Source organism: Streptomyces sp. NRRL S-118 (assembly GCF_000716335.1).
Classification (GTDB): Bacteria; Actinomycetota; Actinomycetes; order Streptomycetales; family Streptomycetaceae; genus Streptomyces.
The window spans coordinates 34,924-91,969 of the sequence record NZ_KL591026.1; the positions used below are offsets into that span (position 1 = coordinate 34,924).

At 74.2% G+C, this 57,046-nt stretch carries 50 protein-coding genes and 2 pseudogenes (1 of these 52 cut by a window edge); 29 read left to right on the forward strand and 23 right to left on the reverse strand.

Annotated elements, in window-relative coordinates; translation table 11 throughout:
• Positions 1 to 168: 168 nt before the first annotated feature.
• The 3 genes from IH00_RS39115 to IH00_RS0130890 all read right to left on the reverse strand — a co-directional run bounded on the left by IH00_RS39115 (position 169) and on the right by IH00_RS0130890 (position 3,724).
• Positions 169 to 1,137: a TauD/TfdA family dioxygenase gene (locus IH00_RS39115; RefSeq protein ID WP_052411759.1), complete on the reverse strand. Its 969-nt coding sequence runs from the start codon at positions 1,135 to 1,137 to the stop codon at positions 169 to 171.
• 143 nt (positions 1,138 to 1,280) lie between these two features.
• Positions 1,281 to 1,925, reverse strand: a complete 645-nt coding sequence (locus IH00_RS0130885; protein ID WP_031079350.1) for a dihydrofolate reductase family protein — start codon at positions 1,923 to 1,925, stop codon at positions 1,281 to 1,283.
• A 200-nt stretch (positions 1,926 to 2,125) separates the two neighbouring features.
• Positions 2,126 to 3,724: a hypothetical protein gene (locus IH00_RS0130890; protein ID WP_031079352.1), complete on the reverse strand. Its 1,599-nt coding sequence runs from the start codon at positions 3,722 to 3,724 to the stop codon at positions 2,126 to 2,128.
• Positions 3,725 to 3,884: 160 nt separating this feature from the next.
• Between IH00_RS0130890 and IH00_RS0130895 the strand changes: the two genes are divergently transcribed.
• Positions 3,885 to 5,099: a helix-turn-helix domain-containing protein gene (locus IH00_RS0130895; RefSeq protein ID WP_234335024.1), complete on the forward strand. Its 1,215-nt coding sequence runs from the start codon at positions 3,885 to 3,887 to the stop codon at positions 5,097 to 5,099.
• Between the two features lie 137 nt (positions 5,100 to 5,236).
• Here the strand turns inward: IH00_RS0130895 and IH00_RS0130900 are convergent, their stop codons facing one another.
• Together IH00_RS0130900 and IH00_RS0130905 are read right to left on the reverse strand one after the other, a co-directional pair.
• Positions 5,237 to 5,749, reverse strand: a complete 513-nt coding sequence (locus IH00_RS0130900; protein ID WP_031079354.1) for an NUDIX domain-containing protein — start codon at positions 5,747 to 5,749, stop codon at positions 5,237 to 5,239.
• Positions 5,746 to 6,252, reverse strand: a complete 507-nt coding sequence (locus IH00_RS0130905; protein ID WP_063835457.1) for a GNAT family N-acetyltransferase — start codon at positions 6,250 to 6,252, stop codon at positions 5,746 to 5,748. Before IH00_RS0130905 ends, IH00_RS0130900 begins: the two co-directional genes overlap by 4 nt.
• Positions 6,253 to 6,752: 500 nt before the next feature.
• Here IH00_RS0130905 and IH00_RS0130915 point away from each other — a divergent pair, with 500 nt between their 5' ends.
• The gene (locus IH00_RS0130915; RefSeq protein ID WP_031079357.1) at positions 6,753 to 7,652 is read left to right on the forward strand and encodes a YihY/virulence factor BrkB family protein; all 900 of its coding nucleotides are present in this window, start codon (positions 6,753 to 6,755) and stop codon (positions 7,650 to 7,652) included.
• A gap of 154 nt (positions 7,653 to 7,806) precedes the next feature.
• Positions 7,807 to 9,120: a cation:proton antiporter gene (locus IH00_RS0130920; protein WP_031079358.1), complete on the forward strand. Its 1,314-nt coding sequence runs from the start codon at positions 7,807 to 7,809 to the stop codon at positions 9,118 to 9,120.
• Between the two features lie 161 nt (positions 9,121 to 9,281).
• Here IH00_RS0130920 and IH00_RS0130930 read toward each other — a convergent pair whose 3' ends face one another.
• Positions 9,282 to 11,171: an ATP-binding cassette domain-containing protein gene (locus IH00_RS0130930; protein WP_031079360.1), complete on the reverse strand. Its 1,890-nt coding sequence runs from the start codon at positions 11,169 to 11,171 to the stop codon at positions 9,282 to 9,284.
• 585 nt (positions 11,172 to 11,756) lie between these two features.
• On the opposite strand from IH00_RS0130930, the gene IH00_RS0130935 reads away from it, so the two are divergent.
• Entirely contained in the window at positions 11,757 to 12,986 is a 1,230-nt protein-coding gene (locus IH00_RS0130935) for a PP2C family protein-serine/threonine phosphatase (protein ID WP_052411767.1), read from the forward strand.
• A 228-nt stretch (positions 12,987 to 13,214) separates the two neighbouring features.
• Positions 13,215 to 13,712 carry a hypothetical protein gene (locus IH00_RS44425; RefSeq protein WP_234335025.1) on the forward strand — a complete coding sequence of 166 codons (498 nt, stop codon included), beginning with the start codon at positions 13,215 to 13,217 and terminating at the stop codon, positions 13,710 to 13,712.
• Positions 13,713 to 13,741: 29 nt separating this feature from the next.
• Here the strand turns inward: IH00_RS44425 and IH00_RS0130945 are convergent, their stop codons facing one another.
• Positions 13,742 to 14,290 (reverse strand): DUF2165 domain-containing protein, encoded by a 549-nt coding sequence (locus IH00_RS0130945; RefSeq protein WP_052411761.1) that lies wholly within the window; start codon positions 14,288 to 14,290, stop codon positions 13,742 to 13,744.
• A gap of 180 nt (positions 14,291 to 14,470) precedes the next feature.
• Here IH00_RS0130945 and IH00_RS0130950 point away from each other — a divergent pair, with 180 nt between their 5' ends.
• The gene (locus tag IH00_RS0130950; protein ID WP_031079365.1) at positions 14,471 to 14,764 is read left to right on the forward strand and encodes a hypothetical protein; all 294 of its coding nucleotides are present in this window, start codon (positions 14,471 to 14,473) and stop codon (positions 14,762 to 14,764) included.
• A gap of 177 nt (positions 14,765 to 14,941) precedes the next feature.
• Entirely contained in the window at positions 14,942 to 15,328 is a 387-nt protein-coding gene (locus tag IH00_RS0130955; protein WP_031079367.1) for a VOC family protein, read from the forward strand.
• A 48-nt stretch (positions 15,329 to 15,376) separates the two neighbouring features.
• Here the strand turns inward: IH00_RS0130955 and IH00_RS0130960 are convergent, their stop codons facing one another.
• The 3 genes from IH00_RS0130960 to nsrR all read right to left on the reverse strand — a co-directional run bounded on the left by IH00_RS0130960 (position 15,377) and on the right by nsrR (position 21,065).
• Positions 15,377 to 18,610 (reverse strand): amidohydrolase family protein, encoded by a 3,234-nt coding sequence (locus tag IH00_RS0130960; RefSeq protein WP_052411762.1) that lies wholly within the window; start codon positions 18,608 to 18,610, stop codon positions 15,377 to 15,379.
• Between the two features lie 661 nt (positions 18,611 to 19,271).
• Positions 19,272 to 20,486: a globin domain-containing protein gene (locus IH00_RS0130965; protein ID WP_031079370.1), complete on the reverse strand. Its 1,215-nt coding sequence runs from the start codon at positions 20,484 to 20,486 to the stop codon at positions 19,272 to 19,274.
• A 135-nt stretch (positions 20,487 to 20,621) separates the two neighbouring features.
• Entirely contained in the window at positions 20,622 to 21,065 is a 444-nt protein-coding gene (nsrR, locus tag IH00_RS0130970; RefSeq protein ID WP_031079372.1) for a nitric oxide-sensing transcriptional repressor NsrR, read from the reverse strand.
• Positions 21,066 to 21,225: 160 nt separating this feature from the next.
• On the opposite strand from nsrR, the gene IH00_RS0130975 reads away from it, so the two are divergent.
• On the forward strand, positions 21,226 to 21,648 hold the full coding sequence (locus IH00_RS0130975) for a cupin domain-containing protein (protein WP_031079373.1): 423 nt from the start codon (positions 21,226 to 21,228) through the stop codon (positions 21,646 to 21,648).
• 145 nt (positions 21,649 to 21,793) lie between these two features.
• Here IH00_RS0130975 and IH00_RS0130980 read toward each other — a convergent pair whose 3' ends face one another.
• On the reverse strand, positions 21,794 to 22,414 hold the full coding sequence (locus tag IH00_RS0130980; protein ID WP_031079374.1) for a maleylpyruvate isomerase family mycothiol-dependent enzyme: 621 nt from the start codon (positions 22,412 to 22,414) through the stop codon (positions 21,794 to 21,796).
• 174 nt (positions 22,415 to 22,588) lie between these two features.
• Here IH00_RS0130980 and IH00_RS45310 point away from each other — a divergent pair, with 174 nt between their 5' ends.
• A complete protein-coding gene (locus tag IH00_RS45310) occupies positions 22,589 to 22,975 on the forward strand; it encodes a LysR family transcriptional regulator (protein WP_324615809.1) in 387 nt (128 codons plus the stop codon).
• 5 nt (positions 22,976 to 22,980) lie between these two features.
• Positions 22,981 to 23,172, forward strand: a pseudogene (locus IH00_RS45315) (LysR substrate-binding domain-containing protein); the annotation flags it as partial.
• 371 nt (positions 23,173 to 23,543) lie between these two features.
• Here IH00_RS45315 and IH00_RS37920 read toward each other — a convergent pair.
• Complete coding sequence (locus IH00_RS37920; protein WP_052411763.1) at positions 23,544 to 23,891, reverse strand: STAS domain-containing protein; 348 nt, start codon at positions 23,889 to 23,891, stop codon at positions 23,544 to 23,546.
• Between the two features lie 143 nt (positions 23,892 to 24,034).
• Here IH00_RS37920 and IH00_RS40810 point away from each other — a divergent pair.
• From IH00_RS40810 to IH00_RS0131025, 7 genes and pseudogenes are all read left to right on the forward strand, one after another.
• Positions 24,035 to 24,353, forward strand: a pseudogene (locus tag IH00_RS40810) (response regulator transcription factor); the annotation flags it as partial.
• Between the two features lie 212 nt (positions 24,354 to 24,565).
• Positions 24,566 to 25,003 carry a DUF7144 family membrane protein gene (locus IH00_RS0131000; protein ID WP_031079377.1) on the forward strand — a complete coding sequence of 146 codons (438 nt, stop codon included), beginning with the start codon at positions 24,566 to 24,568 and terminating at the stop codon, positions 25,001 to 25,003.
• 139 nt (positions 25,004 to 25,142) lie between these two features.
• Positions 25,143 to 26,021 carry a hypothetical protein gene (locus IH00_RS0131005; RefSeq protein WP_031079378.1) on the forward strand — a complete coding sequence of 293 codons (879 nt, stop codon included), beginning with the start codon at positions 25,143 to 25,145 and terminating at the stop codon, positions 26,019 to 26,021.
• Positions 26,022 to 26,135: 114 nt separating this feature from the next.
• Positions 26,136 to 27,929 (forward strand): hypothetical protein, encoded by a 1,794-nt coding sequence (locus tag IH00_RS0131010; protein ID WP_078888054.1) that lies wholly within the window; start codon positions 26,136 to 26,138, stop codon positions 27,927 to 27,929.
• Positions 27,916 to 28,329, forward strand: a complete 414-nt coding sequence (locus IH00_RS0131015; protein ID WP_031079380.1) for a hypothetical protein — start codon at positions 27,916 to 27,918, stop codon at positions 28,327 to 28,329. The genes IH00_RS0131010 and IH00_RS0131015 overlap by 14 nt, the downstream gene beginning before the upstream one ends.
• A gap of 2 nt (positions 28,330 to 28,331) precedes the next feature.
• Positions 28,332 to 29,288 (forward strand): hypothetical protein, encoded by a 957-nt coding sequence (locus tag IH00_RS0131020; protein ID WP_031079381.1) that lies wholly within the window; start codon positions 28,332 to 28,334, stop codon positions 29,286 to 29,288.
• Between the two features lie 461 nt (positions 29,289 to 29,749).
• Positions 29,750 to 31,171 carry an MFS transporter gene (locus tag IH00_RS0131025; protein ID WP_031079383.1) on the forward strand — a complete coding sequence of 474 codons (1,422 nt, stop codon included), beginning with the start codon at positions 29,750 to 29,752 and terminating at the stop codon, positions 31,169 to 31,171.
• A 62-nt stretch (positions 31,172 to 31,233) separates the two neighbouring features.
• Here IH00_RS0131025 and IH00_RS0131030 read toward each other — a convergent pair whose 3' ends face one another.
• From IH00_RS0131030 to IH00_RS0131070, 9 genes are all read right to left on the reverse strand, one after another.
• A complete protein-coding gene (locus IH00_RS0131030; protein WP_031079384.1) occupies positions 31,234 to 32,598 on the reverse strand; it encodes an aldehyde dehydrogenase family protein in 1,365 nt (454 codons plus the stop codon).
• Positions 32,599 to 32,712: 114 nt separating this feature from the next.
• Complete coding sequence (locus IH00_RS0131035; protein WP_031079385.1) at positions 32,713 to 34,491, reverse strand: asparagine synthetase B family protein; 1,779 nt, start codon at positions 34,489 to 34,491, stop codon at positions 32,713 to 32,715.
• Positions 34,492 to 34,553: 62 nt separating this feature from the next.
• Entirely contained in the window at positions 34,554 to 35,114 is a 561-nt protein-coding gene (locus IH00_RS0131040; RefSeq protein ID WP_031079387.1) for a hypothetical protein, read from the reverse strand.
• Positions 35,115 to 35,181: 67 nt separating this feature from the next.
• Positions 35,182 to 36,129, reverse strand: coding sequence for a hypothetical protein (locus IH00_RS0131045; RefSeq protein WP_078888056.1), 948 nt, complete (start codon positions 36,127 to 36,129; stop codon positions 35,182 to 35,184).
• Complete coding sequence (locus tag IH00_RS0131050) at positions 36,126 to 37,340, reverse strand: hypothetical protein (RefSeq protein WP_031079389.1); 1,215 nt, start codon at positions 37,338 to 37,340, stop codon at positions 36,126 to 36,128. Before IH00_RS0131050 ends, IH00_RS0131045 begins: the two co-directional genes overlap by 4 nt.
• Complete coding sequence (locus IH00_RS0131055; protein ID WP_158828026.1) at positions 37,337 to 38,395, reverse strand: hypothetical protein; 1,059 nt, start codon at positions 38,393 to 38,395, stop codon at positions 37,337 to 37,339. The genes IH00_RS0131050 and IH00_RS0131055 overlap by 4 nt, the downstream gene beginning before the upstream one ends.
• Positions 38,392 to 39,177, reverse strand: a complete 786-nt coding sequence (locus IH00_RS0131060) for a cupin domain-containing protein (RefSeq protein ID WP_031079393.1) — start codon at positions 39,175 to 39,177, stop codon at positions 38,392 to 38,394. Before IH00_RS0131060 ends, IH00_RS0131055 begins: the two co-directional genes overlap by 4 nt.
• Before the next feature lie 168 nt (positions 39,178 to 39,345).
• The gene (locus tag IH00_RS0131065) at positions 39,346 to 39,999 is read right to left on the reverse strand and encodes a maleylpyruvate isomerase N-terminal domain-containing protein (protein ID WP_031079395.1); all 654 of its coding nucleotides are present in this window, start codon (positions 39,997 to 39,999) and stop codon (positions 39,346 to 39,348) included.
• Between the two features lie 240 nt (positions 40,000 to 40,239).
• Positions 40,240 to 41,151 (reverse strand): oxygenase MpaB family protein, encoded by a 912-nt coding sequence (locus IH00_RS0131070; RefSeq protein ID WP_031079396.1) that lies wholly within the window; start codon positions 41,149 to 41,151, stop codon positions 40,240 to 40,242.
• 316 nt (positions 41,152 to 41,467) lie between these two features.
• Between IH00_RS0131070 and IH00_RS0131075 the strand changes: the two genes are divergently transcribed.
• The 4 genes from IH00_RS0131075 to IH00_RS0131090 are packed head-to-tail and all read left to right on the forward strand — an operon-like array spanning position 41,468 to position 44,539.
• On the forward strand, positions 41,468 to 41,962 hold the full coding sequence (locus tag IH00_RS0131075; protein WP_031079397.1) for a DUF2617 family protein: 495 nt from the start codon (positions 41,468 to 41,470) through the stop codon (positions 41,960 to 41,962).
• Positions 41,959 to 42,360 (forward strand): DUF4247 domain-containing protein, encoded by a 402-nt coding sequence (locus IH00_RS0131080; protein WP_031079399.1) that lies wholly within the window; start codon positions 41,959 to 41,961, stop codon positions 42,358 to 42,360. The genes IH00_RS0131075 and IH00_RS0131080 overlap by 4 nt, the downstream gene beginning before the upstream one ends.
• Before the next feature lie 48 nt (positions 42,361 to 42,408).
• Complete coding sequence (locus IH00_RS0131085; protein ID WP_031079400.1) at positions 42,409 to 42,846, forward strand: DUF350 domain-containing protein; 438 nt, start codon at positions 42,409 to 42,411, stop codon at positions 42,844 to 42,846.
• A 10-nt stretch (positions 42,847 to 42,856) separates the two neighbouring features.
• Positions 42,857 to 44,539, forward strand: coding sequence for a polyamine aminopropyltransferase (locus IH00_RS0131090; RefSeq protein WP_078888057.1), 1,683 nt, complete (start codon positions 42,857 to 42,859; stop codon positions 44,537 to 44,539).
• A 201-nt stretch (positions 44,540 to 44,740) separates the two neighbouring features.
• Here IH00_RS0131090 and IH00_RS0131095 read toward each other — a convergent pair whose 3' ends face one another.
• Positions 44,741 to 46,438: a M4 family metallopeptidase gene (locus IH00_RS0131095; protein WP_031079403.1), complete on the reverse strand. Its 1,698-nt coding sequence runs from the start codon at positions 46,436 to 46,438 to the stop codon at positions 44,741 to 44,743.
• Positions 46,439 to 46,760: 322 nt separating this feature from the next.
• Here IH00_RS0131095 and IH00_RS0131100 point away from each other — a divergent pair, with 322 nt between their 5' ends.
• From IH00_RS0131100 to IH00_RS0131135, 7 genes are all read left to right on the forward strand, one after another.
• The gene (locus IH00_RS0131100; RefSeq protein WP_031079404.1) at positions 46,761 to 48,716 is read left to right on the forward strand and encodes a M20/M25/M40 family metallo-hydrolase; all 1,956 of its coding nucleotides are present in this window, start codon (positions 46,761 to 46,763) and stop codon (positions 48,714 to 48,716) included.
• A 392-nt stretch (positions 48,717 to 49,108) separates the two neighbouring features.
• Complete coding sequence (locus tag IH00_RS0131105; RefSeq protein WP_031079406.1) at positions 49,109 to 50,587, forward strand: type III PLP-dependent enzyme domain-containing protein; 1,479 nt, start codon at positions 49,109 to 49,111, stop codon at positions 50,585 to 50,587.
• Positions 50,584 to 51,906, forward strand: a complete 1,323-nt coding sequence (locus tag IH00_RS0131110; protein ID WP_031079407.1) for a pyridoxal-phosphate dependent enzyme — start codon at positions 50,584 to 50,586, stop codon at positions 51,904 to 51,906. The genes IH00_RS0131105 and IH00_RS0131110 overlap by 4 nt, the downstream gene beginning before the upstream one ends.
• 1 nt (position 51,907) lies before the next feature.
• Positions 51,908 to 53,098: an aminotransferase class V-fold PLP-dependent enzyme gene (locus tag IH00_RS0131115; RefSeq protein WP_031079409.1), complete on the forward strand. Its 1,191-nt coding sequence runs from the start codon at positions 51,908 to 51,910 to the stop codon at positions 53,096 to 53,098.
• Positions 53,099 to 53,140: 42 nt separating this feature from the next.
• The gene (locus tag IH00_RS0131120) at positions 53,141 to 53,896 is read left to right on the forward strand and encodes a class I SAM-dependent methyltransferase (RefSeq protein ID WP_031079410.1); all 756 of its coding nucleotides are present in this window, start codon (positions 53,141 to 53,143) and stop codon (positions 53,894 to 53,896) included.
• Positions 53,897 to 54,263: 367 nt separating this feature from the next.
• Entirely contained in the window at positions 54,264 to 54,869 is a 606-nt protein-coding gene (locus tag IH00_RS0131130; RefSeq protein ID WP_031079411.1) for a DUF7691 family protein, read from the forward strand.
• A gap of 146 nt (positions 54,870 to 55,015) precedes the next feature.
• Positions 55,016 to 55,303, forward strand: coding sequence for a hypothetical protein (locus IH00_RS0131135; protein ID WP_420710944.1), 288 nt, complete (start codon positions 55,016 to 55,018; stop codon positions 55,301 to 55,303).
• A gap of 265 nt (positions 55,304 to 55,568) precedes the next feature.
• Here IH00_RS0131135 and IH00_RS0131140 read toward each other — a convergent pair whose 3' ends face one another.
• Positions 55,569 to 55,802: a DUF5133 domain-containing protein gene (locus tag IH00_RS0131140; RefSeq protein ID WP_031079414.1), complete on the reverse strand. Its 234-nt coding sequence runs from the start codon at positions 55,800 to 55,802 to the stop codon at positions 55,569 to 55,571.
• Positions 55,803 to 56,259: 457 nt separating this feature from the next.
• Here IH00_RS0131140 and IH00_RS0131145 point away from each other — a divergent pair, with 457 nt between their 5' ends.
• Positions 56,260 to 57,046, forward strand: the 5' portion of a protein-coding gene (locus IH00_RS0131145) for an isopenicillin N synthase family dioxygenase (protein WP_031079415.1). 230 nt of this gene lie beyond the right edge of the window; 787 of the gene's 1,017 nt are visible here — the first part of the coding sequence; it begins with the start codon at positions 56,260 to 56,262; the stop codon falls past the right edge of the window.

The window sequence follows — 57,046 nt, forward strand, 5'->3', positions numbered from 1 at the left end:
CTCCGGACGGCCGGTGGTTCGGGAAGGCCGGTGCGGCTCCGGGAGGCGGGTGATTCCGGGATCGCCGGCGGCTTCCGCGGCGGCGACAGCCCGGGCCGCGCCGGCAGCCGGACCCCCGACGCACCGGTCCCGGCCGGTCCGTGCCTGCGGTGACGGTGCTGCCGGGTCTCAGTCCAGCCACACACGCACCAGGCATCGCCGGTGCCGCGGGTCGTCCGCGGCGTCGGTGAAGGCGGTTCTGCCGTGCAGTACGGACGTGTTGTCCAGCAGGAGGAGGTCACCCGGCCGCAGGCGGATCCGGACCACGCTCCCCGGGTCGGCCAGGATCTCGTCGAAGGCGTCCAGGGCCGCCGAGTCCGCGGACGACACGGGTGCCGCGGCCTCACGCCCGCCGCGCTCGATCCAGTGCCGGTTGTACCGGACCAGCAGGCGGTTCCCGCGCCGCCGGAAGACGGGGTAGACGCGGTCGAAGCCGTCGCCGCGGCCGAAGTGGAAGTCCCGGTAGAGGCGTGGCAGAGCCGACGGGTGCCGGGCGAGCAGCCGGTCGTGGACGGTGCAGCCGCTGACGAGCAGCGACTCGCCGCCGTGAGCGGCCTGACGCACGCAGAGCAGCCCGAGGATGCGGGGCGGGCCGGGGGGACCGGCGCGGTCGGTGTGGAAGGCCAGCTCGCGGTCGTCCCTGTCGTGGCCCGCGACACCCGCTCCCGCGCCCGGTATCGGTCCCGCGCCCCGTATCGGTCCCGCGCCCGGGCCCGGTCCTGGTGCCGGATGCCCGGGTTGCCCGGGCGGCGGTACGGCAGCGACGACGACGTGTCCCTGGGTGGCGTCCGACGGCCGAGGTATGCCCAGGTACGCGCCGAACCAGCGTGCCAGGGCGTGGCACTCCGGCTCGCCGAGGCCGTCCAGCGGCCACCCCCGCACCACCGCCACTCCTGGGCCGTCGGACAGCTGCCGCGCGATGCGGCCGACGAGCCCGGCCGGAGGGGGCGGCCCGCCGGCCGCCCCCGGACTCTCCGTCCGGACCGTCCGGAGCCTCTCCGCCCACGCGGGCGGCAGGGTGATCAGGAGATCCTCTGCCCGCAGCGTCTCCCGGTTCCAGGCCCTGGGGCCACCGAAGGCGACGGGAACAGCTCTCAACCTGCCCTCCTCCGGGGAGCGCTGGGAAACCGGGCCGGGCGAGCGCCACGAGCCTTCCCTTTCCCCCTGCCGCGGAAACAACGGCGGAACCCGCCGCGGTGACGGAGACGCCCCGGCCCGCAGCGCGGGTACCACCGGCCGCGTCACTTTCGCCAGAACAGGTGGTGCGTCACACCGCTCGGACTGGGCACGACCTCGAGGTGGAACCGGTCGAGCAGTTCCTCGGGCGACTCCCAGAGCCGTACCCCGGACCCGAGCTTCACCGGCGAGACCGCCACGTGCAGGGTGTCGACGAGGTCGGCGTCCAGGAACTGCCGGATGGTCGTGACACCGCCGCCGAGCCGCACGTCCCTGCCCTGCGCCGCCTCCCGCGCCTGCTCCAGAACCGCGGCCGGTTCGCCGCCGACGAAGTGGAACGTGGTGTCGGAGAGCGTCAACGAAGGACGCTCGTGGTGGGTCATGACGAACACCGGGGTACGGAACGGCGGCTCGTCACCCCACCAGCCGCGCCACTCGTGGTCCTGCCAGGGCCCGCGCTGCGGCCCGAACTTGTTGCGGCCCATGATCTCGGCGCCGATGTTGCGCGCGTGGTCCCGTGTGAAGTGGTCGTCGAGGCCCCGGCTGCCCCCGGGGTCCGTGCGCATGGGCCAGCTCGCCGTGGCGCCGGCCCAGGCGAACAGCCTCCCGGCGTCGGCGTGGCCGAACGGATTCTCCAGGCTCTGGTCCTCACCGGCGCCGATGCCGTCACTCGAGACGTTGAAGTTCTGCACCCTCAGCAGCTGAGCCACGTGTTTCTCCCGTGCTGTCCGTCGATGACGACGGTTGAGACTCCCCGCGCCCCGAGAACTCATCGCCCCGGTGGGCAACGGACCCGGGAGCCCGAGGACTTCCCCCGCCGCCGGGGCGGCGGGGGGTCCGGAGAGGCCGGCCGTGCAGCACCGGCAGGGCCGGCTCACCGGCGGGCCCCCGGGAACCCGTGGCGGCGGCCTCACACCGGGGGCAGGGTGCCCTCGCCGAAGAGGCGCCGCTCGTCGCGTGCCGTCCACGGAGTGGTGCGCAGGTCCACGATCCGGATGCCGAAGATCTTCAGCTGCAGCGTCAGTTCGGTCTTCAGGTCGTAACCGGCGCTCAGTTCCCAGGCGGGCGGACCGTCCGTCGCCGCAGCCGCACGCCCCCTCAGGTGTACGGACAGATCGCCGCCGACGCCCGCCGTGTCGTACAGCGAGACGGTGGCGCGGGCCCCGATGGACGCCTTCGCGGAGGCTGCTCCTTCCACCCGCGGCGGGGCGCCCTCCGTGCGCTGCTGCGCGTGACGGACCGCCTGCCAGCCCTGCGTACGGTCGTAGCGGGCGCCGATGTCGAAGGAACCGGCCGTGCGCTGCTCGGCGTCGAGGACGATGCGGCCGTCCGCGGTGAAGCGGTAGACGAAGACGACCTCGGTGTTGACGACCACGGGCACCGGGCCGACCCAGAAGGTGTGCTGACCCGTCACCGACGCGAGGGGCGTGGTGACCTCGCCGGAGTCCACGGCGCGGGACACCTTGCCGTGCACTTCCCAGTCGTACCCGTACGAACCGCCGAGCCCGACGGCCGCCCGCTCCGGCAGGACGGACAGTCCGCCGCGCTTCTCGTACTGGAAGAACACCTCGGGAGTGAACCGCACTTCACCCGCCAGCCGGGCCGGTGAGCGGTCGGTCGCCTCGATGCCGGCCGGCAGCGGGACGTCGAGCGCCAGCTTGAGCGTGGTCAGCGGCGTGGCCGCCTCCCGGGGCAGCCCGGAGCCGGCCGGTGCGGCCGAGGACGCCTCCGCCGGCGGACGGGGCGTTTCGGCGGCCGCCCGCGCGGTGGGCGTGCCGGAAACCTCCCGCTGCTGGTCGCCCGCCTCCGCGGGCGCCTGCGGCGCGGTGCCGCGCGGCGTCCCCGGTGCGGACGCGGAGGGCGGTCCCGAGGGGGAGGCGGTGGCATCGGGCACCGTGGGGGACGGCGGCGTGCCGTCCGTGGGTCCGGCGGACGGACCGCCGGCCGTGCCCGGGGCGGCGGTGGGCCGGCCGGTCGTCGCGGTGACGCCCGACGACAGCGGCTTGACCCGCAGCCGGTCCGGGGAGACCGCGGCACGCTGCTTCACCGTCCGGTCGCCGAGGAGCTCCGGCAGGGTCGCCGGCGCGGTGTTCACCGTGACCTCGCCGTCGGAGGTGCCGGTCACCCGGGCCACCTTGAACAGCGCACCGGCCGGAGCCGACCGGTTCGGGGCCGCGGCCACGACGTCGCCCGTACGCACCGCCCGGTCGCCGGACGTCTTCAGCACGGCGCGTCGCAACTGCGGGTCGTACGAGGCGACGCGTACGGACGACGCGTGCACCTGCCGGTCGGGCGCGGACGACGGCTGCGCCACCACAGCGTCGCTGTGATCGGTCTCCGCCCCGGCGAACGCCGGCGCGGACGCGCTGCCCGTCGGCCGGGCCGCCGCCACGCCCCCCGCCGGTCCGTCACCGGAGGAGCCGAGCAATGCCTGTGCGCCGAAACCGGCTGGTACGAGTATGCCGAGGACGGCGGCGGGCAGCGCCGCGCGTCTCCAGGAAACAGCCATGGAAGTCCTTGTGCAGTGGGGGGTGGGCGCCTCCTGGCACCCCGAGTCCGCCCGCTCCCGCGCCACTTGGCGCATGGGGGAGTCGGTGCGGCAGGGTCCTAGCATGGCGATCGTCAAGGATCCGCACCATGGAGGAAGGCACCGGGCGATGAGGAGTGTGGTGGAGGTTTCCACAACGGTGCCGGCGGCGGTGGCCGCCCTGCGGGCCGATCTGGGCCCGCTCGTCGAGGAAGTGACGGGCCGTCTGCGCGCCGAACTGCCGTCCTACGCGCGCGTACCGCCCGACCTCCTCGCCCTGCGGGTCGCGCGTGCGGTGGACCGTGGGTTGTCGGTCGTGCACCGGCTCTGCGCTCCCCGGGGCCCGGCACCGGTGGGTCCCCCGCCCGGCGGGCGCGGCGCCCGGCACCCGGCCGGCTCCGCCGCCATCGGGGACGCACTCCCGGTCGACGACGTGATCCGGGCCCACCGGATCGGCGTCGACGTCGTGTGGTCCCGGTTCAGCCGGGAGATGACCGAGCGCCGTGCGCACCCCGAGGAACTGCTGGCCATCGGCGAGCAGGTGTGGGCGTGGGCAGCCGCCATGACGGTGCGGATCGTGCGCCGCAGAGCCGTGCGGGACGGTGCCCGTCCACCGGGCGGGAGCCGGCCTGCCGGGCCGCCGCTGGAGGAGTACGTCCGCATGCTGCTGCTCGTACCCGTGGACGCCGCGGCGGTACGGGGCCGGGCCGGTGAATCGGCGACGCCCGCCATGCCGTTCCGCGCCCGGGCGGCCTGCGGTGCCACGGACGCGGTCCGCGTGATCGAGCAGCTGCGCCCCTGGATCGCGAAGGGCCCCGCCGGGGGCCTCATGGTGACCGTGGTCGACGGTGACGTGGCCGGGCTGCTCGCCGCCCGCCCGCCGCGGCTCTTCCGCGAGCTCGCGCTCGGGCTGGGTGCGGCGGTGCAGCCGTGCCACGTCGCCGACGAGTTCGTCTCGGCGTCGCTGGCCCTGCGCGTCGCTGTGGCGTTCGGCCTGACCGGCGTCCACACCACCGACGAACTCGGCCTGCGCACGGCCGTGGTGCAGACGCCGGAGATCGGCGAACGCCTGACGCACCAGCGGCTCGCCCCGCTGCGCGAGCACGGGGAGGACGGCACGCAACTGGAGGAGGCGGTGGCGGCCTTCCTCGACCACGGCCTCCGGCTGGAGGCCGCGGCGCGCAGCCTGTTCGTCCACCCCAACACCCTGCGCAACCGCCTGCGGCGGTTCGAGGCGCTGTCCGGGACGAGCCTGCGTGACCCGGCCGCCCTGGCGGAGGTCTGGTGGGCGCTGGCCCATCAGCGGGTGCACGGGCGGTCCGGCACAACGTTGTCAGCCCAGGACGCGGAGCGCTGACGTCCTGCCCGCAGGGGCCGTGCCGCGACGGTGGCGGGCGGTGGCTGTGGCCGTGACGGTGGCGGGCGGTGGCTGTGGCCGTGACGGTGGGGGGCGGTTGCTGCGTCCCGGTCCCGGGCGGAGGCCGTGCCCGTCCGTCAGCAGTCCCCGTCCCCCCAGTCCCAGGTGTCGAAGTACGCCGTCGTGCCCGTACGGCGGGCCGCCATGACCGCCTCCAGCCGGGCGAAGTCCTGCCGGGGCATGTGCGCCCGCCACTCCTCCACCGCCAGGGCGCGCACCTCGTCGTGCTCCTCCGGATCCAAGGTGATGCTCGCCATCTCCTCGGCGGTGAGGCGGCCGCCGTCGAAGACGAAGCCGACCGTGTTGTACGGCCACTGCGCGCCCGGGAGACCGAACACCGCGGCCAGCAGCCGAGGGGGTCCGCCGAAGACGATCCCGGTCTCCTCGCGGCACTCGCGCACGGCTGTCTGCCAGGGGCGTTCGTCCGGCTCCATGGTTCCGCCGGGCCACTGCCACGGATGGTCCTGCGAGTACACCGCACGCAGCTGCACCGGACGGTCGTGCTCGTCGGTGACGAACAGGCAGGCGAAAGCCGTCGCCTTCACGAGGGTCTCGGCGTACTGCTCGGGCGGCAGCCAGGTGGCGCTCATGACGCCTGCGTCCCGGTCCGGGCGGTCACGCGGGTCATGCGCATGAGCGCGGGGTCGCGGGCGAAGCCGAGCGACGCGTACAGCGGCGCGGACCCTTCGCCGTGGGCGTACAGCTCGTACAGGGTGACCCCCTCCTCCTCCAGGTGCGTCAGCAGCGCGGAGAGCGCGGCCCTGGCGAAGCCGCGCCGGCGGTGGGCGGGCTCGGTGGCGACGGAGTGGATCCGCACGGCCAGCCCTTTCGGGTACGCGGGTGCCGGGAGCACCGCCTGGACCAGCCCCAGTGCGCAGGCGGCCAGTCCTCCGGCGGGCGCGTCGACGACGTAGGCCCGGGCATCGCCGCCGGGGACGAGCCGTGCGGCGAGCTGCTCGCGGCAGAGGGCGAGCCAGTGTTCGTCGAGCCGTTCGGAGAGGATGAGCTCGGAACGCAGACGGGCGATCTCGCCGGCGTCGGCGGGAGTGGCGAGGCGGGGCGCAAGCGCCTGGCCGGCTCCCGCCTCCGCCACAGGGCGCGGCGGTGCGACCGGGATCTGCGGTGAAGCCGGGATCCGCGGCGCGGCGGGGTTCTGACGGGAAGCCGGGATCCGCGGTGCGGCGGGGCTCTGCGGTGAACCGGAGTGCTCCAACTCGGGCTCCTCTCGAGGGTGTGGTGGACTGCCATGGGGAAGGCGTCCGGCACAGGCCCCCGGGCCCCGGACGCCATGTTCGCCGGAGCCACCACCACGTGGGCGGGGAGCACAACCGTGCCGTCCGGCGCCAGGCTAGGACGGCGGCACCGTCCCCCGCGCGAGATGGGCGCAGAGCCCCCGATTCGGGTGAGGCGCGGGAGGGGACGCCGCCACCTCACGGGGCGCCTGCGCGAGGAGCCGAACCGTCCGGGCGCCGCGCGGCGTGAGAACGCCGGTGCGGGGCAGCAGACCGGACAAACCCCTGTCGCGGCGTCTGCCGGGACCGGGACCGGGACCGGGGCCGGGCTCACGCCGGCCGGGACGGAAGCGGTGGTTGCATGGCGATCGGTGTCCCCGCGAACGGGGCTGTGCCCCCTCGCGAGCGCGAGGAGTACGCGAGAGCGCTGGCGCGCACGCCGGTCGCCGTGTGGGAGGACGACCTCACCGACTGGGCGGCCGCGCTGACCTACTACGCGGTCCTGGCGGTGTTCCCCGCCCTGCTGGTCATCGTCTTCGCCATCGCCCTGCTCGGTACGGGCTCCCCCCACGAACTCATCGCGCAGTTCGGCGCCTTCGTGCCGAAGGAGGCCCGTCCGGTGCTCGAACAGGCCCTGGGCAGCCGCCAGGAGGGCGCTTCGGTGCCCTGGCTGCTCGTGGTGCTCACCCTCGGCGCCGCGCTGTGGTCGTCCTCCAGCTACCTGGCCGTGTTCCGGCGCGCTCTGCACGCAATGTACGGCGTCGCGGACTGCCGACCGGCGTGGCAGGCGTTCCCCGCCATCCTGCTCCGGGCGCTGACCGTCCTGGCGCTGCTGCTCTGCGGGGTGCTGACGCTGACCGCCACGGGGCGGATCGCGCGGGCCATCGGCCGGGGGACGGGCGCGGACCACCAGGCGGCGCTCGTATGGACGGCCATGAAGTGGCCGCTGCTGTTCCTCGTGGTCGTCGCCCTGGTCCTGCTGCTGTTCCGGTCCGGACCCGCCGAGACGCGCGGGCTGCGCCGGAACCTGCCCGGCGGGGCGCTGGCGGTGGTTCTCTGGCTGCTCGCCTCGGTGGGCTTCGCGTTCTACGCCTCGCACATCGCGACGTACAACCGCCTCTACGGGTCCCTCGCCGGCATGGTGGCGTTCCTCGTGTGGCTGTGGGTCTCCCATGTGGTGCTGCTGGCCGGGGCGCAGTTCAACGCCGAGCTGGCCCGGGGCGGGCGGCCGAAGCCGGACCCCTGCTCCTCCCCGGCGTGACCCCCGCAGGCCCGTCCCGTACGCGCACCCCGCGCTGACGGACCCGCCGGGATCCCCGGCGGCGTGCCCACCGCCCGGGAAGCGGGAGTTCCCGCCGCCGTGCTGCGGGTCGCAGCGCAGGCGTGCCGCCGCACGTCCGGGGCAGTGGACTTCCGTGACCTCGGCCGATCTTCTCTACACCCTGTCAGGGGCGGGTGCGCTCGCCGCGGCCGTGCTGCCGCGGCTGGTGGCAGGCCGCCCGCTGTCCATGCCCCTCGTCTTCCTGGCGGGCGGGGTCGCGCTGCAACCGCTGCTCGCGTCCCTGCCGGTGATCGATCCGGTGCGCGACCGGACATGGGCGGAGCACCTGACCGAGCTCTGCGTGATCGTGTCGCTCATGGGTGCCGGGCTCGCCCTGAACCGCCCCGTCGGCCCACGGCGGTGGCGGGCCTCCTGGCAGCTGCTCGGTGTCACCATGCCGCTGACCGTGGTGGCGGTGGCCTCGGCGGCCTGGTGGCTGCTGGACTGGCCCCCGGCCGCCGCGCTGCTGCTCGCGGCCGTCCTGGCGCCCACCGACCCGGTGCTCGCCTCGGAGGTCCGGGTCGGTGAGCCGACGGAGTCCGAACACGACGAGGACGAGGTGCGGTTCGCCCTGACCAGCGAAGCCGGCCTGAACGACGGCCTCGCCTTCCCCCTCGTCATGGCGGCCGTGGCGCTCGCCGCCGCGGCCGGCACGGGGCTGTCCGGCAGCTGGGTCGGACACTGGCTCCTGGTCGACGTGGGCTACAAGTGCGTGGTGGGCGTCCTGGCCGGTCTCGCCGTGGGCAGGATGCTCGGCTGGCTCTTCTTCCGCGCCGGCCGGGCCTCGGTACGGCTGTCCGAGCACCGCGAGGGCTTCGTCGCGCTGGGCGCCACCTTCCTCGCCTACGGGCTGACGGAACTCCTGCACGGCTACGGATTCCTCGCCGTCTTCATCACCGCCTGCCGCGTCCGCGCCGCCGAGCGGGCCCATGGGTACCACACCGTGCTGCACGACTTCGTGGAGCAGATAGAGCGGCTGCTGACCGCCGGACTGCTCTTCCTGCTCGGGGCCTACGTCGCCCAGGGCGGCCTGGCCGCCCTGACCTGGCAGGGCGCGACCGTGGGCCTGCTCCTCCTGCTCGTCGTCCGCCCCCTCGTCGGCGGCGTCTCGCAGATCGGCACGGCCGCGGGCCCCCGGGAGCGCGCGGTGATCGCGTTCTTCGGCATCCGCGGCATCGGGTCGCTGTACTACCTCGCCCATGCGCTCGGATCGGAGGACTTCCACGTCCCTCCGGAGGAGCTGTGGGCCGTGGTGACCTTCACCGTGCTGGCCTCGGTCGCCCTGCACGGGGTGACGGCCTCGCCCGTCATCCACCGTCTGGACGGACTGCGCGCCCTGCGGGCCCGCCGCCACCTGCCCTCCGGGAAGGGCCCGACCGACGACGAGGTGGCGGACCAGCGGCTGTGAGCCGAGCCGGCGAGGTGGTGTCGCGGGCCCTTCCGCGCACCGCCCTCCCGCGCCCCGCTCTGTGGCCTCGCCTCTGCGCCGCTCCGGTACCGCGGACGGCGCCACCGCCCGGAGAACGTCAGCCCGCGGCCGGGCGACGCCCGGAACCGTGCGGACACGGCTCAGCGGTCCTGCGAGAGCTCCAGCAGCTCGGCGAACGTGCCGCCCGCGTGGACCAGATCGTCGTACCGGCCCTGCTCGGTGATGCGGCCCTCCTCCATGACGACGATGTGGTCGGCGATCTTCGTGTTCTCCAGACGGTGGGTCACGACGATCGTGATGCGGTCGGCGGCGATGGACTTGATCCTCTCGAAGATCCGGTGCTCCCCCCGCGGGTCCATCTGGGAGGTGGGCTCGTCCAGGATGAGGAGCGACGGACGGCGGTACAGGGCGCGGGAGCAGGCCAGGCGCTGCCACTGCCCGCCCGACAGCTCCGCGCCGCCGAAGACCTCGCGGGCGAGGAGGGTGTCGAGGCCGGCGGGGAGGTCCTCCACGGCCTGACGCATCCCGACGGCGTCCACCGCGTCCCACACCGGTCCGTCGTCGTGGGTGCGGGGCTGGCCGAGGGTGACGTTCTCGCGGACGCGCAGGGGCCATTGGGCGAAGATCTGCGGGACGAGGCCGGTCCGTTTCCACACCGTGCCCGGGTCGGTCCCGGCGAGGTCCATGCCGTTCCAGCTGACCCGGCCCTTGTCGGCCAGGTAGATCCCGGTGATCAGGCGCGTGAGGGTCGACTTGCCCGAGCCGTTGGTGCCGACGATCGCGAGGATCTCCCCTCGGCGCAGGGTGAGCGAGACGCCGTCGACGGCGGGCCGGTCCTTGCCCGGGTACTGGTAGACGACCTCCTCCAGCCGGACCTCCTCCACCGGCGCGGTGACCGCCAGCGTGCCGCGCCGGGGCGCCCGCCGTCCGGCGTCGTCCAGGAACGCCTGCATGTCGGTCAGGTACAGGCTCGTGTGGAAGAGGGCGGCACCGTTGATGATCACCTGCGAGAGGGCGGCGAGCGTGGTCTGCACGGCGACGACGGCCGTCGCGGCGAGCGCGAGCGCGATTCTCCCCGTCATGGCCAGCCAGGCGAGCGCTCCCCAGGTCGCGACCAGGAACACCCCGGCGACCAGTGAGGAGAGGAGGGAGATCCGGAGCGTACGCGGGGCCGCGGCCAGGGTGCGCCGGTCGCAGCGGTCCGACAGCGACCGGTACCAGAACAGCAGGTAGTCGGTCATGGAGTTGGCGCGGACCTCGTCGCCGTACTTGGGCGTCGTGGACCACCACCGCATCATGCCCCGTACGTTGCGGTCGGCGATGTTCTCGTAGTGGATCTCGTAGTCCACGCGGGCGGTGAGCACCGCGCCGACGCCCGCGGGGAGCACGGCGAGCAGGAGCGGGGGCAGCAGCAGCGGGTTGAGGACGGACAGTGCTCCGGCGGCCGTGACCATTCTGATCAGGGCGGACAGGAACCGCTGCGTGTCGGTGACCATGACGTGCGTGCGGATGACGCCCATCTCCGCGGCCTCCTGCCGGTCGGAGAACCCGTCGACCGCGTACGCCGACGCCTCCACCCGGCAGACCGCCTCGACCAGGGCGGTGTCCGTCTCGGTGGTGAGGCGGGGCGTGATACGGCGCTCCGCGTACGTGGCCACGGCGGCCGCGATCCGGGTCACCGCGGCGGCGGCGCCGACGACGACGAGGGCCGGGAGCGCCTGGTGCAGCCGCTCGGCGACCGGGCCGCCGCCGAGGACCGGGCGCATCGCGCGGGCGGTCGCCGCCAGCAGCACGGCCGCCGCGGCCCCGGTGACCACCGGGCAGGTCAGCAGGAGCAGCACCGCCCGGCGGTCGATGCGCCACGACATGCCGATGATCCGGCGCACGACCTGCGGGATCCGGGCGGCGACCCTGCGGAGGGACACCGCTCCGAGGGGATTGACCGAGTACTCGCCCGTGTACCGGATCTCCGCGGGCGGCGGGGGAGGGACCGGACCGGCCTGCTGCTCCTGGGCTTCTGCTGAGGCCAACTGGACTCCTTCGTCGTGCTGTTCGGGGGAACGCCGGCGGCATCCGGGACAACGAGCCGCACCGCGATATCGAACACACGTATTTCGGACGCGGCGGGATCCGCATGACCGGGCGTGCGGCGGCTCATGTAGAAGCCATGGACCCTTGGCCCGTCCGGTGCGCGTCCCCACCCGGCATGGCCGAAACGCCGTGGCGGATGCACGGGTGACGCATGAGGTTGAGCGGTGTCGCCCATCACCGCCCGGAGGCTGCGTGCCGTGCTGCGGCACCCGGCCGGCCGTCCCGCCGGGGCGCGGCGTTTCCGGCGCGAGCGGTCCCGCGGGACAGCCGCATGCCGGACTCGCCCAGGTCCATCCGTACGGCGGTGGCGTCACGGCCCGTGACGCCCTGGCCCGGGCGTGCTCGCGGTGAAGCGTTGCGGCCAGGGCCGTGGTGACGGCTACGCGCGCGGGCGGGCCAGGGCCGACTCGTCAGCGCTGGCACACGTGGCGTGGCGATCGTCACCGAGGGTGATGGGTCGCGGATTGACGCAACCGGTGGAGGTTCCCAAGCTGGTAGGAGGGCCGGTGGAAGGGGCTGTGGCCATGAGCGGGCAGAGGGATCTTCCCCGGTTGCTGACGGGAGCGGAGGCGGCGGCGCCGGTCGACGCGGTCGACGTGGTCGCGGAGGATCTGCGGCGGCGTTTCGAGGCCACGAAGGTCTCATTCCTCATCGTGGACCTGACGGGGAAGGCGGTGGCGCGACTGTCCACCGCCCCTGCCGAAGGCGGGCGGGAGGCGGAACGGATCCCCATGTTCGGCAGCGTCTACGAGCAGGTGATCCGTACCCAGCGGCTGCATCAGCACGCCACCGGCCAGGGACAGCAGGTGATCGTGCCGGTCACCAACCGGGGGGACGCGATCGGGCTCCTGGAACTGCTCCTTCCCGCCGATCCGGGGGAGGACGTTCTCGAGGCGGTCGGGGAAGCCGCCCACCTCCTGGCCTACATCGTGATCGCCAACGGGCGCTTCACCGACCTCTACACCTGGGGCAAACGATCCAGGCCCCCCACCTTGGCCGCGGAGATCCAGTACCAGCTGCTGCCCCCGTCGCTGTCGTGCGAGGCCGCGCAGTTCACCCTGTGCGGGAACCTGGAGCCCTCCGAGGACCTCAGCGGCGACACCTTCGACTACTGCCTGGACCGCGACACCCTCCACGTGTCGGTGACCGACCCCATGGGTCACGACATCGACGCGGCCCTGGCCGCCACCGTACTGGTGAGCGCCCTGCGCGGCGCCCGCCGCGCGGGCGCCGGCCTCGCCGACCAGGCCCACCTCGCCGACCAGGCCCTGGCCGACCACGGCCTCGGTCACGCCACCGGGCAACTGCTGCGCATCAATCTCCACACCGGGCAGGCCCGGATCGTCAACGCCGGCCACCCCTGGCCCCTGCGCATGCGCCGGGGGACCGTGGAGACGATCACCTTCGAGGTGGACCATCCCTTCGGCCTGTCCGAGTTCAGGCCCCACCCGTACCGCGTCCAGGACGTCGATCTGCGCCCCGGTGACCGGCTGCTCATGATCACCGACGGCATGCTCGAACGGCACGGGGAGGCGGTCGACCTGCCCGCCCTGCTGGAGCGCACCCGGGACCTGCACCCACGGGAGACCGCCCTGACGCTGACCTCCGCGGTCCGGGATGCCGCCGACGGCCAACTCGAAGACGATGCCACCGTGATGTGCCTGGACTGGCACGGCCCCCAGGAGACCCAGCGCCACGTCAGCTCCGGCGCGGACACGCGGCAGGCCTCGGCCGCCCGCCCGCAGCGGCCATGACAGGGCACCCTCCCGGACGTGCCCGCCTCCGGTGCAGCCGTCGTCCCGTACGCCATGCTCAGTGCCCGGGCGCTGTCCGGGCGGCGCGACGATCCATGGTTCCCCCGCCCCGTTCCGGACGCCCCGGCTCACGTTTCGCTCAGGAGTTCACCGTTTCCCTGCGCATCGCGTCAGCCGCGTGCCTTACTGAGGCCGACGCAAGAGTGCGGTGTCGGGGGAGGGCTACGCATGCGAGGACCGGCACGTCCGCCGGTGGGGGCACGGCACAGCAGGGCCCTGTCGGCCTGCCTCATGGCGCTGGCCCTGGCCGGCTGCGACAGCGGCGAGGCGCCCGGTGCCCGGCCCTCGGGCGCAAGCGCCCCCGCCGCCGCGCCCCGGCCGAGCGGATCCTCCGATGGCGGAGGCGGTGCCGCGGAGACGGTGAGCGTCGCTCCCGAACCGCTGAACGGCAGCGTCCTGCTCGCCGCCACGCACTCCCGCGCCGGAAGCGCCACCATCCCACTCGGCGGAATCGGCACCGGCCGGCTGGGCATACAGGTCGTGTGCCGAGGAGAGGGGACCCTCTCCGTCGCGGTCGAACCCGTGGGACTCGCCTTCTCCCTGGAGTGCGCCGACCGGGGAAGCAGCACCTACAACGAGGCCCTCCTGAAGAGGGACCACGCCGAGGGGCACGTCCGCGTCACGGCGCCCTCGACAGTCCGCTGGGCCCTGTCGGCCGAGCGGTGACGCGGGACGGGATGCGCTGCTCCGGCTCCTCAGCCGCCGTCCCGGGACGACGGCCGCAGGTGGACCACGACGAGCGTGAACGCGGCGAGCATGACGTTGCGCGCGGCGGCGTCGAGGCCGTTCCACTCGGACGACTGCCACATCGCGAACCACTCCCCGCCGATGGCGAAGAACCCCAGCCCGAACAGCAGCAGCATCATGACGAGTCCGACGGAGCTCACCCTGCGCGCCTTCTCATGACGTCCGTCGCGCAGCCCCGCACCCCAGAGGCCGGTGGCGAACAGCAGCACGCCGGCGGTCAGCGCCTCCCAGGCGATGATGGCGATGTAGGCGGCGTTCTGCAGGGTCCGCGACTCGATGGCACGCCACATCAGGTCCGGGTCCCGGAACGTGGTGTCCATCGCCAGGACGTGCTGGACGAACTGCTGGTTCGTACCGAAGTCGGTCAGGTTCCCGAAGGCCACCAGGGCCATGTACACCGCCACCGTGCCCGTCAGCGCGGTCGCGGCCACGGGCAGGGAGCCGAGGCTCCACCGCCGGTCCGTACGGATACCGGTGCGCTCGTCGATGCCTGACATGCCGCCCTCCCTGCGTGCCGTCCTTCCGTAACACCCCTCGCCCCGCGGGGAATTCCCGTCGGGACGCCACCGGGCGGCAGCCGGCGCGCGGCACCCGCGTACCCGCGGGTGTGCGACCGCGCTCGACCCCTATGGCGCGGAAAGCCGTATCCTCCGCCGAGTCGCGGCGTTGGTCCGGTTATGACCAAGACACAGCGCGTTCTCACCGCCCTCGCTCTCGCGGCCGGGTCCTCGGCACTGACCGCCCCGGCGGCCGATGCCGCCATCGTGCCCGTCGGACCGCAGGGACCGTCCCTCATCAGTCAGGTCGAAGACCTGTCGGTGAGCCATGTGACCCCGGAGCGCCGCGCCGAGGTGCCGAGGATCACCCAGCAGCTGGGAGGCCTCGGAGGGGTGCAGCGCCTCGGCGAACTCGGGCAGCTCGTCGCGCCGGTGGCGCCCGCGCTCGGCCTGGTGCCAGGCGTCCGCTGGTAAGGCCGTCCCCGCCCGCGCCCACCCGTCCGGGCCGCCGGTACTGTGGCTGGCCGGCGTCCCGGCTTCCCGCCACGCCGTCGCAGCGTCCTGCCGCTGCGACGTGACGGGGCCGGGTGACCGACCTGAGGTGTACGAGCGGTCCGGCCGGTGGGCCGGACCACGGGAGGGGGTGGCCCTGTGCGGGTCAAGGATTTCGACCACGTGGTGCTCAATGTGGAGGACGTCGAGCGGTCCCTGGAGTTCTACTGCGGACCGCTCGGCCTGGAGCCGGTACGGGTCGAGGAGTGGCGGGCCGGCAAGGTGCCGTTCCCGTCCGTGCGGATCAGCCCGACGGCGATCATCGACCTGTTCGCGCGCCCCCGCGGCGAATCCAACGTCGATCACATCTGCCTGGTGGTGGACCCCCTGGACTGGCAGGAGGTCATCGACTCCGGCACGTTCGACGTTCTGGAAGGCCCGGTCAGCCGTTTCGGCGCGCGTGGCAGTGCCCAGTCGGTCTACGTGAAGGACCCGGACGGCAACACGGTCGAGCTGCGGTGGTACCCGCAGGACGCCCAGGACTGAGCGCGCCCGCCGGCGCAACCTGCCCCCGAGTACCGCGCGCGGACGCGGTCACCCGGGGGCGAATACGGCCGGATCGGGGGAGCAGCAGCCGTCCCGCCGCATGGCACGGCCGACGTCCAGCCAGTTCTCCCGGTCCGCCCGGTGCCCGTGGCCGGGCCGCTCACGCGGCGCCCCGTCCCCGGCCCGTTCGCCGGCCGGCGGGTGGAACGCCCCGACGAGGGCGCTCGTCTCGTGGTGCACCCCGCCCTTGAGCACGGCGCTCGTGCGGACCAGCGAGTCGAAGTCGCTGAACGGATCGCCGTCCACCACCGTGAGGTCCGCCACCTTGCCCACCTCCAGACTGCCCAGGTCCCGGTCCAGGGCGAAGGCCCGCGCCGGAAGCAGGGTCGCCGTGGACAGGACCTGTGCCGGTGACAACCCTCCGCGGTGCAGGGCCCGCAGGTTCAGGTGCAGGGACAGCCCCACCGGGACGATCGGCGCGTCCGTCCCCAGCGCCACCGTCCCGCCGGCCGCGAGGACGTGCCGGTACACCGCGATCTCCGTCCGCAGCGTCTCGAGTTGCGCGGCGCTCGGCGGCCGGCCCGACATGTCGCGCACGAGGGCGGAGTCCCACGGCGGCATGATCCTCGTGACCCGCTCGTCCCGTGCCAGGGCCGGGTCGGCGCCCACCAGCCACATCGCGGTGAACGGAGTGGCGATCAACGTGAAACCGGTACCGCGCCGGTACAGCTCCCGCACGTCCTGGTAGGCCAGCCCGGCGGCGGTGACCGCGTGACCGGCTTCGGCGCGCTGCGTCGCCTGCAGATGGGTGGTCATGTCCTGCCCGGTCTGCAGCCCGGGCGAGCAGAAGTGACTGCCGACCCGCACCCCGAGCCGTTCGTGGGCGAAGCGCGCCGCCTCCTCCATCACCCAGCCCGGAGCCCTGACGTACGTCTTGACCACGTCCCAGTCCAGGGCCGCGCCCCGCTCCAGCGACCGGCGCAGTCCCTCGCGTGTGCGGTGGGCCCTGCCCATGCTGTAGGCGACCCGGGAGCCGTCCAGCAGCTCACCGCAGCTGAGCAGCCGGGGACCCGCCAGCTCGCCGGAGTCGGCCGCCTCACGGATCCGCGCCTGTTCGTGGGCGAAGCCACCGAGCGACACCGCTGTCGTGATGCCGTACGCCAACTGGCACGCCGTCTGCCGCCCGCCGTACGTGCTCTGCCAGGGGTGGGCGTGGGCGTCCCACAGCCCCGGGAGCACCGTCCGGTCCGAGGCGTCGACGCGTCGCACCGCCGGCCTGGTGCGGCCCGGCCGGTGCGGTTCCACCGCCGCGACGCGTCCGTCGCGCACCACGACGTCGACGTCCTCCCGGACCGACGCGTCACCGCCCGTGCCGTCCCAGAACCGGCCGGCGTGCACGACGGTGTCGGCGGGGGCGGGCCGCCGGTGGTCCAGCGGTACGTGCACGGTGCGCGCGCCTCGTCCGTCGACGTCCGCCAACCGCAGGCGGTGGCCGGACAGATAGAGGAGCTGCCCCGAGTCGCCGGACCAGGAGGGGTGGTCGGCGGGTTCGGTGGTGAGCGGTCGCAGGGGGCCCGCCGGCTCGCCGTCCGCCGTGACCGGCAGCAGGCACAGGGCGGATTCGACGACCAGCGCCATCCAGCGGCCGTCGGGCGACCACACGGGTCCGGAGGCGTAGCGGTCGGAGATCGAGGCGTGCGGCGCGACGGCGCGCAGCCGGGTGGCGCCGGTCGCGGCGTCCACGATCCGGATGAGGTTGTAGCCCTCCCGGAACCGCTGGTTGAGCCGGTTGCGGTCGCACAGGGCGAGGAATCGGCCGTCCGGGGACCAACTGGGCCGGCCGGGCAGGCCGCCGCCGCCCAGAGGGGTCGCGAGGACGCGCTCGGCGCCCGATGCCAGGTCCTTGACGAGGAGACGGCCCGTCAGGTCGAGGCACGCGAGCCGGCTGCCGTCCGGTGAGAGGGCCGGAAGGACCCGTCCGCCGGTCGCCAGGGCCGTGCGCGCACCCGTGGCGAGGTCATGGCGGTACACCCCGAGCAGTCCGTCGCTGTCGTCGGCGTACAGCAGGGACCGTCCGTCGGACGTCCACACCGGGCCGAGGAGGTACCGCGTCGCGCCGGCCCGTGTCAGCCGGCGCGGGCGCCGACCGCCCGTCGTGTCGGCCACCCAGAGGGAGTTGAGCGCGGCGAAGGCGAGCCGGCGCCCGTCGGGTGCCAGCGCCGGGAGGTGGATCCCGCGGACGGGACGCGCGCGGCTGCCGTCGGCGTCGTACGCCTTGGGCCGGTAGCGCGGGCGGCGGACGGGCACGGTCGCGTCGAAGGGGATCCGTTCCAGCGCGTGGGGCGCCTCGGGGCGCACGAGGGTGAACCGGCCGTCGACGGTGAGCAGGAGCTCCCCTCGGGCGGTCCAGCGCGGTGGTACGGAGGCGATGTCCCCGGCGACACTCACCGGCTCACCGTCCACCACGAGGGTGCACCCTCCGTTCGGGGACGCGGTGACCCGCAGGTACGCGAGCCGCTGCCCGTCCGGTGACAGGGCGGGTGCCATCACCTGACCGGCGCCCGCCTCGGTGTGCACGACCGTCACCGGGCCGCTGCCGTCCGCCGGTACGGAGACCACGGTCCGGGCATCGAGAGCCGTCCCCGAGGCGGTGGCGGTCACGGCCGCCCGTACGAACAGGATCCTCGTACCGTCCGGCGACCATGCGGGGTCGAAGTCCTCCCAACGACCATCCTGAAAAGGCCCGTTCTGGCCCGGCAGCCCGGTGACGGCGACCGGTTCACCGGTGCGCGCGTCGAGGACCCGGATGCGGTACGGGGCGCCGCTGACGGGGTCCCCGCCGCGCTCGGAGGCGAAGGCGAGCCGGGTTCCGTCGGGCGACCACGCGGGGCCCCGGTCGTCCCACGGGCCGTCGGTGAGCCGCCGGACGTCCGAGCCGTCGGGCCGCATGGTCCACACGTGGAACCCGCCGTCCTGGTACGCGCAGAACGCGACCAGCGAGCCGTCGGGGGAGTGCACGGGCCGGTTGGGCTCCAGCGCGGCCGGTGTGAGGGCGACGGCGGGGCCGCCCGTGCGGGGGAACGACCAGAGGACGCCCTGCACTTCGGCGATCAGCCGCTCGCCGGAGGGTGCGAGGTCGGCGGCCCCGTTCGTGGCGGCGGTGTAGTGCAGGCGGATGAACCGGTCCCGCGCCGCCGCCGCGGCGGCCGGGGCCGGCACCGACGCTCCCGCCGCGGCCCCCGCGGCGGCACCGGAGGCCGCGAGGAACCGGCGGCGGGTCATCGCCGGGGTGAAAAACGGCGGCCCGGCCGGCGCCGACGGCCGTCGCTCCTCGGGAACCCCGGCTGTTGCGGGTGCGTCGGCACCCCCCGCCGTTGCGGGTGCGTCGGGTGCGCCCGTGTTCCGAGGGCCGAGGCCCGGTGCGCCTGCCTCCAGGGGGCCGGGGGCCGCAGTGTGCGCGGCCGGCGCGTCGGCGTCCGGAAGGGGCGTGGTGTCGGCGGCCGTTGCCGCCGGGACGCCGGCAGGTACGGGCGTGCTCGGAGCGTCCCCGTCGGGTACGCCCCCGCACGGCCCCCTAGCCGCACCCCCGGCCGTCGTCCTCCCGGCGTCCGTCGCGGCATCCGCCCGGGGCACCCCCGTGGCCGTCCCGGTCTGCGCGGCGTGCGTCCCTCTGGAGTGCAACAGGTCCTCCCGCTCAAGGAAGCCGGCCCCGGCCCGGTCGTGGCCGCCGGGGCGACGGGAACCGACGGGAAGCCATGATTCCGCACGCGGTGCGCCGGAGAGGCCCGGACACCGCGGGGGCCGCGTCATCGTCGGGGCACCGATTACGAGCGGTGTGCGCCCCCGGCGCACGGCAGTCCCCACTGCGCGCCGGTGTGCGCCCGGGCTCCTCCGGCCGGAGGAGCCCGGGCATGCCGGGCCTGTCCCGCCCGGCGGCGTGCCGCTACTGCTGGCCCAGCCAGAGGTCCGGGCCGAAGACCTCGTAGCGGATGTGCTCCGCCGGCACCCCGTGGCGCAGCAGGTCGCCGCGGACCGTACGCATGAAGGGCAGCGGCCCGCACAGGTAGGCGGTCAGCCCCGCGGGGAGGTCCAGGGTGCCGATGTCGGCCCGGCCGGCCGACACCTCCGAGCCGCCGGGCTCCGCACCCGGGTGCGCGCCGGGCTCCTCGTACCAGAGGTGGAGGCGGGCTCCGGGCAGCGCCCGTACCAGGGCGTGCAGCTCCTCGCGGTGCGCGTGGTCGGCGGGGGAGCGGTCGGCGTGGACCACGGTGACCGGGCGCGTCGAACCGGTGGAGGCGAGGTGGTCGAGCATGGCCAGCATGGGCGTGCTGCCGATACCGGCGGATGCCAGGAGCAGCGGGCCGTCGCCCTGGGGCAGCACCAGGTCGCCGAACGGCTCGGACACGGTGAGCACATCCCCCGGCCGGGCATGGTCGTGGAGCCACGACGACACTTCGCCGTCGGGCCCCGCCGCGCCCCGGACCCGCTTGACCGTGATCCTCCAGTGCGGCCGGCCGGGTGCGGCGGAGAGGCTGTACTGGCGGATCTGCCGCGCACCGTCGGGCAGTTCGACCTGGACGCTGACGTACTGACCGGGGCGGAACGTTCCGGCCGGGCGGCCGTCGGCCCGCCGCAGGGTGAACGAGACGGTCTCGGGGGTCTCCTGCCGCCGCTCGACGATCTCCATGGGGTGCCGGGCACCGCCCTCCGCGGCGCCGGCCTGCTGGTAGAGGCTCGCCTCCGCCGCGATCAGCGCGTTCGCCATCAGCCAGTAGACCTCGTCCCAGGCAGTGGCGACCTCGGGCGTCACGGCGTCGCCGAGCACCTCGGCGATGGCCCCGAAGAGGTGGTGGTGGACGATCTTGTACTGATCGGACGTGATCCCGAGGGAGGCGTGCTTGTGGGCGATCCTGGAGAGCATCGCGTCCGGGCGGGCGTCCGGCTCGTCCAGCAGCATGCCGGCGAACGCCGCGATGGATCCCGCGAGCGCCCGCTGCTGCTCCCCGTTCGCCTGGTTGCCCCGGTTGAACAGGTCGCGCCGCAACGCGGGGTGGGCGTCGAACAGCCGGCGGTAGAAGAGCTCGGTGATGGCCCCGAGGGAGGCGCCGACCACGGGGAGGGTGGCGCGGATGACCGGGGTCGACTCGTCGGACAGCACAGCGACTCCTCACTTAATCAGTAGATGATCTTCGTATTTTGATGTGCGGGTGAACGCCCCGTGTCCGGGGACGGTGGTTCGCGTGGTTCCGCTGGCGCGGGGTCCGGCTCCGGGTGTTCCGGGGTCGTGCGGGGGTCAGTCCGCGGGCCGCCCCACCAGGCCGACCAGGACCGGCCCGGTGGGTGAGGCCACCAGGTCGCCGACGGTCAGCGGGTCCAGCGCGGCGTAGAACGCCTCCTGTGCGTCGCGCAGCGCCCGCCGCAGGCGGCAGGCCCCTCGGAGGGGGCAGGGGGGATCGTCGTCGCACGCGACGACCTCGCCGTCGCCCTCCAGCTCCCGTACGAGCCAGCCGACCGAAGCCCGCCGGCCGAGCTCCGTCAGGGCCAGGCCGCCGCCGCGGCCCCGTCTCGCCTCCAGTACGCCGAGGTGCTGAAGGCGCGTGATGGCCTTCGCCACGTGCGTGTACGGCACGTCCATGGCCTCCGCCACCTCGCGCGTGGTGAGGGCCTCGCCGTCGGCGGCAACGGCCAGGCGCATGACGGAACGGAGTGCCAGGTCCGTGAACTTGGTCAATCGCACGGTCCGAACGCTAGCAAATACGCATGCTAGATTCCTATTCAAAAGCGCTCGTGCTCATGTGGGCTGCGTCACCGGGGCCGTGGACGGCTCGCTCGCGACGCGGCCCCGGACCGGAACCGGTCGCGCCGGCGCGGACCAGCACATCGAACGGTGGCACGTGATGACTGTGGAAGACAGCGCCTCCCCGGGGCCGGCCGATGACGCCCCCGTCCCGCGGGTCCTGTGTGACACCGGGGCCCTGCAGACACTCGCCCCGGCGGCGACCGGCGCTCTCTGGCGGCTCGCCGAACCCGGTCGGCAGCTCGACGCCAATGTCGTCCGCATCCCGCCCGAGCGGCGCGTCGACCCCCACACCGAACCGGATCTCGACGTCCTGCTGCTGGTCATCGCCGGGGAGGGCGACCTCGTCACCACGGAGGGATCGCGCCTCCTGCACGCCGGCAGCCTCACCTGGCTTCCGCACGGATGCGCCCGCGGCCTCGTGGCGGGCTCCCGCGGCCTGACGTATCTGACCGTCCACCGGCGCCGTCCGGGCATGACCATCCGGCCGGCCGCCGGGCCGTCGTCCCGCAACGCCGACTGACTCCGGCCGGCGGCCGGTCGTCCGAGGCCGCTGCGCCGGGGAGGCGGACCCGTGCGAGAGCCCGGTGCTCCCCGACGCGCTGCGCAAGGACGAGAAGGCGACGGCATCGCCGCGCCGCGGGGCAGCGAGATCGTCCTGCCGGGTGTCATCCCGCCATGGTGTGGCGTGCCGTCGCCGCACCCCGTAGCCGGCCGGCCGGCAGCTTCCGTCCGAAAGCGACCAGAAGCAGGTCCTGCGCGCTGCCGGCCAGCGGTGTGCCGGTGCCGAAGACCCAGTCGGCGTCATCCGCCCGGAGCTGCACGCCGGTCAGGTCGGCGCCGAAGAACTTCGCGCTCCGGTACGTCACATGGTCGAGGAGGACCCGCACCCGGTCCGCCGGCACCCGGCGGTCCAGTCCGAGCGCCACGGTGATGTCCAGGCCGTGCACCACGTCGTGCCCCAGAGCCGAGGCGAGCCCGCCCACGGGAGGCGTCCAGGGATGCAGGGCGTTGTCCCGCAGCCAGGCGGCGAGTTGCTCCGTGCTCGCCGTCGCCGCGTCCTCACGGGCCAGCCGGTCGGTCATCCGGTGCAGATTGCCGCGCGCCCGGACCAGCCGCGCCGCCACCTGCGGGAACGAGTAGCGGAACCCCATCGACATGTGGGCCGCGACCTCCCGTACCCGCCAGCCCGCGCACAGGCTCGGCGCGTCCCACTGCGGTGCCGTCAGACCGTCCAACAGGTCGGCGATGTCCCGGCGTTCGGCGGCGATGAGGCTCGTGAGGTCCATGTCTCCACCTTCGCCACAAGGCCCGCATAAGTCCAAGACATAGGTGTTCTCGCACCTAGAATCGGTGGTTATGGAGTTGAGGCAGCTGCGGTACTGCCTCGTAGTCGTCGATAGGCCGGATTCACCCGCGCCGCAGCGAGGCTGCACCTGGCGCAGCCGGGACTGAGCGCGCAGATCCGCCAGTTGGAGAAGGAGCTGGGGCAGCCGCTGCTCGACCGGTCCGGCAGGACGGTGACACCGACGGAGGTCGGCGAGGCGGTCCTGCCGTACGCACGCGCCGCGCTCGCGGCGGCGGAGGGCGTACGGCGCACGGTGGAGGAGTACACCGGGCTCCTGCGCGGCCGCGTCACGATCGGCCTCGTCTCCGGTGCCGCCGACGAGGAACTGGACATGGCCGGGCTGCTGGCCGACTTCCACGACGCGCATCCGGGGGTGGACATCGCACTCACCGAGGACACCTCGGAACGGATGCCGGCGGCACTCGCCCGGGGCGAGCTCGACATCGCCGTGATCGGACTGACCGGCGGTCCCCGGGGCCCGGCATCGCTCACGACGTGGTGATCGACGTGCCGCTGGTCGCCGCCGTCGCCCCCGGCGACCCGCTCCTGGCCTCCCGCGGCCGGGACGGCGTCCCGCTGACGGCACTTCGCGACCGCGCCCTGATCAGCCTGCCGCGCGGCACGGGCCTGCGGGGCGTGCTCGACGACGCCTGCGCGGCGGCAGGCTTCCGCCCCCGTATCGCGTTCGAAGCGGCGGCCCCCGCCCTGCTCGCCCGGCTCGCCGCCCGCAGGCTGGGCCTGGCGGTGCTGCCGGAGCTCCCCCCCCGCGCACGGCCGCCGGACTCGGGCTGCACACCCTGCCGTTCACCGACCCCGCGCTGCGCGGCCGGGTCGCTCTCGCCTGGCGCACCGACGGCCCGGCGAGCCCCGCGGCCCGTGCCCTCCTGGCACGCCTGCGTCGCGTACGTGCCGGGGCGGCATGACGTGCCCGGCCATGGCTCGTGTGGATCACCCGGCCAGGATCGCGCCGGGTGGCGTCGCGGGGGGCCGGTGATCGCACCGTGCCGGGTGGCGCCGCACCGCTCCTCACGTGGTGTCCCGGTCCCGCTGCCCGGGAACGCCGCCGCAGGTCACAGGTGCCGCGACCGGTCGGTCGCGAAGGAGCAGGGCACCGTACGGTCCACTCCCAGCGTGCGGATCACCAGCGCGGTGAGCCGGGGGATGCGGCACAGGCACAGCCGTATTCCCGCCTCCGCGCAACGCCTGTGCAGACGCTCGAAGAGGGCGGCGCCCGAGCTGTCGCAGAAGCTGACGCCCGCCAGGTCGAGCACCAGTGCCTGCGGGGCCGTGCCGGTCAGGCCGCTCAGTGCCGGCTCGATGAGATCCGCCGTGTCGATGTCGAGCTCCCCGGCCAGGGCGATGGCCAGCGTCCTCTCGTCGAGCGGTGTGGTGGTGATGCTGATGTGCGCCGTGCTCATGGCGACAGCCCTCTCCGTACGGGGCCGGCCCGGGGCCGGCCGCCCCGCCGGATGCCGATGACCGCAGTCCATCAGGGACGCGGCCGCGAGCAGCAGGCCCCTTGGACCCTGCCGGCGGTGCCGAAGGTCCCTCGGATCACAGGATCGGGGCCGTCCGGCCCTGCCCGAGGTCCCCACCCGACCTGACCGTCGTCGGTGAAGCGGGTACGGCCCGGCGGGCACTGGTTCGGGTGCCGGCGCTGCGCCCGCAGGTCGCCGTCCTGGACATGCGGCTGCCGGTCGGCGACGGCGTGAGCGTCCGCCGGGAGTCGCGGTCCCGCATGCCGGGCGACATCCTCGCCCTGGTCGGCGGAGGGGCTGACGAACCGGCAGGTCGGCAAGCGGATCCACCTGGCGGAGAAGACCGTCAAGAACGACATCTCCCGCCTGCCGGCCAAGCCGGGTGTGGAGCGCCGGGTGCGGCCGCGGTCGGCGCGACCCGGGCCCTGTCCGGCCCCGCGGCGGGGCACGACGGCCGCCCGAGGTACCGAGGGCGCCCCGCACGGACACGGTCGCGCGGCCCGTGGGGTGGCGTCCAGCGCCCGTGTCACTCCCGTGGCCCACTCCCTGTGGGCCGTGCGGCCCTGGCTGCACCAGAGTGAGGACCCTCGGGCCCATCGATGGTGGAGGCAGTCATGAGCAGCTCCGCGCACCAGCCCCCGACCCGCTCGGCTTCCGACGACGGTACCCGTAACGGCTGGGCCGCCGGAGGACTGGCGTTCGGCGGGGCACTGATGATCGTCTACGGCGTCCTCGCCGTGCTCCAGGGCATCACCGCCGTCGCGAAGGACGACGTGTACGCCCGCCTGGGCGACTACACCTTCGGGTTCGACCTCACGTCCTGGGGCTGGATCCACTTGATCGTCGGCATCATCGTCGTCGTCACCGGGGCGGGGCTGCTCAGCGGTGCGACGTGGGCGCGGGCGGTGGGCGCGGTCGTCGTCGGGCTGAGCATCATCGCCAACTTCATGTGGCTGCCGTACCAGCCCTTCTGGTCGATCGTCATGATCCTGACCGGCTTCTTCGTGATGTGGGCGGTGCTGGCCTACCGCCCCGGACGCGACCGCTGGTAGCGCGTCACGGCCCGTCACCGCGGCCCGCCGGGTGCCGACGTGGGCGCGTACGCGGCAGCTCGGCGCGGTGGCGGCCGCGGTCAGGAACACGAAGCTGTGGCCCCCCTCCCCTCCTCCTCCCAACGCACCGGAGACGACCATGAACATGCTGCCCATCAGAGGGACCTTCCGGATCATCGACACCCGGCCCGACGGCGACACCCTCTCCTTCCTGCCCCAGGACCCCGGCTTCTGGTGCGACGTGCCCGGGAAGCGGATCAAGCGCAACGTCCGCGGAGCCGGCAAGATCCGGATGGACGCCATCGACGCGCTGGAGACCCACTACGAGGGCGTCGGCCCCGGGGAGGTGCACCAGCCACTGAAACTGGGTGCCCACGCCGCACGCGACGAGCTGCTGCGCTGGCTGGGCTTCACCGACATCACCTGGAACGAGAAGGGGAAGGTCACCGCCTCGACCCCGGAGGCCGTGCCCGGCTACATCCTGGCCGGCGGCGCCGACACGTTCCAGCGCTGCGTCGCCCTCGTCGGCCGGGGTGAACTGCCGCCGGATCTCGAGAACGGCAAGCGGGCGGTGGTGACCACCGACCACCTGCACCAGACCGCCAACCACCACCTGCTCGCACGCGGTCTGGTCTATCCGACCTTCTACAGCAGGTTCCCCGGGGATCTGCGCGAGGACATGGCCGAGACGACCCGCCGGGCGCGCGCGGCCAAAGACCCTGACGGCGTGTGGGCCCACGACGTCACCTTCGAGCAGGGCGCCACGATCGAGTACCTGGAATCGATCACCGAGCGCCAGGTGATCCTGCCGAAGCTGTTCCGCCGCCTCGCGGACCACATCCGCCTCTTCGGCCCGTCCCTGACCTGCTTCCCCGCCTATCTGGCCGGTGAGTACGAGGAGTTCTTCATCGTCGGGCAACCAGGCACCCTCAAAGGTCTGCAGCACATCGTCGAGATCACCGGCAACACCATCAGGATGACCCGCCTCATCGAGGACGTCGTCATCGTCGAGAAGTGACGGGCGGGGCCGCGTGCGCGGGCCACCCGGAGGGGGCTCCCGCCGGCGTCGCCCGCTCGCGCATGGCTCGATTCCGCCTGTCGGAGCACCCCGCGTACCTCTATCCTCACCCGGATGAGCCAGACGGCGCTTCCCTCCCCGTCGACGGGTGCCCGCGGTCCCCTCCCGTCCCGGCAGACGCCCGTCGACCCGGCCGCCAGCGAGGCGGGCCGACTGCTCTGCGCCGGCACGTACCTCGACCCGCGCTTCCGGGACCGCGTCATCGACGAGCTGTACGTCCACGACGAACGCGTCGCGGCACCCAGCTACGGCATCGACGCGGCCCGCGTCCTGGCGCACGCGCTGCACGCCCGGCGCGAGGAAGTGGGCTGGTCGGCCGCGATCGTGGCGGTGTGGGTGGTCGCCTCGCTCGTCACCGACGGCTGGTTCGCCGTCCTGCTGTTGCTGCCCTGCCTCCTGCTGAGCGTGGCCGGCCACGCCGTCGAGGTCACCCGGACAGCCCCGGCACCGCGTCTGCTGAGCCGCGGCCTCCAGCTGTACGCGCGGGTGCTGCTCGGACTGCTGCTGCTGACCACCGCGGTGGCCCCGCTGATCCGCGCGGACCGCGACCTCCTCGACAACCGGCTCATCGAGCTGATCCACGCCACCACGTCCGTCATCGACCTCCAGTACCGGATCCTGCCGGAGGAGTGGCGTTTCACCCTGTACCACCGTCCGGACGAGGGCCTGGTGCCGTCCCCGTACCTCGTCCTCGGCTTCCTGCTGCTGCTCGCGGCGCTCGTGGCCCTGCGGCGCGAGCGGACGGCCCGCACCATGGCCGGGCCGTTGTCCCCGGAGAAATACCCGGACCTCGCGCACGATCCGGCCGAACGGTCCCGCAACGCCCGCCTCCGCCTCGTGCAGGAGCTGATCCGCGGAGAGCAGCACTGGCCCCTGGTGATGTACGCGACGGAGAACCCGTTCTGCGGCGCGGGAATGCCCTTCAAGCCCTGGCACCTGTCGGTCGAGCTGCGACCCCGCACCGACCCCGGCGCCCCCCGGCCCCAGGCCGTGGACAACGAGGAGATCCTCCGCCGGGTCGTCCCGCTGGTCGAGGCGCTGCGCGTGCCGTCCCCGCACGGCTCCCCGCAGGCCGCGGCCGCCGTACTGGACCGGCTGCGCGAACTCGTCGTGGACGAGTGCGTCTTCCTTCCGGCGGCCGGGCTGCGCTGGCGGGAGGAAGTGCCACTGACCCAGGAGGACTTCGAGGAGCACCGGGCGTGCGCCATCGAGGAGGGCGGCGAGAAGCGCCGGCACTTTCTGCGCATCCGGGTGGGCGGCTGGGACGAGGACATCGTCGTCACCGTCTTCGTCCGGGTGCACACGCAGGGCGGGATGCTGATGCTGGAGGTCGCTCCGCACGTGCTGCGGCCCGTACGGCGCCGGTTCCGGGACGCGGACGCCCGTGCCGCCGAGCGGTTGACCGGGGACAACGCCGCCGCCCTCGCGCTGCGGGCCCTCGTCGAGGCACCCCGGGCCCTCGGGGCGGCGCTGGCCGCCCTCGTCCGCGCGCTGCGGAACCTCTGGCTCGTGCTGACCGCCGCGGACTCCGGCGCGCCGGCGGCCGGTCCGCGCGCCGCGGTCCGCGAACTGGGCGCCGATCCGGACGCCTCGCTCTTCCAGGCGATGGACGTCGACCGCTACCTGAAGACCATCCAGGACCGGGTGGCGCGCGGGGTGCAGCTCGCGCTGTACGAGGCGGGGTGGCAGACGGCCGAGTTCGAACGGAAGGCCGTGCACCTCGGCGAGGGTGCGGTGTGGATCCAGTCGGTGCAGAACAGTGCCGTCGGGATCGGCGACGGCAACACCGTCAGCGCGTCGACCGGCGCGGCCGGGGGAGAGAGGAGAGCCAAGCGTGACAAGACCTGAGCCGGGACCGGAGACGGAACGCCCCGGGAGGGCCGTGCACATCGGCTCCGTCACCGGCAGCGCCTTCGCCGTGGGCGACCACAACGAGGTCAGTACGGTCAACGGCCTCGCGGCCGGACCGCCGGCGGCCGAGGAGCAGACGGCCGCGCTGCTGACGGCCGTACGGGAGCTGCGGGCCGACCTGGCGCGGCTGACGTCGGCCGTGACGCAGCGGACGGAAGTGGCGGTGCTCGACGCCGAACTGGTCGCGGTGGAGGAGGAGATCGAGGCCGGCGACGCGGTCGCCACCGGCCGGCTGGCCCGGCTGCGCGCCGCACTGGTCTCGGCCGCTCCCGTGGTCGAGCTCCTCGCCTCCGGCGGCGCGGTCGCCACCGCCGTCGCGGCCCTGCTGGGCGGCTGAGGGTGTACCCGGGTCCGCCGCGGCCCCGCTGGAACGCCCGCGCGCAGAGCTGGGAGTACGACGCCGGTGACGAGAGCGCCATGGTGCCCGACGGGGGAACCGGGACCGGCACGTCCGTACGGGCGGAGCCCGGGGAGGCCGCCCACCTGCCTGACGGGCCTGCCCTCGACCACCGCCTCACGGCACCGCCGGACACGCCTCGCCCCGGCCCCGGCCGCCACCCGCTGACACGGCCGCCGGTCCCCTGGCAGCCGCCCGACGAGGACGCCCCGGCCGGCGGACGATCCGGTGCCCAGGGCCGCGGCGCGGGTGAGGCGGGCCCCGGTGTCTCCGGACCGCGCCCCCGCCCCATGCCCGGTGCCCGCCGGCCGCGACGGCTGGTCGCGGGACTCGCCGCGGTGGCGCTCGTGGCGGCGGCCGCGTGGTGGCTGGCCGGCACCGGGGACGGCGGAGGACCGGGGGAGGCGGGCCGGCCCGCCTCGACGGCCTTCCCCACCGCCTCCCCGACCGCCCCCGGCAGCGACTACCGCATCGCCGCCGGCCCCGGCGGCGCCAGCCTCGCCGTCCCGAGGGACTGGTCGTACCAGGTCAGCGGGACCACCCACGGCTACGTGGCCCCCGACCACGCCTCGTTCCTGGAGGTGAGCCCCGCACCGGCGGACCTCCATCCGCTGGAGGCGGGACGCGCCTTCTCCAGTTCCGTGAGGTCGGTCTGGCCCGGCTACGAGGAGATGTCGCTCGGCCCGGTCGGCGACGGACCGCGCGCGGCGGTCGAGGTGGACTTCGCGTACGACGCCACGGACGGCACCCGGCGGCGCGGCCTCTACCGCGTGTTCACCGCGCCCGACAGCACCGTCTACGGCGTCCAGGTCGCCGGGCCGAGTACGGACTGGCCCCGGCAGCGCCAGATCATGGACACGATGCTGTCCACCTTCTACGTGCCGGGAGCGTCCTTCTAGGCGGCGTACCGACCGGCGACCCGCCGGGCGTCATGCCTCCGGCGGGGAAGCGGACCCGCGCGGACGGCCGCCTGGTCGCCCCGCGGCCTGAACAGCGCGGATCTCCACGGGGTTCGAGCCCGCCGGGCGGGACCAGTGTGGTTCTCCGGCGCCGGACGCGGCCCCTTCACCCCGCCCGGATACCGCGCCAGCGGTGCGAGGACATCCAGGGGCCGGGCGGCGCTTGCCCGACTCCGGACGGGACAGCGCGCTCACCGGGATGCCCGTCGCCGCCGCGAGGGACTGCGGCGTGGGTCCGCGCTCCGGCGCACCCCGCGCAGCCGTGGCCCGATGCCGTCGGGCATCCGCTCCGGTTCCGCGTCCACGGAGCTCGTGTTGCCGTCCCGGCAAGAATTCTGGGTGACGGGCGGTGGCCGGCCGCAGCCTTGCCGGGCAGACGCACCCGACGCGAGAGGCAGCCCGTGACCACGACGACCCAACCCGTTCAGCCCCTTCCGAGCGCGCGCCGGCGCTGGACGGTGCTGGCCGTCTGCTGCCTGAGCATGTTCCTCGTCGGCCTGGACACCACCATCGTCAACGTGGGCCTGCCCGCCATCGGGCACGGCCTCGGCATCGATACGCGCGGTCTCGAATGGACCGTGGACGCGTACACCCTCGTCCTGGCCGGTCTGCTGATCTCCTCCGGTGCGCTGGCCGACCGGTTCGGACGCCGGCGGGTGTTCCGGACGGGACTGGTGGTCTTCGGCGCGGCCTCGCTGGTCTGCGCGCTCGCCCTTTCCCCGGGCGTGCTCGTCGCGGCCCGTGCCGTGCAGGGGATCGGCGCTTCGATGCTCAGTCCGGTGGCCCTCGCGATCGTGGTGAACGCGATGCCCGACCCGAAGGAACGGGCGCAGGCGATCGGCGTGTGGGCATCGGTCTTCGGGCTCAGCATGGCCGCCGGGCCCGTCACGGGCGGGGCCCTCATCGAGGCCTTCGGCTGGCGGTCCGTCTTCTGGGTCAACGTGCCGGTCATCGCGGCCGCCCTGGTGCTCACGGCGCTGTTCGTGCCCGAATCCCGGGCACCGCGGGCCCGGCGGCTCGACCTGCCCGGTCAGGCCCTGCTGACCCTGGTCATCGGGGTCTCGATCGGCGTCCTCATCGAAGGGCCCCGTATCGGCTGGACCTCGCCCGCGGCGCTGACCCTGTACGCGGTCGCCGTCGTGGCGGCGGTCGCCTTCGTGCGTGTCGAGTCCCGCCGGCCCGAGCCGCTGATGGACGTGCGGCTCTTCCGGCGACCGGTCTTCAGCGGGGCGGTCCTCGGCGCGGTGGCGGTCTTCGTCGCGCTCAACGTGACGCTGCTGCTCACCACCCTCCACCTGCAGCACGCCCGGGGCTGGACGCCGCTGGAGGCGGGAGCGGCGACCCTGCCCATGGCCGCCGGAGCGACCTTCTGCGCACCGTGGTCCGGCCGCATGGTCGGCCGGCTCGGCCCCCGCCCGCCGCTCGCCCTGGCCGGAGGATTCATCACGGCCGGCGGACTCTGCCTCGTGGGACTCGACCGGCACACGAGCGTGTGGCTGCTCCTGTCGGCCTACCTGCTCATCGGCACCGGGTTCGGCTTCGCCAACGCCCCGATCACCAACACCGCGGTGAGCGGACTGCCCCCGGCCCGCGCGGGCGTCGCCGGAGCGATCACGTCCACGGCGCGCCAGTTCGGCTCCGCGCTCGGCATCGCCGTCGCCGGCGGTCTGGTCGCGGCCGCCGGACCGGCGGAACTGGCCCGGGCGTCCCGTCCCGGCTGGATCCTGGTCGCCGCCTGCGGAGTGCTCCTCCTCCTGGTGGCGCACGTGTCACGCACGGCCACGAAGGACACCGCCCGCCCCGCGGCCCCGCGGGCGCGCTGAGCCCCCGCCGAGGCGCCGTAGAACCCTGGTCGGCAGCCGGATCGTGACCGGGGGGACACTCCTCAAGGCCGGGCGCCGGTGAGCCGTACCGTCACCGTCCTGGGCCGCTGGTACTCGTGCAGCGCCAGCGTGCTGAGGTCCGTGCCGTGGCCCGAGGAGCCGCGCCCCCCGTGCGGGAGTTCCGCCGTCTGCACCAGGTGGCAGTTCACCCACGTCTCGCCCGCGTCGAGACGGGAGACCAGGTCGAGGCCGGTGCCGAGGCCGGTGGTCCAGACGCTGGCCGCCAGAGCCTGCGGGACGCTGTTCGCCAACGCCACGGCGGCGTCCACCGTGTCCGCGTGCTGGACGGTCAGAAGGGGACCGAACACCTCCTCCGTGATCGTCGGGTCGTCGTGCGGCAGGTCCGCCAGGAGACGGGCCGGCCGCCAGTGGCCCGCCTCCTCGCCGGGTGCGAGGTCCAGCGGGCCCGCCGCGTCCAGCCGGGCGCCCGACGAGGCGACGAGACGGTCGTAACGGGCCGCCTGGTCCGCGTTGTTCAGCGGGCCGAAGTCCCGCCCCGCGGTCCGGGCGGCCATCGCGGCCGTCAGCCGGCGGATCGTCTCCGCGTAGTTGCCGGTGAGCGTGATGACCCTGGCGGGAGCCGCGCAGCTCTGCCCGGCGTTGTACGTCGCCGCCTCCGCCAGCGCCGCGTACGTGTCCTCCGGCGCGTCCGGCAGGACCAGCGCCGGGGCGTTCCCGCCCAGTTCCAGGCTGGTGCGCCGCGTCCCCGCCCGTGCCACCACGTCCCGGCCCGCCGCGCCGCTGCCCGTGAAGGCGATCATGTCCACGGGGGACTCGACCAGCAGCCGCCCGGTGGTCCGGTCTCCCGGCAGCGACTGGAGGACTCCCTCGCCCAGCGCCCGGGCCGCGTGCTCCGCGAGGAGTTCCAGGGTGTCGGGGGTCGTCTCCGCGGGCTTCGCCACCACCGTGTTGCCGGCCGCCAGCGCCGGGGCGCAGCGCCACGCGGCCATCAGCAGCGGGTAGTTCCACGGCACGATCACCCCGACCACGCCGACCGGTTCCCAGCGCACCCAGCTCTCGTGCCCCTCCACCAGGCGCCCCGCCGCCGGAGCCGTCCGGGTCCGTGCCGCCGTCGCGTAGAACCGGAACAGGTCGGCGACCTGCTCGATCTCGCCCGCCGTCTCCGCCTCCGGCTTGCCGGTCCCGGCCCGCTCGCGGGCCGCGTACCGGGCCGCGTTCTCCTCGATCAGCGCCGCCAGCCGGTCCAGCCGCCGCGCGCGGTCCTTGGGGGTCGCGGCACTCCAGGCGGGCAGGGCGGCCCGGGCCGCCGCCACGGCGGCCGCCACTTCCGGCTCACGGGAGAGCGGAGCGGTGCCGCGGGCGCGGCCCGTGCGGGGGTCGGTGAGTTCGGTGCGTCGGGTGTCCATGGTCGTTCCTCGCCGTTGCTTCCTGCTCGCTCGTCGTGCTCGTCGTGCTCGTCGTGCTCGTCGTGCATCGCCGTGCTCGTCCTGTGCGTCGTGCTCCGTGCGCGTGCGCGTGCCTCACACGTCGTACGACCTCAGCCACAGCTCCAGCGTCAGCACCAGCCAGAGCTTGCCCCCCTGGCGGGGCAGCAGCGTGCCCTCGCCCTTCATCCAGGTGCGGATGGTGTCCGGGCGGAACAGGCCCCGCTGCCGCGACCGCCGGCCCAGCAGCAGGTCCCCCGCGAGGTCGCGCAGCGGACCCGTCAGCCACTGCTGCACCGGCACCCGCATACCGCTCTTCGGGCGGTCGACGACCGTGTCCGGCAGGAGGTCGCGCACCGCCTCCTTGAGGACCCACTTCTCCGCCGTGCCGCGGAGCTTGTACGCGGGCGGGGTCGCGAAGGCGTGGTCGACCACCCTGCGGTCGAAGAGCGGGGCGCGGCCCTCGATGCCCTGGGAGGACGTCAGGCGCTCCACCTTGTTGAGGATGTGGTGGGCGCCCTTGGTGCGCAGGTTGCAGTGGAGGAGCTGGTTGAGGAGGTGTCCCATGCGGTGCGGGCTGCCGGCGCCGGCCGTCAGGTACGGCTCCACGAAGCGCTGCGGACGCGGGGCGTCGCGCAGGGCTTCCAGGGTGTCCTGCGTCAACAGGACCGGAAGGTCCGTCCAGCACTTGCGGTACGAGCGCAGATACGCCGTCGCCCGGTCCTCGTCCCAGGGTGCGCCCGGCTCCCGGTGCATCTCCTGCACCAGCATGGGGAGGTTCTTCGGACCGCCGAACACGGGGTCGCCGCCCTCGCCGTTGAGGACCACCGAGGCGCCGTCCGCGGCCACGGTCTCCGCCAGGATCAGGTTCGGCACCGTCAGCGGATCGCCCACGGGGCTGTCCAGCAGCGCCGCCGCCTCGGCGAGCCGCGAGGCCACCGTCCGGCCGGAGACGTCGAGGACCCGGTGGCGGGTGTGGCAGTGGGACGCCACGAGGCCCGAGTAGCCCAGCTCGTTGGGGAGGTCGTCGCCGAAGCTGATCGAGTAGGTGTGCACGGGGTGCGAGTGCAGCTTCGCCGCCAGGGCGGTGACGAGGGAGCTGTCGATGCCCCCGGAGAGCAGCACCGCCGCGGGTTCCCCCTCCGGGAGCCTGCTTGCCGTCGCGTCCTCCAACAGCGCCCGCATCGCCAGGACATGGCCCCGCGGGTCCTCGGGTGCCGGTCCGTCGAGGCGCTCCCGGGGCTCCCAGTGCACCGACTCGGTGACCGTGCCGTCGCCCGACAGCCGCAGCACGCGGCCGGGCAGGACCTCCCGTACGCCGGTGAGCAGCGTCTCCTCACCGGGGAGGTACGCGAACGTGAGGAAGGACCGCACCGCCGCGAGGTTCATGGACGTGCCCAGGGCCGGCCAGCGGCGCAGCGCCCGCAACGAGGTGGAAGCGGCCCACGCGTCCTGCGCGCGCGCGTAGAACAGGGTGCGGGCGCCGACGTGGTCGCGGATCAGGACCAGGTCCCGGCCGTCGGCGACCGCCAGGACGAACATGCCCTCGGCGAGCGCCACTCCCTCCTCGCCGAGCCGCGCCCAGCAGCGCAGCAGCAGCTCGCCGTCGGGGCAGCCGGGCGGCGCCGGCGCGGCGTGGGCCGTGAGCGCGGCGAGGAGCTCCGCCCGGTTGTGGAGCGTGACCTCGCCGACCGCGGCCAGGCCGTCCGCCGTGAACGGGCCCTCGGCGCGGCCCGGTTCGCCGCCGATCAGCCCCAGGGCCGTCCCCGGAATCCCGTCCCCGGGCGCCCGGCCCGTCGCAGCGGCGCCCATCGCCGTGACGTGGGCGCGGGCCTGCCCGGTGGCCGGGGCGAGGCAAGCGCAGAAGCGTGCCACGGACGGCTCCTTTCCTCGGTGTTTCTCCGTGCTCGTGCCGGTGGTGCGTGGGGCGGGTCGCCTCAGCCGAAGTCGTCGTCGTTCCAGGCGCCGTCCTGGTCGTCCCAGCCCGCGTCCCATTCGTCGCCGGATCCGCCTTCGCCGCCGGAGTCGGTCCCGTCCGCGCTGCCGCCCCCGCCACCGTCGCCCCCCGAGGAGGACGACGCCTGGCTCCGGGCCTGCTGGCGCAGCTCCTCTTCCTCCTCCGGGCTCATGCTCGACGGCGGCAACTGTGCCGCCGTGATGGCCAGGCCGGCCACGCCCAGGCCCGCCAGCATCGCGCCCATCCGGCCGCCGAACGACGTGCGGTTGACCATGACCCGCTCGCCGCCGGCCCACAGTGTGCGGCCGTAGCCGATGTCCCGGGCGTACGTGACCGTGCCGTCGGCGAGGGTGCGCTTGATGATGCGCTCGCCGAGGAGCTCGTCGGTGCCGGAGCCGTCCCGGTTGTCGTGCCACTGCACCACGCGGGGTCGCGACGGATCGCGGCGGCGCCACTCCTGGCGGCCGTCCTCGTACCGCCGGTGGACGCTGCCGTCGGCGAGCAGTTCGTCTCTGTAGCCGATCTCCTGGGGCCGGATCATCGTCGGGGTTCCTCGGGTCGGTGGGGCGGTCGCGGCTGCGGGGGAGCGGAGGGCGGTCGGGTGCGGGTCATGCGGAGGGCCACGTCATGAAGCCCGTGGCGCGCAACCCCCGCAGATCGCTCCGGAGGGAGCTGCGGGGCGGCCGCGTCCCGCGCGTCAGGCGCAGCACCGTACGCACCAGGCGGGCCGGCGGCACGGCCGCGACCTCGGCGAACCGGCCCCGCGCCAGCCAGTCCGCCTCCGCGGGCCGCAGCGCGGGCGGCAGGGCGCCGGGGGCCGGGCCGGGCGCCGGGCCGCGTCCGGACGGCAGACGCAGGGCGGCGGCATGACGCGGTACGAGCCCCATCGACGTGACCCGCACACCGGCGAGGGGCCCGAGCGCGGAGCGGATCCGTGCCGGGAGCGCGATGCCCGCGGGGCCGGCGTCGTGCAGGACGTGCACCGTCGCGCCGCCGGCCCGCTCCAGGGCAGCGGCGAGCCGGGGGTCGAGCGGCAGCGCGTCCGCCGCGGCGATGACCGGGCAGGCCGCCTCCAGATGGACGTGGTTGGCGAGCAGCATGCGGGCGATCGCAGGGTCCTGGCAGACCAGCAGGCGGGGGAGGCCGTAGTCGTACAGGTCCGGTTCGCCCGTGCCGCCCTCGCCCGTAACGTTCCGTACGGCGGGCACGCCACCGGTGCGGGGCGGCACCGGCGGCAGCAGGCCCTCGACGCTCTGCCGGCCGCGGGCGTCCAGCGCACGGGTGAAGACGGGCAGGCGCAGGGGCGGTGCCGGGGTGTGCGGGATGCGGACCGGCAGGGCCGCTCCCGGGCTGAGGACGCGACAGGTCGCGTAGTACAGCTGCCGTTCCGTGAAGAGCAGACCGCCGGGAGCCGCGGCGCGTGCGGCGGCCCGGCCGATCGCCAGGTCGAGCAACCGGGCGCCCGGGCCGCGGCGGCGGCCGCCGGAGCTCGCGCCGCCGCCAGGGGGCGGGGCCTCGGCGGCCGGGATGCCGGGGGTGCGGTGGTGCGGCGTCATGCGGTGCTCGTGCCTTCCGTACGGGAGGTGCCGGTGCCTGGTGCGTGTGCGTCCGCCGGCCAGGTGAGGAATCCGTGGTTGCGGGCGTCGCCGGTGCCGGGGACGGGCGCCGGAGCCGTCAGGGCGTGCTCCACCGCCCGTACGGTCACCGACTCCAGAAGGGGCGGTGGCACGGCCGCGAGCGGGCTCCAGAAGCCCTCGGCGAGCCAGGCGGCGTCCGCCTCGGACAGCCCCGCCACCGTACGGAGCTCCTCGGCGCCGACGGGCGGTGCGGACATGAGCAGGCGGACGGCACGACGGCTGCGCCTGACCGCGGACGCCGGGAGACCGGCGTCCACCACGACCCGGTCCGGCCGGGCGGCGCGGAGGAGCGGGGCCAGCAGGGCGCCCTGGACGCCGGCGTCGTGCAGGACGACCACCGGCAGTCCGGCGCGGAACCGGTCGAGTCCGCGCAGGGCCTCCCTGGTGACCTGGGCGGGCGACAGGGCGGCCGCGTACCTGGCCGGCCCGGTCCTTCCCGGCACATCGACGAGGACCGCCCGCAAGCGAGCCGGGATGCCGTTGGTCTCCAGGAAGACCGATACCGCGGGATCGGTGCAGAGGATCACGGCCCTCGGGCCGGACACCCGCGCGGCGGCGCCTCGCGAGGTGGTGCCCGGTGATGTCGTGGCCCCTGGCGAGGAGCCCGGCGAGGGCGTTTCCCGCCGGTCGTCCACCACCCCCTCCGGCAGACTCCCGTACGCGCGCGTCCAGTGGCCGGTCATCAGGCGCCGGAAGGTCTCCTCGAACGGTTCGATCCCGGAATCGGCGGCCCGGGCCGGCCGGTGCCGCATGACCGCCGCCGCCACGAGGGCGGCGACGGCGGCCGCCAGGGGGACGTACGCCGGTACGGCCTCGACGACGATCGCGCAGACGACGAGCGCGGCGGCGGCCGGCAGGGCGGCCAGCCACCGGAGCCCGGGCGGTACCCCGCGTCGTGCGACCGCGGGCCGGGCGAAGTCGTGGGTGCGCGAGAGGTACCACAACTGGGTGAGGGTGACCGTCAGACGCCCCGCGTCGGTGGCGCGCTCCGCGCATCGCCGGATGCGCAGGTCGTGCATGCCCTTGCCGTCCTCACGCGGATCGAGCGCGAAGCGCCGCTCGCAGTGGGCGCACACGCGGCCCGTGCGCTCCGCGCGCTTGAGGTCGGTGGCGCAGTGCGGGCACTTCATCGCTCACCCGCCGGGGCCGGGCCCTGGGCGGGCGCCTGCGGCCAGGTCAGGAAGCCCACGGACGCGGCGCGGCGCCGGTCCGGGTCGACGGCCCGGATGGTCCGCTCGACGACCCGGGTGACCACGGCGAGCAGCCGGGCCGGCGGCACGCCGACGAGCGGGAAGCGCCAGCCGCGCGCCAGCCGCCGCAGTTCCTTGGGCGTCAGCCCCACCCCGGAGGCGAGCCGGTCCATGGTGGCGCTGTCGGGCTTGTCCTGCTCGTCGCGGTACGGCACCGCCCAGGGCATGCCGTCGACCGACCGCAGGGACAACCCGGCGTCGATCACCCGCCGTCCGGGCAGGGCCTCACGCGCCTCGCGCACCAGGAGGTGGCCTCGCGCGTCGGCGTCGTGCAGCACGATGACGGGCCCGTCGGGGCAGTGTGCGGAGACCTCGTGCATGTCCTCGGCCAGCACGACGCCGTAGCGGCCGGGCAGGCCGTCGGCGGCGAGGAAGGCGGCCACGGACGGGTCGGGGCACAGGAGGACGGCCCTGCGTTCCGCCGCGGCCGGCCGGCTGTCCCGCGGGAACCGGCCGTCGTCGACCAGCCCCGGCGGAAGCTCCCCGTACAGCTTCTTCCACTCCACGAGCGGGCCGGAGCGGAACGCCTCCCGGCTCTGAGGTGGTATGCCCTTGCCCACGCCCGCCACGCGCATCAGGACGAGGCCGGCGGTCAGGAGCAGCAGGGCGACGGAGGCGATGTGCAGGAGGACGAGGTCCTCATCGAGACCGATCACACCGGTGATCCCGCCCGCGAACAGCGCCGCCGCGATGCACCCCGACGTGGCTTCGCTCTTCACCAGTCGCCTGCGTGACAGCGCGTACCACAACTGCCCGGGAGTGACCCGGATCTCCCCGGCCCTCGTGAGCCGGGCGACGACCCGGCGTACCCGAAGGTCGTGCAGGCCCAGCGGGTTGGTCTTCGGGTCGAGCGCGTACGAACGGCGGCAGTGCCCGCAGACGTTGCCCGTGCGCTCCGTGCGGCGCAGATCGCGTGCGCAGTGCGGGCAGATCACCGGCCGGCCTCCCATGAGGCGGCCAGCCGGCGCATCCGCGCGGCCAGGCGCTCGCGCACGGTGGTGGCGGTGATGCCCCGCGTCCGCTGGAGGTGCTCGATGTCGCGCAGGGCGGCGGCGAGGGCCCGGAAGTCGGTGGCGGCCGCGGTGGTCGTCATGGTGGGGGCGGAGGCGGAAGGGGAGATGGAGGCCGGGGCGGAGGTGGAGTCGGTGAAGTGGCCGGCTTGCGCGGGGCCGTCGGGGGACCCGGCCCGCCGTTCCGCCTCCGCCGCCGTGATCGCGTAGTCCTCGTGGTCGATCCCGTACCCGGTGTTGGCCGCGAGGATGGTCAGGGGATCGGTGCCCCGGTTGGCGAAGGAGTGGGGCATCATCTCCGGAATCCGTATCAGCATCCCCGGTGTGAGCGGCACTTCGGTGACCCGGTCGCGGTCCGCGTCGTACAGCCCGCAGGCCGCGTGGCCGAGGCTGAGCACGAAGTGCTCCCCGCCGTGCGCGTGCGGGGTGAAGGCGCTGCGCGGGGCCACCACCCCGAGTTTCACGGTGGCGTTGGAGGGGCGTTCGGGCGAGGTGGCGGCGTCGCCCACCAGGTAGTGGGCGAACTGGCCGTCGTCGATGAAGCGGAGGAACTCGCGGTCGGGGCCCAGTTCGCGGGCGCCGTCCCGGTCGGCCAGGACGATTCCGCCGTCCGGACCGAGGTGGTACACCTCCACCCCGCCCGGGAGCGCTGTCCGCACACCGTCCGGTATGCCTCCGGGCATGCCGCGGCGCTGCTTCCTGGACATCGGGCCTCCCCCTGTGCCGTCGCGCGCGGCACACGCCTCGCCTGCGCATGGTAAGACGCTGATCGTTGCCGGCGGGAGGCCCCCGCATGACGCCCGTGCCACGCCCGGGTGACGCGGCCGGTCTCCCGGCCCCGCCCCACCGCCCGCCACGACGCCGGCGACAGCCGGTCAGCCGAGCACGAACGGGATCCGCGTGGCCGCCTCGCCCAGTGCGGCCTCCTCGGCGTCGGTCGGCGCCCGGCGTCCGGTCCCGACCAGCAGCGCGTCCTTGTCGGAGAACGACGCGGGGAACCGCGTCCCGGCGATCCGCTCCAGTGACGCGCGGGCGGCCGCGAGTGTCTCGGCGGGCGGCTCGGTGGCCGAGGGCAGGTGCGCGATCAGGTCGAGGTGGTGCAGCGTCCATTCCATGACGTACGCGGTCAGGTAGTCGCCGGCGGTCAGCACGTCGTCGCGCGTGCTGACACGGAGTGCCGGGTCGGCGAGTACGGCGGCGCGCCCGGCGGCGGAACCGACGTCGTCGAAGTGGAACTTCAGCCACCTGGGCTCGCCGTAGGCGGCGGCCAGCCGGGGCACCAGCGCGTCGAGGGGGTCCTCGCCGGTGGGGGGATCGACGAGGTTCCAGTAGGTGTCCGCGTCCACGGTCGGTTCGGCATCGGAGGGGGTGACCAGGGTGATGAGGACGTCCTGGGCGTCGATGACCAGGTGGCACACCAGGTCCCGCACCAGCCAGCCGGTACAGCCGGAGGGCCGTTGCCAGTCCTCGTCGGAGAGTTCGTCGACCGCCGTGCGCAACGCCGTCCAGGAGTGCGAGAAGAGATCCACTCCGGCACGGTAGTGGCTTGCCGGAACGGCCCACAAGCGCCTGCGGACGGCCCTGGCCCGTACGCCTGCACATCCGCACGTCCCGTACATCCGCACGTCCCGTACATCCGCACGTCCCGTACGTCCGCACGTCCGCACGTCCCGCATGTCCGCACTACGCCCGCACATCCCGTACGCCCGGCACGGCGGCGCACGTGACGCCCGCGGCCGCCGGACCCCGGGAGCGGCGGCGGCATGCCCTCATTCCCCGCCCGCGCCCGCGCCCGCGCCCGGCCGGGGACGCGCGGCCGCCGGGGGAGGCGTCATGACCCAACGGATCGTCCTGGTCAGCGCGTGGCCGCTCAGCCGTACGCAGGTGTCCTCCAGTCCCGGCAGGTAGGGCAGCCGGAGCGGGCTGCGGGCCCACAGCGGAAGCGTGGACACGGCGTTCGCTGCGAGGACGGCGTACGGCGGCCGGGCGAGCAGCGGGAGCGGCGGGTGCAGCAGCAGGAAACGCGCCGCCTCGCGGGCCTCCCGCGTGGCCCGCAGCTCCGGGCGGTACGCGTCGAGCCGCGCGGCGAGCTCTGCGCGGTCGCGCGGCGGGTCGACGACGCCGAGCGCCGCCGCGACGCGCGCCATGTCGGCGACGTACGCGTCGCAGCCGGCCGGGTCCAGCGGGTGCGCCCCGTAGCGCTGGTGGGCGCACAGGAAGCTGTCCACCTCGGCGATGTGCACCCAGGCGAGCAAGTGCGGGTCGGCCGCGTGGTACGGCTCCCCGGCGGCGGTGACGCCCCGCACCTGCTGGTGCACGGCGCGGACGCGGTCCACCGCCCGCTGTGCGTCGTCCGCGGTGCCGTACGTGGTCGTCGCGAGGAAGGTGCTGGTGCGCTGGAGGCGTCCCCAGGGGTCGCCCCGGTAGCCGGAGTGTGCCGCCACGGCGGCCATGGCCAACGGGTGCAGGGACTGGAGCAGCAGGGCCCGCAGCCCGCCGATGAACATCGAGGCGTCGCCGTGCACCCTGCGGACGGGCCGCTCCGGGCCGAACCAGCGGGGCCCCGGCGTGCCGTGGATGCGGGCGCGGTTGTCCGGGCCGGAGGGGCCCGCGACACGGGTGAAGAGGCTGCTGCCGAGTCGCTCGCGCAGCTCGGCCAGACCGGGCGCGGACACGTTCACCCGTCAAGTATCCGCCCATGGCCCGGTGACCGGGCAAGACCCGCACGCCGGCCCCGCGCTGCCGGCCCCAGCCCGAGCCCCTGGGCGAGGCCGGCCGTCGGCGACGGGGCGCGTGGGCCGCCGCGGCGCCACGTGTCACGGGCCCGTGGCCGGAGCCGGCCGTGCACCGGCAGGCCGTCCCCTCGAAGTGGCGTGATTTTCCCTTGTGCCATACTCAGCCGCGCTCTTTGCCCTTTCCGGGAGTCGGGGGAACTTCGTTGAACGTCAAGCTCGCCGTGCGCGGGACGCCGGGCGGCCGCCGTCCCGGGGGACCGCGATGAGCGGCATAGCCCTGTCGACCCCGTACCTGGACACCGACGCCGACCAGCTCTCCTTCACGCTCGGGCGCCCCGCGCACGAGGCGCTCGCCGTCCGGGACCTGGAGATCGGCGGGATCGAGGTGCAGCTGAGGCTGCTCGGCGCGTCCCACCAGGTGTTCGCCGGGCCCGTTCGGGAGACGGTCGCCTGTCTGCCGGGGGTCGAGGGCGGCCTGCCCGCCGTGGCGGAGCAGGACTTCGACGACTGGGCGTACCGTTTCGCCGCCGAGGTGCGGCTCTACGCGCCGGCGGAGTTCAGCGCCCGGGTGGCGCTGATCCGCGCCGCGTCGGAGGAGCACCCGCGTGCCCTGTACGGAGTCTTCCCGGGCTCGCCCGAGGCGGTCACCGCGCTGACCGTCGAGCGGCAGGACACGGGCCTGAGCTGGCGTACCTGGCACACCTACCCGCAGAGCCGCCGGATCGTGGCGACGCACACCCGGCTGGAGGCCCGATGAAGACGGTTCGACGGATCAGCGCGGCGCTCCTCGCCGCGGCCGTGCTCACGGCGTGCTCCGAGGAGCCGGAGGAGGGCAACGCCGTACCGTCCGGCTGGATCCGTGACACGTACACCCCTGCCGGCACCGGCTACGTCGACAGCAGCGACCCGACGTCACGCGTCGCCGACGAGATCGACGGCAACACCTCGGCGCAGGACCGCCACAGCGACGACGGCATGGTCTTCCTGCTCTACCGGGACGACATCGTGGCGATCTCCCCGCACCGGACCGGCAGCCTGATCGAGATCGCGGACTACCGCACCGGCTACCGCCGCTGGAAGCCCCGCCTCGGGAACGTCTGGCCGGATCCCGACAGCGCCTCCTTCCGCGGCGGCGGACCCGGCTCCGGCAAGTAGTCCCTCCCGTTCCCGCACCCTTCGACGACGTCCCCGAAAGGCACACCCGTGGCAGAGATCTTCGAGTCGGCAGGCATCGCCCTGCTCTACGGCCTGGTCGGCTTCGTCGTGATGGTGGTCGGCTTCATCGCGCTCGACCTCGTCACGCCCGGAAAGCTCTTCCACGTGGTGTGGACCGAGCGCAACCGCGGCGCCGCGGTTCTCCTCGCCGGTCAGATGATCGCCATCGGCCTCGTCATCGAGCAGTCCATCCGCGCCAGCGAGTCCGAGCTCGGCCTCGGCTACGGCCTGTTCAGCACCCTGCTGTACGGCCTGGCCGGCGTGGTCGTGATGACGCTGATCTCCTGCCTCGTGGGCTGGCTGACCCCCGGCCGCATGGGCGCCGCCGTGCTCGACGACAACGGCGTCGCACCCCATCCCGCGGCCTGGGTCCAGGCGGCCATGTACATCGGTACGGCCTTCATGGTCGGCGCCGCGGTCTCCTGAACCGCCCGCCATGAGCAGCCCCCTCCTGGACCGCGCCCCCCGGCCGGCCGACAAGGACTCCGCGGCCACCGCCTCCGCCGCCTCCTCCGACGGGGCGGGCGCCGCTGACGGCGCGGGCACCGCTCACACCGCACCACCGCGGGCGGCCGGTCATGGCCGGGGGACGCGGTTCCTGCTGCTGCTCGCGGTGTTCGTCTGCGCCGCCTGCGGCCTGGTCTACGAACTGGCCCTGACGGCCCTGGGCAGCTACCTCATCGGCAACTCCGTGACCCAGACCTCCGTGGTCATCTCCGTCATGGTCTTCGCCATGGGCATCGGCTCCCTGGCCGCCAAGCCGCTCCAGCGGCGCGCGGTCGGCGCCTTCGCGCTCGTCGAGATCCTGCTCGCGCTCGTCGGCGGCCTGTCGGTCCTCGTCCTGTACGCGGCGTTCGCCTGGCTCCGGCTCTACATGCCCGCCATGGTGGTGGTCTCGTTCACCGTCGGTCTGCTCATCGGGGCCGAGATCCCCCTGCTGATGACGCTGCTGCAGCGGATCAGACGGCAGGAGGCCGGCAGCGCCGTGGCCGACATGTTCGCCGCGGACTACGTCGGAGCGCTGATCGGCGGGCTGTGCTTCCCGCTGCTGCTCCTGCCCGCCTTCGGGCAGCTCAAGGGCGCGTTGGTGGTCGGCGCGGTCAACGCCGTGGCCGGGGTGGTGGTCGTCCTGTGGATCTTCCGCAAGGAGACCCGCCGGGTGGTGCGGGCCGCGCTCCTGGCCGGGGCGGCCGGCGTCCTCGCGATCCTGGGCACGGTGTACGTCCTCGCGGACGACATCGAGGTCACCGCACGCCAGCAGCTCTACCGCGACCCGATCATCCACGCCGAGACCACGCCGTACCAGGACATCGTCCTGACCCGCTCCACCGCGTTCAACGGCGAGCCGGACACCCGGCTGTTCCTCAACGGCGACCTGCAGTTCTCCTCCGTGGACGAGTACCGCTACCACGAGGCACTGGTCCACCCGGCGCTGTCGGGGAAGCGCTCCTCCGTGCTGATACTCGGCGGCGGTGACGCGCTCGCGCTGCGGGAGGTGCTGCGGTACGACGACGTCGAGCAGGTCACGCTGGTCGACCTCGACCCGGCGATGACGCGGCTGGCGCGCACCTACGCGCCCCTGCGGGACCTGAACGACCGGGCCCTCGCCGACCCGCGGGTCACCGTCGTGCACGCCGACGCCTTCAACTGGCTGCGGGACGCCCGCCAACGCTACGACGCCGTCCTCGTCGACTTCCCGGATCCGGACACGGCCGCGCTGGCAAAGCTGTACAGCGTCGAGTTCTACCACCTGCTCGGCCACGTCCTCACGCCCGGGAGCCGGGTCGTGGTGCAGGCCGGGTCGCCGTTCTTCGCACCGAAGTCGTACTGGTCCATCGCCACGACGATCGGGGAGGCGGGGTACGCCACCACCGCGTACCAGGTGGACGTGCCGAGCTTCGGCAACTGGGGCTTCCTCCTGGCCGTTCCCGGCACGGACGGCCCGCCGCCGCCCCTCCGCCTGGCCGGGGACGCCCCGCGCCTGCGCTTCCTGGACGACACCGTCCTCGCGGCCGCCACCGTCTTCCCCGTGGACCGCCGCCCCCAGGACGTACGGGCGAGCACCCTGATGGATCCCGCGGTGCTGGAGTACACGAGCGACGAGTGGAAGAACTACTGAGCCCATGGAAGAGGCCCGGCCCCCTGCCACGCGCCCCGCACCGGCAGGGGGCCTTGTCCCGCCCGCTGCTTCCATCTGTGGACGTGCCACACCGGACCCCACCGGAAGTGGACCCTCCCCTGAGGTGAGCGGACCGCGGTGCGGGCCGGGCTCCTCCGGGACCCGGCCCGGCCGTCCGCGAGCGCGGCCCTGCGGTGGCGGTCAGGCGATGCCCACCTTCTGGTAGGCGCTGTCGATCGCCGCCCGTGCGGCGGTCAGCAGTGCCGTGTTCCCCGCGAGGTACGTGGCGGTGACGTCCCGCAGCGCCTGGTGCATGTCCGCGAAGTCGGAATGCCGCAGGAGGCGTACCAGGGCGAGATAGATCAGCAGCGTCCACTCCTCGGCCTTGAGGACCGGCTTGCCGGCCGAACCCACCGAGGTGAGCAGATGGAACATCGCCTTGTTGTGGATGTTGCTGTTGGTGTGCACCCCGCCGTTGTCGTGCGACGTGTGCAGGTAGTCGTCCATGTGGTCGGGATCGCCGGTGCGCCGGGGATCGCTCATGTCGCGCAGCGGCAGCGCGCCACCGCCCAGCCCGGGCCCGATCTCCCAGTTCCAGGTGCGCACGTCCTCGCGGTCCCGCGCCTGGTACCAGTTCGCGATGATCACGCCCATCGTGTCCGCCAGGGACTCGTTCAGGGCACCGGACTGGTCCTGGTAGATCAGGTCGCTGGAGGTCTCGATCACCCCGTGGGTCATCTCGTGGCCGATGACGTCGAGATAGCGCGCCAGGCTGACCAGCCGGCTTCCCTCGGACATCTGGCCGTACCACATCCGCCCGTTCCACCACACGGCGTTGACCCACTCGGGCCCCGGTCCGTGCTCGCGGTAGATGCAGTTGACCGTGGAGACCAGGTCCATGTCGGCGTCGTCGATGCCGTTGCGGAAGAGCTGGTCGCGGTAGAACTTCTCCACCCGCTCGGCGTTGACGTGCGCCGAGACCCCGGCCCGGTGGCCGCCGCCGAAGTCCGCCTGCGGGGAGCCGATCGCCGACGCCGGCGGCGGTGCGGTCGCGAGGTCGGCGAAGTCCAGGTCGTACGTGGCGATCTCGCGCCACTGGTCGTGCAGGAGGAACGAGCCGTCCTGACGGCTGCCCTGGAACCGGTGGTGGACCCGGGCCTCGTCGTCGCCCTCCAGCCGGGTGGGCACGGTGATCGTCGGAGCCATCCCGTACGACCTGAGGATCTCTCCGGAATACGCGTCGACGAGGTATCCGGTGATCGGGTGGTCCTCGCGGGGTGACGCGTCCAGGCCGTGGCCGCGCTGGCCCTCCTCGCGGCGGTTCTCCGGCAGTTGGGCCGGCACCCCGCGCAGATGCCACGCCAGGTGCCAGTGGTCGTCGCGGCTGACGTACGCCAACGTCGGCGGCGGCACCTCCTCGGCGGTGACCGTGGTCCCGGTCGCAGTCCTGACCCGCTCCAGTGCCTCCGTGCCCGACAGTTCCGGCACGGAGCCGACGTCGGTCACCTCGCCGAGCCGGCAGTCCATCGAGACCAGCCGCTGGTCCTCGTCGATCTCGACCAGCGCCTCGGCGCCGAAGACGGGGATCTCCTTCCGCGTCTGCTCGAAGCGCACCAGTGTGGTGCCCGTGCCGGCCTGGCGGCGCTCGGTGCTCAGAGCCAGATCGGGCACCCGCTCGGGCCGGTCGTCCCGGACGGCCCCGCGCAGCGCGGGCGCCTCCTCCTGGGCCAGCTTCTCGGCCAGGTAGAACCGGGCGGCGGACTCGGGGGAGTTGAAGCCGGACCGGCTCTCCGCGCCGTCCGGTGCCTCCAGCCCGCGGATCGACTCCGGACCGGGCGGCGCGCCGCGCGCCAGCGGGTCATCGGCGAAGTGATAGCGGAATCTCTCCAAGGTTGACATGACTACGACCCCTCATTGCGCCCCTCGCTCCTGGTGACCCCCGTGCCGCCCCTTCCTCCTCGTACGTCCCCTTCCAACGTCACACCGAGTTGCGCGAACGGCAACCGGACGGTACAGAGCCCCTCGCGCTCGTATCCCCTTCAACTGTGGCGTGTTGAACGGGTGGTGCGTCCCGCCGCCCCTTACGCCCCGGATGCGGGGACGCAACTGCGGGACGAGGATGGAGTGGCCGGGAGCCTGTCCCCGGAGCAGCGTGCACGGTCGAAAAGCCGCGGCGCAGGGCCGTCGGCCCCCTGGGCTTCCGGGTCGCGGAGGTTCTGAGATGTCCGTGCTCTTCTTCGACATCGGGGCGACCCTGGCGGACGCCCGTATCGAGGCCGACGGCTCGCTGAAGCTCGAGCCGCGGCCGCGCGTCCTGGCCGTGCTCGACGCCTTCCGCGACGTGCCCCGGGGGATCCTCTCCCACCCCGGAACGCACGAAGGCGCCGCCGAGACGGCCGCCGCGGCGCTCCACGAGGCGTTCCCCGGCCGCTTCCCGGACGACCGGCTCGTGCACTGGGGCCCGAAGGACAGCCGCCGGCTCTTCGACGAGGCGGTCACGAGCGCGGCCGGTGCGGCAGCGCGGCCGCACTCGGCCGACGAGTGCGTCTTCGTGGGCGAGGATCCCCAGGAGCGGGCGTTCGCCCGGGAAGCGGGGATGCGCACCGCGCCCGGCCCCGTGTTCACCCTCGCCGCTCTGGAGAACCGCCCCGTCTTCTGGGCGCGGATCGAACTGCCGGAAGGGCACCGGCTGTCCCGGCTGGCGGCGGTCACGGAGGAGACCGAGGTCGTTCCGGTGCACGTCACCTCCGAAACGCTCGTGCTCGCCATGATGACCACCCAGGGCGCCGCCGACCTCGAACGCGCCGGATTCCGGGTGGACCTGAGGGCACCGGTCGACGACACGGCCGCCTTCCTCATCCGCGACAACCGTTCCCTCCCGGCCACCGGCCCTGCCGCGGACGCCGCGCCCGCACCCGCTCCGGCCGCCGCGACGGCGCGGCGTGCCACGGCGGTCTTCGGCTACGTCGCCGACGGACTGGCGGCGACGGCGGCCCTCGCGGTCACACCGCTGGGGCCCGCGCCGGGCGGCGTGTACCTCGCCGCGCCCGCCGGTACCCCGGTGGAGGAGCTGCACCTGCCCGGCGCGAAGCCGGGACACACCGAGCGGCTGCTGCCGGACCCGGCGCTCCTCACCGGCCGCGGCGCGACGCTCGCCGAAGGCCTCACCGCCGTCTTCGGTGACGGACTGCCGTCCCGCCGGACGATCGACGCGGTGCGCGCGGCCATCACCCCCGAGGTGCTGCGCCGGCACGTGGCCTGCATCTCCGGTGCCGAGCCGCTCGAGGAGGGACTCCCGCTGAAGGTGAGGAGCCGGGACGCGGCCGCCGAGGACAACGTCCGGGTCGTCGACGCGCTGGCGCGCCGGTTCCAGGACCTCGGGCTGACGGTCCGGCGGCGTCCGTTCCCCTGGCACGGACACCGCCTCTACAACGTCGAGGCCGAACACCGGGTCGCCGGGGCGGACTCCACCGTGCTCATCACCGCCCACATGGACTCCACCGCGGGCAACGGCGTCTTCACCGACGCGGACGGCGAGCCGCGCCCGTACGATCCCGCCGTGGACCCCGCGCCCGGGGCCGACGACGACGGGAGCGGCACCGCGGCCGTGATGGCTGCCGCGGAGTGCCTGACGACGCTGCTCGACGACGGCGGATCCCCGGCCCGCACCGTGCGTTTCGTCCTCTTCAACGCCGAGGAACAAGGACTCGTCGGCAGCAAGTTCTACGCCCGGGCCGCCGCCGCGGCGGGCGACCGCATCGCGGGCGTCTTCCAGATGGACATGATCGCGGGACGTCAGCACGGCAGCACGCCCATCGTCGAGATCCACGCCGGCTCCCTGGTGCCGGGCCCGGTCGTCAACGCCTCGGACGAACTGGGTGGCCGCGTCGCACGCGCCGTGCCGGTCATCGACCCCGCGGTGACGGTCCAGCAGCTCACCGGTCCCGACGACCCCGCGGTGGGTCGCAGCGACCACGCGAGCTTCCACGAGCGGGGGTGGGCGGCCGTCGCCGTCTCCGAGGACCTGTTCGCCACCCCCGACGGCACGCCCGGGACCGGCACCCGGCAGTACCACACACCGGGCGACACCCTCCTCGACCAGGACCACAACCCGCAGTTCGCGGCCACGGTCGCGCAGTCCGTCACCGCGGCCGCCCTGACGCTCGCCGGTCTGTGAGGCCGGCGGCCCGGCCTGCCGGCGGCGGGCCGGGCCGCCGCCGGCAGGCGACGTACCGGCCCGGGCCGCACGCACGCACCGGACTCGCGCACGCACCGGACCCGCGCGGGTGCCGACCGGGCCGGAGGGCTCGCCCCGCGACCCTCCCGCACCGGCGCGCACCCGCACCGGACCTCGCCCCGCGACCCTCCCGCACCGGCACGCGCCCGTATCGGACCCTCCCGCACCGGTCCGCGCCCGCACCGGTCCGCCCGCGCTGCCCAACGCGCCTTCCCACAGGCCGGGTTCACGCCATCACGCCTCGCCGGCGGGCATTAACACCCGTCGGCGTGGATAGGACCCCTGTGCCGACGTGACGCCCGTCGGCATTCCTCGTGGGGGAGGACTGCTGCGTGAGCGATGCGCCCTTGTACCTGGAGCCACGGCTGGCGCCGCGGCCGACCGCGCTGCTGGCGGACGGCGTGTTCCTGCACATGCTCGTGGACGCGCTCGGCTCGCCGCTCAACGTGGTGCTGCCGGACCAGATCGCGGAGAACGCCGAGCGGTTCCGCGACGTCTACCGTCGGCACAGCCTCTCCGGCCGGATCTTCTTCGCCCACAAGGCCAACCGGTCCAGCGCCCTGATCCGGCACCTCGCCGCGACCGGCCCCGGCACCGGTATCGACGTCGCCTCGCTCGGCGAGCTCCAGCACGCCCTGGGGGCCGGTTTCGGCGCCGACCGGATCGTGGCGACCGGCCCCAAGGACCCCGAGTTCCTGTGGCTCGCCCTCCTCACGGGCGTCACGCTCAACGCCGACAGCGCCGGCGAACTGGAGCAGGCCGCCGCCCTCATCCGTACGCACGGACTGCGGCGCGTACGCGTCCTGTTGCGCCTCTCCGGTTTCGGGACCCCCTCCGGGGTCAGGCGGCTGTCCCGCAGGAGCCGCTTCGGCTCGCCCGCCGGATCGCTCGACCGGCTGCTGGACACCGTCGAGCGCCACGGCGACCAGTTGGAGCCCATCGGTGTCGCCTACCATCTCGACACCACCAGCCCCGACGAGAAGGCGATCGCGTTCGCCGGCTGCCTGCGGGCGATGGAGGAGTTACGCCTGCGCGGGTTCGACCCGCGCGCCCTCGACATCGGCGGCGGCTTCGGCGTCGGCTACCTGGCGCACGCCGCCCAGTGGGACCGGTACACCACGGCACTCACCGACGCCGTCCTGGGCCGCCGCCCCCCGCTCACCTGGGGCGGCCACGGCTACGGCCTCCACGCCGAGGGCGGCACCCTGCGCGGCACCCTCGGCCTCTACCCGGCCCACCGCGAGGTCACGGGCGCCGCCTATCTCGACGACCTGCTCTCCCGCCCCGCCCCGGGCCTGGACCGCCCCCTGGGCACCTTGCTCCTGGAGGGCCTCTACGACCTGTACACCGAACCCGGCCGGGCCCTGACCGACCAGTGCGGGATCTCCCTGGCCCGTGTGCTCGACGTACGCTCCACCGACGGCGGCGAGCACCTGGTGCGCCTCGCGATGAACGCGGGCGACGTCAGCCTGGAGGACCACGGGGTCCTCATGGACCCCGTACTGGTGCCACGGGCCCCCGCGCCCGCCGGAGCGGACGCACCGGTGGGGGTGCACCTCATGGGCAACCTGTGCCTGGAGGCGGACCTCGTCACGCGCAGGACGGTCTTCCTGCCCCGGCTGCCGTGCCCCGGCGACCTGCTCGCCTTCGCCAACACCGCCGGCTACTGCATGGACTTCGGCGCCACCCGCGCACAGCAGCAGCCCGTCGCCCGCAAGGCCGCCGTACGCCGGGACGGGGACGGCTCCTGGCACTGGTGCCTGGACGAACAGTACTGGCCGATCACACGCACAGGGGGACCACAGGCATGAGGTACGAGAGCATCACCGACGCCATCGGCGACACCCCGCTGGTCCGCATCGACCCGGCCGTGCACGGCCTGCGCGGCATCGACCTCTACGCGAAGCTGGAGATGCTGAACCCGTTCGGGTCGGTCAAGGACAGGGCCGCCTGGAACATGGTGCGCGCCGGCCTGCCGGGCGCCCGGCAGCGCGGCGGGACCATCGTGGAACTGTCCAGCGGCAACACGGCCAAGGCGCTCGCCCTCATCGCGGGCATGCACGGCATCGGGTTCAAGAGCGTCACCAACCGGATGCGCATCCCCGAGATCAAGGACCTGCTCCTGCTGCTGGGCGCGGAGATCGAGGAGCTGCCCGGGCAGAGCGAGTGCCTCGACCCGACCGCCACCGACGACCCGCTGACCCTCTTCCACCAGCGGCTCAACGCGCCCGGCAGCGCCCACCTCCACACCGACCAGTACTTCAACATCCTCAACACCGAGGCGCACGCCACCGGCACCGGTCCGGAGATCATCGCCGACTTGGACGGCCGCGCGCCCGACTGGTTCATCGCCTGCGTGGGCACGGCGGGTTCCTCCACGGGCGTGGCCCGGGCGCTGCGCGCGCACGACCCCTCCGTCGGGGTCGTCGGGCTGGTCGCGCGCAAGACGGACTTCGTCCCGGGGATCCGCACCATCGACGAGGTGCAGGAGGTCGGCCTGTTCGACCCGGCGACGTACGACACCATCGACACCGTCGGCGCCGACGAGGCCATCGACGGGATGCTCACCCTCATCCGCCGCTGCGGAATCCTCTCCGGCCCCACCGGAGGAGCGGCCTACCACGGCGCGGTCCGCCACCTGAAGGCGCTCGGCGACGAGGGGACCGGACGGCGCCGCACGGCCGTGTTCATCGTCTGCGACCGCGTCGAGAGCTACCTCGGGTACGTCCGCACCCGCCGCCCCGAGCTGCTGGGGATGCCGCCCGCGAAGAACTCGGTGGCCACGCTGACCGACGGCGAGGTGCGCTCGGCCACGTCCATCGACGTCGCCGACGCCCGGAAGTGGATCGCGGCGGAGCGCCCCCTCGTGATCGACCTGCGCGGCCCCTTCGCGTACGGGGCGCTGCACATCGAGGGCTCGGTCAACATCGTGGACGAGCTGTTCGACGAACTCGTCCGCGGCGGCCTGCCGTTCGGGAGGCGACAGCCCGTCCTGCTCGCCTGCCCGGTGGGGGAGAAGTCCGCCCGGTACGCCGCGCTGCTGACCCGCATGGGCCATCAGGACGTCCGCAGCCTCGCGGGCGGGATCATCGCGTGGCGCGACGCGGGCGCCCCGCTGGTGCGGGACTGACATGGGCGACGACATCGAGCTGCTCACCCCCTGGCAGCGCCCGCTGCGCGCCCAGTTCCCGATCATCACCGGGCACCCGGAGCTGGCGTACCTGGACAGCGCGGCGACGGCCCAGAAGCCGCAGGCCGTGCTGGACGCCGTCGTGACCTATCTGACCACGTCGAACGCGAATGCCGGCCGCGGCTCCTACCCGTGGGCCAACCACACCACCGCCCTGGTGGAAGGGGTCCGGGAGCGGATCAAGGAGTTCCTGGACGACCCGGACCCCGGGCGCTCGGCCGTGCACTTCACCAGCGGGACGTCCGAGGGCCTGCGGACCATCGCCCGCGACTGGCTGCCCGGCCTGCTGGCCGACGGGGACGAGATCGTCGTCCCGTTCGCCGACCACCAGGCGAACCTCTCGCCCTGGCTGGAGGCGGTCCGGCTGCTGGCGCGCGAGGGCATCCGGATCCGCGTACGGGAACTGCCGTACCAGGCGGGCTCCGGCGACTACGACGAACGGGCCCTGGCCCGGGTGACCGGGCCGCGCACCCGCTTCGTCGCCGCCACCCACGTGCACCACGTCCACGGCTCCGACATGAACGTGCACCGCATCCGCCGGGTGGTCGGCCCCGACGTGCCGATCTGCCTGGACGCCGCGCAGAGCGTCGGACACCTGCCCGTGTCCGTACGCGAACTGGACGTCGACTTCGTCGTGTTCTCCGGCCACAAGGCGCTCGCGCCGCCCGGTACCGGCGCGGTCTGGGCGCGCGGCCGGCGCGGCCCGGAGCTGCGGCCCGGGGGCTGGCAGGGCACCCCGAACACGGCCGGCATCGCCGGCCTGGCGGCTGCGCTCGACTGGCTGGACGCGGCGGGAACGGACCGCATCGAACGATGGACCGTCGCCCTGGCCGCCCGGCTGACCGACGGCCTGGCCAGGATGGACTCCTACGAGGTGCTCGGCTGCCGGGCGAGCCTGGACGCCGCCTCCGAGGTCCAGCGCCGCCGGAGCATCGTGACCTTCCGTCACCGCGGCATCAGCGCCCACGACCTCGGCTTCATCCTCTACAGCCACGGCTTCATGGTCCGCTCCGACGGCCACTGCCAGGCCGGCGCCGGCCCCGAGGACGGGTCGGTCCGCGTCAGCCTGCACGTCTACAGCACCCCCGAAGAGGTCGACGGACTCCTCGCCGCGCTCGCCAGTCTGCAATGATTTCCATGACCGTTTCCGGGTGTGGGAGAGGCGCGAGCGAACATGGGTGTGAGCACGGTGGCGGCCGCGCGCTGGGTGGAGCGCTGGGAGAGCCAGCAACAGCGGTACGCGGTCGACCGGGAGGAGACGTTCAGGGTCATCGCCGATGTGGTCGAGGCCGTCACGGCGGACCGGTCCGCACCCCTCGTCGTCGACCTGGGCAGCGGACCGGGCTCCCTCGCGGCCCGCCTGGTGGGACGGATGCCCCGGGCCCGGGTGCTCGCCGTCGACGCCGACCCCCGGCTGCTGGAGCTGGGCCGCGCCCACTACGGCCCCGCCGTCCACTACGTGGAGGCCCTCATCGGCGCGCCGGGCTGGCTCGACGCCCTCGGCACGGCCCACCCGCTCGACGCGGCCGTCTCCTCGACCGCCCTCCACTACCTCGGCGAACGCACCCTGCGCCGGGTCTACCGGGACCTGGCGGCCCGGCTGCGCACCGGCGGGGTCCTGGTGAACGGCGACCACATCCGCCCCGACTCCGCCGGGGTCGCCGAGATCGCCCTGCACATCGGGCGCCGCCGCACCGAGCGGCGCCTGGCCCGCGCGCACGACGACTGGAACACCTGGTGGTCCGGTGTTGCCGCCGACCCCGATCTGGCCGCCCTCTTCGCCGCCCACGACGACCGCCGCCACCCGCGCTGCGAGGGCAACGACCTGACCCTCTCCGGCCACCTCGCCCTGCTGCGGGAGGCCGGCTTCCGGGACGCCGGGGCGGTCTGGCAGTTCGGCACCGGCCACGTCCTGGTCGCCGTCCGCTGACCGGCACCGTGGACCCCTCGGCCCCGGCCGCGCCGTCGAGCGGGGACACCCGCGGCTGGGCGGGGGCTCCGGCCCGGGCCGCGCTTCCTGGAGCCGGTGCGGGCGCACGCCCGGTCGTACGCGCTGGTGTACCCGGCGGCGCGCGTCGGGATCGACCGGGCGAGCTCGGCCCGGACGCCGTGACCGTGGGCGCCGCGCTCCTGCCGCTCGCGGACTTCTTCGCCCGGGGCGGCCGCCCCGCCGGGGGCGCAGTCCGGGTCCGAGGAGCCGGCACCGGCCCGGCGGGCGGCGCTGCGGGACCGTGCCGCGCAGTGAACCGGCGCAGGCCGTGCGGGCGTTGTCAGTGGCGCCTTCTACTCTTGCGATCATGAGTTATTCCCTGAGCCCCTACCTCGTCGACCTGGCCGTCGTGCGCGGCGCCGTCGCCTCCGGCGACGTGAAACTGCGACGGATGATCGGCGGCCGCTTCAAGCAGCGGCTCGCCCAGGACGACGACTACTTCGCCGACCAGATCGAGCGCGGCGCACCCACCCGGTACGACGCGCTGCGGGCGGTGATCGACGGCGGACCGTTCGACGCGGCCCCCGAGTTCGCGTTCCAGTACGGCTACGCGTACCGGATGATCTGCGAGTTCCACGGCCGGTTCCTGTTCAACAACCACTTCTCACCGTTCCGCGGCTCCTGGCTGGAGGACGTCGACGCGGGGCTGAGCGCCCTCGGCATCACGGCGGTCGCGGTCACCGACTTCATGTACGGGTCCGGGCCGGACCCGCTGCCCTACCGCGAGCTGCCCGGTTACGGGGAGTGGAGCGCGGAGCAGTGCGCGCAGGGCCTGGCGCAGTGGGAGGCGAGCACGCCGGAGCAGCGCGAGGCCCTCGACCCGGAGGTGCTGGAGGCCGTCGAGTCCTGCGTGGACTGGATGCGGCAGGCACGGGCCAAGGAGGGGTACGGCATAGCCGGTTTCGGTTGCTGAGCGGTCGCGCGCGCACGCCCGGCGGAAGACCGGCGCGACCTCGCGCACACGAGGGGGCACGGCGCGTAGTGGTGCGGCCCGTCCCGCGATCCGGTGCGTCCGCGCGGGTCGCGCGAGCGGCCCCGCGGGGTGAGCATGGGTACGTGATGTGGGCATCGTGGACGACAGTCCGGGTCTTCGCGGGCCGCGGTGGTGTGCACACCGAAACGGCCGGTGTGCTCACCGGTGAGCTCGACGTGCACACCACCTGGGTCGACGGTGAGGCCCGGGTGGCCGTGCAGCACAGCGGGGCATCAGACTGGTTCGCCATGACCGGCAGCCCCGTGGCGTGCACGACGGAGCAGGAGAGCCGGGTCCTGCACGAGGCCGTGGTGGCGGCCGTCCGCGCGGGCGGCGGCGCGACCGTCCCTCCCTCGGGAGCACTCGATCGCTGATCCGCTGACTGCTGACCGCTGACCGCTGACCGGTCGCCGGGGCCGCGGGGCGTCCGCCGGCGTGTGCCGGGCCGGACGGGGCGGCACACGCCGGGCGGCCGGGGACCGGCGCGGCAGGAGCAGGACCGCCTGCCCGCGCCGGCCGGCCGTGCGTCCTCCCGGAGGGTCCTGCGGTGCCCGGCGCGGCGGGACAGGCCCCCGGGCGCGTCGGTCGCATCGGCGGCCGTCACCGGGTCACGGCGACCCGAGCGGTCGCTGCCGGGGGTCAGCTGCCGGTCAGCAGGGAGTCGTCCTCGGGGCGCGCACCCGGCAGCCGGTAGCGGGCCGCGATGAGGGCCGCGTCCACATCGCGCGTTCCGGTCGAGACGCACAGCGTGTAGGCGATGTCGTCGATGCGCTGCCGCACCTCCGGGCTGGCGGCCTCGTCGGCCTGCAGCAGCCTCAGCGTCTCGTACTGCTCGACCAGGTTCTTCAGGACCGCGGGGTGAGCCATCAGCACGCCGGTTCTCCTTCTTCCGCACCCGTAGGTGCCCGTTCCGTCTCGCGTGCCGCACCTGTTACCCGGCGATCCGCACCCGACACGTGGCGTTCCCCATCGGGTGCGGAGCAGGGAACGGCGGGCACGCGCCACTTCGCGGCCACGGCCGGCCCGGGGCGCGGGCCCGTGCGGCGCCGGCCGACTGGCGCGATGTGATGGGCGGGACATCGTCCGGCGCCCGGCGTTCGTCGTATGATCAACGCGTGACTCTTCTCGTGATGCGCCGGCACGTGGACTACGCGCGCGTCACGACCATGGGCTGTCCGCCCCAGGCCTGATCACCCCGTCACCTCTCCACCCGGCCCTGCCGCGGACGCCTCACGACGCACGGCTCACCCCTGTCGACCGCTTTCCGCACGCCGCGATCCCGCCATCCCAGGGAGCAGGGCCCTCGTCACACCAGAAACGGAAGGCCACCATGCCGTCCATGCCCGCTGCCTTGCCCAGCTCCCTCCCCGTCATCGATCTGTCCCGGGCCGACGACCCGCTCACCCGGGCGGCATTCCGCCGTGATCTGCACGAGGCGGCACGCGACGTCGGGTTCTTCCACCTCACCGGACACGGCGTGAGCGACGCCGAGACCGAGCGCGTCCTCGCCGTGACGAAGGCGTTCTTCGCCCTGCCCGAGGCCGACCGGCTGGCGATCGCCAACCTGCACTCGCCGCACTTCCGCGGCTACACCCGAGTGGGCCACGAACTCACCGGCGGCCGGTCCGACTGGCGCGACCAGCTCGACGTGGGCGCGGAGCGGTCGGCGCCCCCGATCGGCCCCGGCGACCCGCCGTACCTGTGGCTGGAGGGCCCCAACCAGTGGCCCGCCGCGCTGCCCGAGCTGCGCACGGTCGTGCTCGCCTGGCAGGACCGGCTGGCTGCGGTGGCCCACCGGCTGCTGCGGGAGCTGCTCGTCTCCCTGGGAGCGCCGGGCGACTTCTTCGACAAGGACTTCGCCGTTCGCCCGCACCTGCACACCAAGCTGATCCGCTACCCCGGATCGGCCCCCTCGGGCGCCGGCCAGGGCGTCGGCTCGCACAAGGACTACGGGTTCCTGACCCTGCTGCTGCAGGACGCGGTGGGCGGTCTCCAAGTGCGTTCGGGAGACGGGTACGTGGCCGTACCGCCCGTGCCGGGCGCCTTCGTCGTCAACCTCGGCGAGCTGCTGGAGATAGCCACCGAGGGCTACCTGTCCGCGACGGACCACCGGGTCG

Bases quoted from the DNA above. Each gene is read 5' to 3' on its own strand.
- IH00_RS0130890 (WP_031079352.1), bottom strand. From the start codon at position 3,724: ATGGCTGTTTCCTGGAGACGCGCGGCGCTGCCCGCCGCCGTCCTCGGC.
- IH00_RS0130900 (WP_031079354.1), bottom strand. From the start codon at position 5,749: ATGAGCGCCACCTGGCTGCCGCCCGAGCAGTACGCCGAGACCCTCGTG.
- IH00_RS0130915 (WP_031079357.1), top strand. From the start codon at position 6,753: ATGGCGATCGGTGTCCCCGCGAACGGGGCTGTGCCCCCTCGCGAGCGC.
- IH00_RS0130935 (WP_052411767.1), top strand. From the start codon at position 11,757: ATGAGCGGGCAGAGGGATCTTCCCCGGTTGCTGACGGGAGCGGAGGCG.
- IH00_RS44425 (WP_234335025.1), top strand. From the start codon at position 13,215: ATGCGAGGACCGGCACGTCCGCCGGTGGGGGCACGGCACAGCAGGGCC.
- IH00_RS0130945 (WP_052411761.1), bottom strand. From the start codon at position 14,290: ATGTCAGGCATCGACGAGCGCACCGGTATCCGTACGGACCGGCGGTGG.
- IH00_RS0130950 (WP_031079365.1), top strand. From the start codon at position 14,471: ATGACCAAGACACAGCGCGTTCTCACCGCCCTCGCTCTCGCGGCCGGG.
- IH00_RS0130960 (WP_052411762.1), bottom strand. From the start codon at position 18,610: ATGACCCGCCGCCGGTTCCTCGCGGCCTCCGGTGCCGCCGCGGGGGCC.
- IH00_RS0130975 (WP_031079373.1), top strand. From the start codon at position 21,226: ATGACTGTGGAAGACAGCGCCTCCCCGGGGCCGGCCGATGACGCCCCC.
- IH00_RS0130980 (WP_031079374.1), bottom strand. From the start codon at position 22,414: ATGGACCTCACGAGCCTCATCGCCGCCGAACGCCGGGACATCGCCGAC.
- IH00_RS37920 (WP_052411763.1), bottom strand. From the start codon at position 23,891: ATGAGCACGGCGCACATCAGCATCACCACCACACCGCTCGACGAGAGG.
- IH00_RS0131000 (WP_031079377.1), top strand. From the start codon at position 24,566: ATGAGCAGCTCCGCGCACCAGCCCCCGACCCGCTCGGCTTCCGACGAC.
- IH00_RS0131005 (WP_031079378.1), top strand. From the start codon at position 25,143: ATGAACATGCTGCCCATCAGAGGGACCTTCCGGATCATCGACACCCGG.
- IH00_RS0131010 (WP_078888054.1), top strand. From the start codon at position 26,136: ATGAGCCAGACGGCGCTTCCCTCCCCGTCGACGGGTGCCCGCGGTCCC.
- IH00_RS0131030 (WP_031079384.1), bottom strand. From the start codon at position 32,598: ATGGACACCCGACGCACCGAACTCACCGACCCCCGCACGGGCCGCGCC.
- IH00_RS0131040 (WP_031079387.1), bottom strand. From the start codon at position 35,114: ATGATCCGGCCCCAGGAGATCGGCTACAGAGACGAACTGCTCGCCGAC.
- IH00_RS0131045 (WP_078888056.1), bottom strand. From the start codon at position 36,129: ATGACGCCGCACCACCGCACCCCCGGCATCCCGGCCGCCGAGGCCCCG.
- IH00_RS0131050 (WP_031079389.1), bottom strand. From the start codon at position 37,340: ATGAAGTGCCCGCACTGCGCCACCGACCTCAAGCGCGCGGAGCGCACG.
- IH00_RS0131060 (WP_031079393.1), bottom strand. From the start codon at position 39,177: ATGTCCAGGAAGCAGCGCCGCGGCATGCCCGGAGGCATACCGGACGGT.
- IH00_RS0131075 (WP_031079397.1), top strand. From the start codon at position 41,468: ATGAGCGGCATAGCCCTGTCGACCCCGTACCTGGACACCGACGCCGAC.
- IH00_RS0131080 (WP_031079399.1), top strand. From the start codon at position 41,959: ATGAAGACGGTTCGACGGATCAGCGCGGCGCTCCTCGCCGCGGCCGTG.
- IH00_RS0131090 (WP_078888057.1), top strand. From the start codon at position 42,857: ATGAGCAGCCCCCTCCTGGACCGCGCCCCCCGGCCGGCCGACAAGGAC.
- IH00_RS0131095 (WP_031079403.1), bottom strand. From the start codon at position 46,438: ATGTCAACCTTGGAGAGATTCCGCTATCACTTCGCCGATGACCCGCTG.
- IH00_RS0131100 (WP_031079404.1), top strand. From the start codon at position 46,761: ATGTCCGTGCTCTTCTTCGACATCGGGGCGACCCTGGCGGACGCCCGT.
- IH00_RS0131110 (WP_031079407.1), top strand. From the start codon at position 50,584: ATGAGGTACGAGAGCATCACCGACGCCATCGGCGACACCCCGCTGGTC.
- IH00_RS0131115 (WP_031079409.1), top strand. From the start codon at position 51,908: ATGGGCGACGACATCGAGCTGCTCACCCCCTGGCAGCGCCCGCTGCGC.
- IH00_RS0131120 (WP_031079410.1), top strand. From the start codon at position 53,141: ATGGGTGTGAGCACGGTGGCGGCCGCGCGCTGGGTGGAGCGCTGGGAG.
- IH00_RS0131130 (WP_031079411.1), top strand. From the start codon at position 54,264: ATGAGTTATTCCCTGAGCCCCTACCTCGTCGACCTGGCCGTCGTGCGC.
- IH00_RS0131135 (WP_420710944.1), top strand. From the start codon at position 55,016: ATGTGGGCATCGTGGACGACAGTCCGGGTCTTCGCGGGCCGCGGTGGT.